This is a genomic window from Enterobacter cloacae complex sp. SYL001, assembly GCF_049237025.1.
GTDB lineage: Bacteria > Pseudomonadota > Gammaproteobacteria > Enterobacterales > Enterobacteriaceae > Enterobacter > Enterobacter intestinihominis.
The window spans coordinates 57,672-112,983 of sequence record NZ_JBMKJI010000011.1; the positions used below are offsets into that span (position 1 = coordinate 57,672).

The 55,312-nt window shown below is 57.4% G+C and carries 57 protein-coding genes, 2 pseudogenes and 1 other annotated feature (2 of these 60 only partly in view); of the genes and pseudogenes, 31 read left to right on the top strand and 28 right to left on the bottom strand.

From position 1 onward, the window contains the following. The 3 genes from dgoD to ACOTZP_RS12440 all read left to right on the top strand — a co-directional run. Positions 1-564, top strand: the 3' end of a protein-coding gene (gene dgoD / locus ACOTZP_RS12430; RefSeq protein WP_017694024.1) for a galactonate dehydratase. Its footprint begins 585 nt before the window's first position; the window shows 564 of its 1,149 coding nt (coding positions 586-1,149); its start codon lies off the left edge, out of view; it ends in the stop codon at positions 562-564. 117 nt (positions 565-681) lie between these two features. Continuing rightward, positions 682-2,019, top strand: coding sequence for an MFS transporter (locus tag ACOTZP_RS12435; protein WP_161177384.1), 1,338 nt, complete (start codon positions 682-684; stop codon positions 2,017-2,019). 51 nt (positions 2,020-2,070) lie between these two features. Continuing rightward, positions 2,071-3,300: a DUF3748 domain-containing protein gene (locus tag ACOTZP_RS12440; RefSeq protein WP_421633725.1), complete on the top strand. Its 1,230-nt coding sequence runs from the start codon at positions 2,071-2,073 to the stop codon at positions 3,298-3,300. Here the strand turns inward: ACOTZP_RS12440 and ACOTZP_RS12445 are convergent. Beyond that, complete coding sequence (locus ACOTZP_RS12445; protein WP_032622035.1) at positions 3,297-3,629, bottom strand: YceK/YidQ family lipoprotein; 333 nt, start codon at positions 3,627-3,629, stop codon at positions 3,297-3,299. The two genes, ACOTZP_RS12440 and ACOTZP_RS12445, sit on opposite strands and share 4 nt — an antisense overlap. A gap of 247 nt (positions 3,630-3,876) precedes the next feature. Further along, positions 3,877-3,951 (top strand) — a sequence feature (ROSE (Repression Of Heat Shock gene Expression) occurs in the 5'-region of heat shock genes and acts as an RNA thermometer to modulate expression.). On the opposite strand from ACOTZP_RS12445, the gene ibpA reads away from it, so the two are divergent. The 3 genes from ibpA (at position 3,945) to ACOTZP_RS12460 (ending at position 6,754) form a co-directional block, all read left to right on the top strand. Next, positions 3,945-4,355, top strand: a complete 411-nt coding sequence (gene ibpA, locus ACOTZP_RS12450; RefSeq protein ID WP_003861094.1) for a small heat shock chaperone IbpA — start codon at positions 3,945-3,947, stop codon at positions 4,353-4,355. It overlaps the preceding feature by 7 nt. Before the next feature lie 136 nt (positions 4,356-4,491). Then, positions 4,492-4,920 (top strand): small heat shock chaperone IbpB, encoded by a 429-nt coding sequence (ibpB, locus tag ACOTZP_RS12455; RefSeq protein ID WP_022646539.1) that lies wholly within the window; start codon positions 4,492-4,494, stop codon positions 4,918-4,920. 172 nt (positions 4,921-5,092) lie between these two features. Further along, entirely contained in the window at positions 5,093-6,754 is a 1,662-nt protein-coding gene (locus tag ACOTZP_RS12460) for a putative transporter (RefSeq protein WP_022646540.1), read from the top strand. Here ACOTZP_RS12460 and ACOTZP_RS12465 read toward each other — a convergent pair. Continuing rightward, positions 6,722-7,468, bottom strand: coding sequence for a GntR family transcriptional regulator (locus tag ACOTZP_RS12465; RefSeq protein WP_022646541.1), 747 nt, complete (start codon positions 7,466-7,468; stop codon positions 6,722-6,724). The genes ACOTZP_RS12460 and ACOTZP_RS12465 overlap by 33 nt on opposite strands. 221 nt (positions 7,469-7,689) lie before the next feature. Here ACOTZP_RS12465 and ACOTZP_RS12470 point away from each other — a divergent pair, with 221 nt between their 5' ends. From ACOTZP_RS12470 to ACOTZP_RS12485, 4 genes are all read left to right on the top strand, one after another. Beyond that, positions 7,690-9,312, top strand: a complete 1,623-nt coding sequence (locus tag ACOTZP_RS12470) for an alpha-glucoside-specific PTS transporter subunit IIBC (RefSeq protein WP_022646542.1) — start codon at positions 7,690-7,692, stop codon at positions 9,310-9,312. Then, a complete protein-coding gene (locus ACOTZP_RS12475) occupies positions 9,309-10,631 on the top strand; it encodes a 6-phospho-alpha-glucosidase (RefSeq protein ID WP_045308261.1) in 1,323 nt (440 codons plus the stop codon). Before ACOTZP_RS12470 ends, ACOTZP_RS12475 begins: the two co-directional genes overlap by 4 nt. 92 nt (positions 10,632-10,723) lie before the next feature. Continuing rightward, complete coding sequence (locus tag ACOTZP_RS12480; RefSeq protein WP_022646544.1) at positions 10,724-11,071, top strand: YidH family protein; 348 nt, start codon at positions 10,724-10,726, stop codon at positions 11,069-11,071. Further along, positions 11,061-11,408, top strand: a complete 348-nt coding sequence (locus ACOTZP_RS12485; protein ID WP_058646763.1) for a DUF202 domain-containing protein — start codon at positions 11,061-11,063, stop codon at positions 11,406-11,408. The genes ACOTZP_RS12480 and ACOTZP_RS12485 overlap by 11 nt, the downstream gene beginning before the upstream one ends. A gap of 32 nt (positions 11,409-11,440) precedes the next feature. On the opposite strand, the gene dsdA is transcribed toward ACOTZP_RS12485, so the two are convergent. Beyond that, a complete protein-coding gene (dsdA, locus tag ACOTZP_RS12490) occupies positions 11,441-12,727 on the bottom strand; it encodes a D-serine ammonia-lyase (RefSeq protein ID WP_271075355.1) in 1,287 nt (428 codons plus the stop codon). 97 nt (positions 12,728-12,824) lie between these two features. Between dsdA and ACOTZP_RS12495 the strand changes: the two are divergent. Further along, a pseudogene (locus ACOTZP_RS12495) lies at positions 12,825-13,910 on the top strand (cellulase family glycosylhydrolase); the annotation flags it as partial. Here the strand turns inward: ACOTZP_RS12495 and emrD are convergent. From emrD to tisB, 4 genes and pseudogenes are all read right to left on the bottom strand, one after another. After that, a complete protein-coding gene (emrD, locus tag ACOTZP_RS12500; RefSeq protein ID WP_023298963.1) occupies positions 13,816-15,000 on the bottom strand; it encodes a multidrug efflux MFS transporter EmrD in 1,185 nt (394 codons plus the stop codon). The pseudogene ACOTZP_RS12495 and the gene emrD sit on opposite strands and share 95 nt — an antisense overlap. 232 nt (positions 15,001-15,232) lie before the next feature. Further along, a pseudogene (locus tag ACOTZP_RS12505) lies at positions 15,233-15,436 on the bottom strand (EamA family transporter); the annotation flags it as partial. Between the two features lie 62 nt (positions 15,437-15,498). Next, positions 15,499-15,945 (bottom strand): GNAT family N-acetyltransferase, encoded by a 447-nt coding sequence (locus ACOTZP_RS12510; protein WP_023298965.1) that lies wholly within the window; start codon positions 15,943-15,945, stop codon positions 15,499-15,501. A gap of 64 nt (positions 15,946-16,009) precedes the next feature. Further along, positions 16,010-16,099 (bottom strand): type I toxin-antitoxin system toxin TisB, encoded by a 90-nt coding sequence (gene tisB / locus ACOTZP_RS12515; RefSeq protein ID WP_022646551.1) that lies wholly within the window; start codon positions 16,097-16,099, stop codon positions 16,010-16,012. 486 nt (positions 16,100-16,585) lie between these two features. Between tisB and ACOTZP_RS12520 the strand changes: the two genes are divergently transcribed. The 12 genes from ACOTZP_RS12520 to nepI all read left to right on the top strand — a co-directional run bounded on the left by ACOTZP_RS12520 (position 16,586) and on the right by nepI (position 27,756). Further along, positions 16,586-16,900, top strand: a complete 315-nt coding sequence (locus ACOTZP_RS12520; protein WP_022646552.1) for a type II toxin-antitoxin system HigB family toxin — start codon at positions 16,586-16,588, stop codon at positions 16,898-16,900. After that, entirely contained in the window at positions 16,897-17,316 is a 420-nt protein-coding gene (locus ACOTZP_RS12525) for a helix-turn-helix domain-containing protein (protein ID WP_022646553.1), read from the top strand. The genes ACOTZP_RS12520 and ACOTZP_RS12525 overlap by 4 nt, the downstream gene beginning before the upstream one ends. 146 nt (positions 17,317-17,462) lie before the next feature. Continuing rightward, positions 17,463-17,561: an ilvB operon leader peptide IvbL gene (gene ivbL, locus ACOTZP_RS12530; protein ID WP_057979964.1), complete on the top strand. Its 99-nt coding sequence runs from the start codon at positions 17,463-17,465 to the stop codon at positions 17,559-17,561. Between the two features lie 106 nt (positions 17,562-17,667). Continuing rightward, complete coding sequence (gene ilvB / locus ACOTZP_RS12535) at positions 17,668-19,356, top strand: acetolactate synthase large subunit (RefSeq protein WP_063163360.1); 1,689 nt, start codon at positions 17,668-17,670, stop codon at positions 19,354-19,356. 3 nt (positions 19,357-19,359) lie between these two features. Next, positions 19,360-19,647, top strand: a complete 288-nt coding sequence (gene ilvN / locus ACOTZP_RS12540; protein ID WP_015570113.1) for an acetolactate synthase small subunit — start codon at positions 19,360-19,362, stop codon at positions 19,645-19,647. A 125-nt stretch (positions 19,648-19,772) separates the two neighbouring features. Continuing rightward, positions 19,773-20,366 (top strand): transcriptional regulator UhpA, encoded by a 594-nt coding sequence (gene uhpA / locus ACOTZP_RS12545; protein ID WP_022646555.1) that lies wholly within the window; start codon positions 19,773-19,775, stop codon positions 20,364-20,366. Then, positions 20,363-21,868 (top strand): signal transduction histidine-protein kinase/phosphatase UhpB, encoded by a 1,506-nt coding sequence (gene uhpB, locus ACOTZP_RS12550; RefSeq protein WP_022646556.1) that lies wholly within the window; start codon positions 20,363-20,365, stop codon positions 21,866-21,868. The genes uhpA and uhpB overlap by 4 nt, the downstream gene beginning before the upstream one ends. Continuing rightward, positions 21,861-23,171: an MFS transporter gene (locus tag ACOTZP_RS12555; RefSeq protein ID WP_032626671.1), complete on the top strand. Its 1,311-nt coding sequence runs from the start codon at positions 21,861-21,863 to the stop codon at positions 23,169-23,171. The genes uhpB and ACOTZP_RS12555 overlap by 8 nt, the downstream gene beginning before the upstream one ends. A 132-nt stretch (positions 23,172-23,303) precedes the next feature. Next, positions 23,304-24,695, top strand: coding sequence for a hexose-6-phosphate:phosphate antiporter (gene uhpT, locus ACOTZP_RS12560; RefSeq protein WP_023298970.1), 1,392 nt, complete (start codon positions 23,304-23,306; stop codon positions 24,693-24,695). A gap of 161 nt (positions 24,696-24,856) precedes the next feature. Beyond that, entirely contained in the window at positions 24,857-25,861 is a 1,005-nt protein-coding gene (locus ACOTZP_RS12565) for an alpha/beta fold hydrolase (protein ID WP_271075353.1), read from the top strand. 151 nt (positions 25,862-26,012) lie between these two features. Next, on the top strand, positions 26,013-26,465 hold the full coding sequence (locus ACOTZP_RS12570) for a DUF1198 domain-containing protein (protein WP_014830062.1): 453 nt from the start codon (positions 26,013-26,015) through the stop codon (positions 26,463-26,465). A 100-nt stretch (positions 26,466-26,565) separates the two neighbouring features. After that, positions 26,566-27,756, top strand: coding sequence for a purine ribonucleoside efflux pump NepI (nepI, locus tag ACOTZP_RS12575; protein WP_023298972.1), 1,191 nt, complete (start codon positions 26,566-26,568; stop codon positions 27,754-27,756). A gap of 171 nt (positions 27,757-27,927) precedes the next feature. Here the strand turns inward: nepI and ACOTZP_RS12580 are convergent, their stop codons facing one another. The 6 genes from ACOTZP_RS12580 to ACOTZP_RS12605 form a co-directional block, all read right to left on the bottom strand. After that, entirely contained in the window at positions 27,928-28,833 is a 906-nt protein-coding gene (locus ACOTZP_RS12580; RefSeq protein ID WP_023305152.1) for an EamA family transporter, read from the bottom strand. A 147-nt stretch (positions 28,834-28,980) separates the two neighbouring features. After that, a complete protein-coding gene (locus ACOTZP_RS12585) occupies positions 28,981-30,360 on the bottom strand; it encodes a carbohydrate porin (protein WP_022646562.1) in 1,380 nt (459 codons plus the stop codon). Positions 30,361-30,498: 138 nt separating this feature from the next. Next, positions 30,499-30,801 (bottom strand): PTS lactose/cellobiose transporter subunit IIA, encoded by a 303-nt coding sequence (locus tag ACOTZP_RS12590; protein ID WP_014168006.1) that lies wholly within the window; start codon positions 30,799-30,801, stop codon positions 30,499-30,501. Positions 30,802-30,806: 5 nt separating this feature from the next. After that, entirely contained in the window at positions 30,807-32,183 is a 1,377-nt protein-coding gene (locus ACOTZP_RS12595; protein ID WP_271075352.1) for a glycoside hydrolase family 1 protein, read from the bottom strand. A gap of 53 nt (positions 32,184-32,236) precedes the next feature. Continuing rightward, complete coding sequence (locus ACOTZP_RS12600) at positions 32,237-33,526, bottom strand: PTS sugar transporter subunit IIC (protein ID WP_421633727.1); 1,290 nt, start codon at positions 33,524-33,526, stop codon at positions 32,237-32,239. Positions 33,527-33,537: 11 nt separating this feature from the next. Then, positions 33,538-33,852 (bottom strand): PTS sugar transporter subunit IIB, encoded by a 315-nt coding sequence (locus ACOTZP_RS12605; RefSeq protein ID WP_003861034.1) that lies wholly within the window; start codon positions 33,850-33,852, stop codon positions 33,538-33,540. A 293-nt stretch (positions 33,853-34,145) separates the two neighbouring features. Here ACOTZP_RS12605 and ACOTZP_RS12610 point away from each other — a divergent pair, with 293 nt between their 5' ends. Next, positions 34,146-35,096: a LacI family DNA-binding transcriptional regulator gene (locus ACOTZP_RS12610; RefSeq protein ID WP_155019277.1), complete on the top strand. Its 951-nt coding sequence runs from the start codon at positions 34,146-34,148 to the stop codon at positions 35,094-35,096. Positions 35,097-35,146: 50 nt separating this feature from the next. On the opposite strand, the gene ACOTZP_RS12615 is transcribed toward ACOTZP_RS12610, so the two are convergent. The 5 genes from ACOTZP_RS12615 to ACOTZP_RS12635 all read right to left on the bottom strand — a co-directional run bounded on the left by ACOTZP_RS12615 (position 35,147) and on the right by ACOTZP_RS12635 (position 41,876). Continuing rightward, positions 35,147-35,443: a YicS family protein gene (locus tag ACOTZP_RS12615; protein WP_271075351.1), complete on the bottom strand. Its 297-nt coding sequence runs from the start codon at positions 35,441-35,443 to the stop codon at positions 35,147-35,149. 120 nt (positions 35,444-35,563) lie between these two features. Continuing rightward, on the bottom strand, positions 35,564-36,928 hold the full coding sequence (locus ACOTZP_RS12620) for an efflux transporter outer membrane subunit (protein WP_022646568.1): 1,365 nt from the start codon (positions 36,926-36,928) through the stop codon (positions 35,564-35,566). Then, positions 36,928-40,038: an efflux RND transporter permease subunit gene (locus tag ACOTZP_RS12625; RefSeq protein ID WP_271075350.1), complete on the bottom strand. Its 3,111-nt coding sequence runs from the start codon at positions 40,036-40,038 to the stop codon at positions 36,928-36,930. Before ACOTZP_RS12625 ends, ACOTZP_RS12620 begins: the two co-directional genes overlap by 1 nt. Further along, positions 40,038-41,159 (bottom strand): efflux RND transporter periplasmic adaptor subunit, encoded by a 1,122-nt coding sequence (locus tag ACOTZP_RS12630; protein ID WP_017383665.1) that lies wholly within the window; start codon positions 41,157-41,159, stop codon positions 40,038-40,040. The genes ACOTZP_RS12625 and ACOTZP_RS12630 overlap by 1 nt, the downstream gene beginning before the upstream one ends. Before the next feature lie 147 nt (positions 41,160-41,306). After that, positions 41,307-41,876, bottom strand: a complete 570-nt coding sequence (locus ACOTZP_RS12635) for a TetR/AcrR family transcriptional regulator (RefSeq protein WP_022646570.1) — start codon at positions 41,874-41,876, stop codon at positions 41,307-41,309. 185 nt (positions 41,877-42,061) lie between these two features. Here ACOTZP_RS12635 and ACOTZP_RS12640 point away from each other — a divergent pair, with 185 nt between their 5' ends. Continuing rightward, on the top strand, positions 42,062-42,481 hold the full coding sequence (locus tag ACOTZP_RS12640) for a GNAT family N-acetyltransferase (protein WP_048966520.1): 420 nt from the start codon (positions 42,062-42,064) through the stop codon (positions 42,479-42,481). On the opposite strand, the gene ACOTZP_RS12645 is transcribed toward ACOTZP_RS12640, so the two are convergent. After that, positions 42,478-43,125 (bottom strand): TetR/AcrR family transcriptional regulator, encoded by a 648-nt coding sequence (locus ACOTZP_RS12645; RefSeq protein ID WP_032622106.1) that lies wholly within the window; start codon positions 43,123-43,125, stop codon positions 42,478-42,480. The two genes, ACOTZP_RS12640 and ACOTZP_RS12645, sit on opposite strands and share 4 nt — an antisense overlap. Positions 43,126-43,203: 78 nt before the next feature. Between ACOTZP_RS12645 and ACOTZP_RS12650 the strand changes: the two genes are divergently transcribed. Together ACOTZP_RS12650 and nlpA are read left to right on the top strand one after the other, a co-directional pair. After that, positions 43,204-44,703 (top strand): MDR family MFS transporter, encoded by a 1,500-nt coding sequence (locus ACOTZP_RS12650; RefSeq protein ID WP_421633728.1) that lies wholly within the window; start codon positions 43,204-43,206, stop codon positions 44,701-44,703. Positions 44,704-44,932: 229 nt separating this feature from the next. Continuing rightward, positions 44,933-45,733 carry a lipoprotein NlpA gene (gene nlpA, locus ACOTZP_RS12655; RefSeq protein ID WP_271075349.1) on the top strand — a complete coding sequence of 267 codons (801 nt, stop codon included), beginning with the start codon at positions 44,933-44,935 and terminating at the stop codon, positions 45,731-45,733. 18 nt (positions 45,734-45,751) lie between these two features. Here the strand turns inward: nlpA and ACOTZP_RS12660 are convergent, their stop codons facing one another. Continuing rightward, complete coding sequence (locus ACOTZP_RS12660; RefSeq protein WP_271075348.1) at positions 45,752-46,405, bottom strand: EAL domain-containing protein; 654 nt, start codon at positions 46,403-46,405, stop codon at positions 45,752-45,754. A gap of 14 nt (positions 46,406-46,419) precedes the next feature. Between ACOTZP_RS12660 and ACOTZP_RS12665 the strand changes: the two genes are divergently transcribed. The 3 genes from ACOTZP_RS12665 to ACOTZP_RS12675 all read left to right on the top strand — a co-directional run bounded on the left by ACOTZP_RS12665 (position 46,420) and on the right by ACOTZP_RS12675 (position 47,627). Next, positions 46,420-46,734 (top strand): hypothetical protein, encoded by a 315-nt coding sequence (locus ACOTZP_RS12665; RefSeq protein ID WP_271075347.1) that lies wholly within the window; start codon positions 46,420-46,422, stop codon positions 46,732-46,734. Between the two features lie 123 nt (positions 46,735-46,857). Further along, positions 46,858-47,310 (top strand): STM2901 family protein, encoded by a 453-nt coding sequence (locus ACOTZP_RS12670; protein WP_032646726.1) that lies wholly within the window; start codon positions 46,858-46,860, stop codon positions 47,308-47,310. After that, complete coding sequence (locus tag ACOTZP_RS12675; protein ID WP_023298994.1) at positions 47,310-47,627, top strand: DUF1493 family protein; 318 nt, start codon at positions 47,310-47,312, stop codon at positions 47,625-47,627. The genes ACOTZP_RS12670 and ACOTZP_RS12675 overlap by 1 nt, the downstream gene beginning before the upstream one ends. 24 nt (positions 47,628-47,651) lie before the next feature. Here ACOTZP_RS12675 and ACOTZP_RS12680 read toward each other — a convergent pair whose 3' ends face one another. From ACOTZP_RS12680 to ACOTZP_RS12700, 5 genes are all read right to left on the bottom strand, one after another. Continuing rightward, positions 47,652-48,134 carry an Hcp family type VI secretion system effector gene (locus ACOTZP_RS12680; RefSeq protein WP_023298995.1) on the bottom strand — a complete coding sequence of 161 codons (483 nt, stop codon included), beginning with the start codon at positions 48,132-48,134 and terminating at the stop codon, positions 47,652-47,654. 262 nt (positions 48,135-48,396) lie between these two features. Further along, complete coding sequence (locus ACOTZP_RS12685) at positions 48,397-49,485, bottom strand: AAA family ATPase (protein WP_032626628.1); 1,089 nt, start codon at positions 49,483-49,485, stop codon at positions 48,397-48,399. A 145-nt stretch (positions 49,486-49,630) separates the two neighbouring features. Beyond that, complete coding sequence (locus ACOTZP_RS12690; RefSeq protein ID WP_022646596.1) at positions 49,631-50,590, bottom strand: YbgA family protein; 960 nt, start codon at positions 50,588-50,590, stop codon at positions 49,631-49,633. Between the two features lie 102 nt (positions 50,591-50,692). Beyond that, on the bottom strand, positions 50,693-51,103 hold the full coding sequence (gene uraH, locus ACOTZP_RS12695; RefSeq protein ID WP_058646786.1) for a hydroxyisourate hydrolase: 411 nt from the start codon (positions 51,101-51,103) through the stop codon (positions 50,693-50,695). 99 nt (positions 51,104-51,202) lie between these two features. Next, on the bottom strand, positions 51,203-51,928 hold the full coding sequence (locus tag ACOTZP_RS12700; RefSeq protein ID WP_022646597.1) for a MerR family transcriptional regulator: 726 nt from the start codon (positions 51,926-51,928) through the stop codon (positions 51,203-51,205). Between the two features lie 117 nt (positions 51,929-52,045). On the opposite strand from ACOTZP_RS12700, the gene ACOTZP_RS12705 reads away from it, so the two are divergent. Continuing rightward, on the top strand, positions 52,046-52,570 hold the full coding sequence (locus ACOTZP_RS12705) for a lipocalin family protein (protein WP_022646598.1): 525 nt from the start codon (positions 52,046-52,048) through the stop codon (positions 52,568-52,570). Between the two features lies 1 nt (position 52,571). Here ACOTZP_RS12705 and ACOTZP_RS12710 read toward each other — a convergent pair whose 3' ends face one another. The 3 genes in view from ACOTZP_RS12710 to ACOTZP_RS12720 are tightly spaced (each overlapping or abutting the next) and all read right to left on the bottom strand, a layout consistent with a single transcriptional unit that may run on beyond the window. Then, complete coding sequence (locus ACOTZP_RS12710) at positions 52,572-53,579, bottom strand: fimbrial protein (RefSeq protein WP_023298999.1); 1,008 nt, start codon at positions 53,577-53,579, stop codon at positions 52,572-52,574. Then, the gene (locus tag ACOTZP_RS12715; protein WP_022646600.1) at positions 53,579-54,097 is read right to left on the bottom strand and encodes a fimbrial protein; all 519 of its coding nucleotides are present in this window, start codon (positions 54,095-54,097) and stop codon (positions 53,579-53,581) included. The genes ACOTZP_RS12710 and ACOTZP_RS12715 overlap by 1 nt, the downstream gene beginning before the upstream one ends. After that, positions 54,088-55,312 carry the 3' end of a fimbria/pilus outer membrane usher protein gene (locus tag ACOTZP_RS12720; RefSeq protein WP_271075346.1) on the bottom strand. The gene runs 1,301 nt beyond the window's last position, so 1,225 of the gene's 2,526 nt are visible here — the last part of the coding sequence; its start codon lies off the right edge, out of view — the gene reads right to left on this strand; it ends in the stop codon at positions 54,088-54,090. The genes ACOTZP_RS12715 and ACOTZP_RS12720 overlap by 10 nt, the downstream gene beginning before the upstream one ends.

Here is a 55,312-nt window from a genome sequence, read left to right on the forward strand (position 1 = left end):
CTGATTAAAGAGCTGGAGCCGTATCGCCCGCTGTTTATTGAAGAGCCTGTTCTGGCCGAGCAGGCGGAATACTATCCAAAACTGGCTGAACAGACGCACATTCCCATCGCGGCGGGGGAGCGTATGTTCTCGCGCTTCGAGTTTAAGCGCGTGCTGGAAGCGGGCGGCATTGCGATCCTGCAACCGGACCTCTCCCACGCGGGTGGCATCACCGAATGCTACAAAATTGCCGGCATGGCAGAAGCCTACGATGTGGCGCTGGCACCGCACTGTCCGCTTGGGCCGATTGCGCTGGCAGCCTGTCTGCATGTGGACTTCGTCTCCCGCAATGCGGTGTTCCAGGAACAAAGCATGGGCATTCACTATAACAAGGGCGCGGAGCTGCTCGACTTTGTGAAAAACAAGGAAGACTTCAGCATGGAAGGCGGTTTCTTTAAACCGTTAACGAAGCCGGGCCTTGGCGTGGAGATCGACGAAGCCAAAGTCATTGAGCTGAGTAAAAGTGCGCCGGACTGGCGTAACCCACTGTGGCGTCTTGAAGACGGTTCCGTAGCCGAGTGGTAAATCGCCGGATGGCGCTACGCTTATCCGGCCTACTCTCTCGTAGGCCCGGTAAGCGAAGCGCCACCGGGCAAAAAAAACGTACATAGAAAAATTATAACCCTCTGTAAATTACAGGGCATGGTGAGCGGCTTCGCTATGCCCAAAATCTGGAGACAGATTGCGATGGATATTCCAGTTACTGCTACAAAAACCGGGCGTCGCCGCTACCTGACGCTAATTATGATTTTTATTACCGTGGTCATTTGCTATGTCGACCGCGCCAACCTTGCTGTGGCCTCGGCCCATATTCAGGAAGAGTTTGGCATCACCAAAGCGGAAATGGGCTACGTCTTCTCGGCGTTTGCCTGGCTGTATACGCTCTGCCAGATCCCCGGCGGCTGGTTCCTTGACCGCGTGGGGTCACGTCTGACCTACTTTATCGCTATTTTGGGCTGGTCCGTGGCGACCCTGTTCCAGGGCTTCGCCACCGGGCTGATGTCGCTGATAGGCCTGCGCGCCATCACCGGGGTGTTTGAAGCGCCCGCGTTCCCGACCAACAACCGCATGGTGACCAGCTGGTTCCCTGAACACGAACGCGCTTCCGCTGTTGGTTTTTACACCTCCGGGCAGTTTGTTGGTCTGGCGTTTCTGACGCCGCTGTTAATCTGGATCCAGGAGCTGCTGAGCTGGCACTGGGTGTTCATCGTCACCGGCGGGATCGGCATTATCTGGTCGTTAATCTGGTTTAAGGTCTATCAGCCGCCGCGTCTGACCAAAAGCATCACCAAAGCCGAACTGGACTACATCCGCGACGGCGGCGGTCTGGTGGATGGCGATGCGCCAGTGAAAAAAGAGGCGCGCCAGCCGCTGACCAGAGCGGACTGGAAGCTGGTCTTCCACCGTAAGCTGGTGGGCGTATATCTGGGCCAGTTCGCGGTGACCTCCACGCTGTGGTTCTTCCTCACCTGGTTCCCGAACTATCTGACCCAGGAAAAAGGGATAACCGCGCTGAAGGCGGGCTTTATGACCACCGTACCCTTCCTTGCGGCGTTTTTCGGCGTCCTGCTCTCGGGCTGGCTGGCGGATAAGCTGGTGAAAAAAGGCTTCTCACTGGGCGTTGCGCGTAAAACGCCGATTATCTGCGGACTGCTGATCTCTACCTGCATCATGGGAGCGAACTACACCAACGATCCAGTGTGGATCATGACCCTGATGGCGGTAGCGTTCTTCGGGAACGGTTTTGCCTCCATCACCTGGTCGCTGGTGTCGTCCCTGGCACCGATGCGGCTGATTGGCCTGACCGGTGGCGTGTTTAACTTCGTTGGCGGCCTGGGCGGGATCACCGTGCCGCTGGTCATCGGTTACCTGGCGCAGGACTACGGCTTTGGTCCGGCTCTGGTGTATATCTCTGCCGTGGCGCTGATCGGCGCGCTCTCCTACATCCTGCTGGTAGGTGACGTGAAACGAGTAGGCTAATCCCTTCGGATGTTTTACCCTGATGCGATAACCGCGCATCAGGGTATTTTCATGAAACAAATCACCTTCGCTTCCCGCAACCACCAGCTCACCAACATCAACATCTGGACGCCAGACAGCCAGTGGCTTGTCTATGATGTCCGCCCGTCCGGCGCGTCGTTTACCGGTAATACCATTGAGCGGGTCAATGTCATTACGGGCGAGGTTGAGGTGATCTACCGTGCGACTGACGGCGCGCATGTCGGCGTGGTGACCGTTCATCCTGCCGGGGAGAAATATGTTTTTATCCACGGCCCGAAAAACCCGGATGCAGACTGGCAGTATGATTTTCACCATCGTCAGGGAGTGATTGCGCACAACGGCCAGGTGAGCAATCTTGATGCGATGGATATCACCGCGCCTTACACGGCGGGGGCGCTGCGTGGCGGCAGCCACGTTCACGTTTTTAGCCCGAACGGGCAGTTCGTCAGCTTTACCTACAACGACCATGTGCTGCACGCGCGCGATCCGAAGCTGGATTTGCGTAACGTCGGGGTGGCGGCGCCTTTTGGTCCGGTAAATCCACAGGGGAACCATCCGCGGGAATATGCTGGCACCTTCTGGAGCGTGCTGGTAAGCCGGACAACGCCGAACCCGCAACCGGGCAGCGATGAGATTAACCGCGCCTATGAAGAGGGCTGGGTGGACAACGACAGGCTGGCGTTTATCGGCGATACGGTGTCTGCGAAAGGCGAGAAAGTGTCCGAACTGTTTATTGTGGACCTTCCCAAGGACGAGCAGGGCTGGAAACGGGCGGGCGATGCGCCGTTGCAGGGGACGCCGGATACAATGCCCGCGCCGCCTGCGGGCGTCATGCAACGCCGCCTTACCTTCACCCATCAGAAGGCGTATCCGGGGCTGGTGAACGTGCCGCGCCACTGGGTGCGCAGCAATCCACAGGGGACGCAGATTGCGTTTTTAATGCGGGACGATAACGGCATTGTGCAGCTGTGGCTTATCTCCCCTGAAGGCGGTGAGCCGCGTCAGTTGACCCACGCTGAGAGCGATATTCAGTCGGCCTTTAACTGGCATCCTTCCGGCAACGGGCTGGGATTTGTGCTTGCAGGCCGCATTGCCTGCTGCGATGCGCAGACCGGAGAGGTGACGTTTTTGACGTCCGATCATGGCAACCCGCCGTTTGCTGACGCTGTGGTGTTTTCCCCGGACGGACGTTTTGTTGCGTGGATGGAAGAGAAGGACGGTTTCCGCCAGCTGTGGCTAACGGAAACCGCACAGAATTAGCGCGGGGTCATCTCTGCGGGCGGGATGACGGAGTTAGTCGCCAGCGTCTCCTGCTCGCTTTTCTCAACGCGCGAACGCACTGAGCTGTCGGTGCGGAACATATCCCACGGCAGCAGAAGCGTATCGGCAACCGCCGTAAACGGCATATCAAGAATCGCCAGAGATTTGGTACCCCAGTTTGTCTCATCATCAGAGATCATGGCGGCACTGGCGCGCGTCCCCGGATATGTTCCTTCTTTACCGCCGGTGTGCGACATCACGCTCGAACACCCGCAAAGTAAAACAACCCCGCTGAACGTCGCCAGCTTAATCAGAACATTTCTCATCATCACTCAGTCATCATTAGTAGCACGGCATTGACCTGCAACTCAGGGTTATAGCGAGGCGCGTCCAAAATGGATAGCTCAAAACTCCCGCACTGTGGTCGCCATCGCAATTTAACCCTTTGTGCTGTGCCCCTGAGTCTATGCGACAACCAGCAAAGTGCAAAAAAATCTCACATCAACAGGCTTGAAAAGGCCGTATCCAGACCCATTTTAAGAATGTAACCCGATAACGGACACGCCTGATGGGTGTTCGGGGAAGCAGAAGCCTGTCCATGGTGGAAGGCTACATTTTCTCGCTGATTCCAGGAGTTTTTATCTATGCGTAATTTCGATCTCTCTCCGCTATACCGTTCTGCCATTGGTTTTGATCGTCTGTTCAACCACTTAGAAAACAACCAGAGCCAGAGCAACGGCTATCCTCCTTACAACGTTGAATTGGTTGACGAAAACCACTATCGCATTGCGATTGCTGTCGCCGGTTTCGCAGAGAGCGAACTGGAGATCACCGCGCAGGACAATCTGCTGGTGGTGAAAGGCTCCCATGCGGGCGAGCAGAAAGAACGAACCTACCTCTACCAGGGCATCGCAGAGCGCAACTTTGAACGCAAGTTCCAGCTGGCTGAAAACATCCACGTCAAGGGCGCGAACCTGGTGAACGGCCTGCTGTTTATCGAGCTGGAACGTGTGATTCCGGAAGAGAAAAAACCGCGTCGTATCGAAATCAATTAATTAAGCGGGTCGCGGCTGCGGCCCACCTGAAATTGCTTGCCGTAAAGGGAGCATATGCGAATCCGTAAGGGTTTGCAGGTACAACTGCGCACAAAAATAAACTGTGCCGAACTCGCTTCTCAGAAGGAGATTTAGTATGCGTAACTATGATTTTTCCCCCCTGCTGCGTCAGTGGATCGGTTTTGACAAACTGGCTAACGCGCTGCAAAGCGCAACCGAACAGCAGACGTTTCCGCCGTACAACATCGAAAAAAGCGATGATAACCACTACCGCATCACGCTTGCGCTGGCCGGGTTCCGTCAGGAAGATCTCGACATCCAGCTTGAGGGTACGCGCCTGACCGTTAAAGGGTCACCGGAAAAACCAGACACCGAGACCAAATGGTTGCATCAGGGGCTTGTCACTCAGCCGTTTAGCCTGAGCTTTACCCTGGCAGACCATATGGAAGTTTCTGGCGCGACGTTCACTAACGGGCTGCTGAATATTGACCTCACCCGTAACGTGCCGGAAGCTATCGCGCCGCAGCGCATCGCCATTAGCGACAGGCCGGCGTTAAACAGTTAACAAACCCGCCGAAACTGTAGGTCGGGTTAGGCGCAGCCGCCACCCGACAACGCTCACAGACCGCACAAGGCCCTGCCCCGGCAGGGCTTTTTTGTGCGCCATCGCCCATACAACCGCCGCCAGCTCTGAGAGAATCCTTGATATAACTAAGGTTATGCACAGGATGTGGAACATGAGTGATATCGCGTTAACCGTCAGCGTGTTGGCCCTTGTCGCGGTAGTGGGGCTATGGCTGGGGAATATCAAAATCCGCGGCGTCGGGTTTGGGATTGGCGGGGTGCTTTTCGGCGGGATTTTTGTCGGCCATTTTGCCGACCAGCTTGGGTGGGTGCTCAGCGCCGATATGCTGCATTTCATCCAGGAGTTCGGCCTGATCCTCTTTGTGTATACCATCGGTATTCAGGTGGGGCCGGGCTTCTTCGCTTCCCTGCGCGTCTCCGGTTTACGCCTTAATCTCTTTGCCTTCGGCATCGTCGTAATGGGTGGGCTGGTCACCGCCATTCTGCACAAACTCTTCGCTATTCCGCTGCCCGTCGTGCTGGGCATCTTCTCCGGCGCCGTAACCAATACGCCCGCGCTCGGGGCGGGCCAGCAAATTCTGCGCGATCTGGGTATCCCTGCTGATGTCGTCGATCAGATGGGGATGAGCTACGCCATGGCCTATCCGTTTGGCATTTGCGGTATTTTGCTCTCCATGTGGCTGGTGCGCGTGCTGTTCCGCATTAACGTCGAGCAGGAGGCGAAAGAGCATGAAAGCACGCTGACCAACGGCCATGCGCTTATTAAAACCATCAACATTCGCGTCGAAAACCCCAACCTGAATAATATGGCGATCCAGGATGTTCCCATTCTGAACAGCGCGACCATTATCTGTTCACGCCTGAAACGTGACGACACGCTGATGGTGCCTTCACCTGACACACTCATTCAGCACGGCGATCTCCTGCATCTGGTAGGGCAACCGGCGGATTTAAACAATGCCCGGCTGGTGATTGGTCAGGAGGTGGATACCTCGCTCTCAACCCGTGGAACGGACATGCGCGTGGAGCGCGTGGTAGTGACCAATGAGAAGGTCCTGGGCAAGAAAATACGCGATTTGCAGGTTAAAGAGCGTTATGACGTGGTGATCTCCCGGCTTAACCGCGCCGGTGTCGAGCTGGTGGCCAGCCAGGATGCCAGCCTGCAATTCGGTGATATTCTCAACCTCGTCGGGCGTCCTTCATCTATTGATGCCGTAGCGAACATGGTGGGCAACGCCCAGCAAAAACTCCAGCAGGTGCAGATGCTGCCGGTCTTTATCGGCGTCGGGCTTGGCGTCATGCTTGGCTCCATCCCCCTGTACGTGCCCGGCTTCCCGGTAGCACTGAAGCTGGGGCTGGCAGGCGGGCCGCTCATTATGGCGCTGATCCTCGGGCGTATCGGCTCCATCGGTAAGCTCTACTGGTTTATGCCGCCGAGCGCTAACCTGGCGCTGCGGGAGTTGGGCATCGTGCTGTTTCTGGCGGTGGTGGGACTGAAATCCGGCGGCGATTTTGTCGATACCCTGGTTAACGGCGAAGGGATGAGCTGGGTAGGCTATGGCATATTCATTACCGCCATCCCGCTGATAACGGTCGGATTACTGGCGCGTATGTTCGCTAAAATGAACTATCTCACGCTGTGCGGCATGCTGGCCGGTTCCATGACCGATCCGCCCGCGCTGGCGTTCGCCAATAACCTGCACGCCACCAGCGGCGCGGCGGCGTTGTCCTACGCCACGGTCTATCCGCTGGTGATGTTTTTGCGCATTATCACCCCGCAACTACTGGCGGTGCTGTTCTGGGGGATGGGCTAATAAGTCTTCCGGGTGGATACGCCGCAGATGGTAGTCCACCTGGTAATCGCTGGTGTTCCGGAACATCACGGAATAATTGAGGAACTCGCCGCTGTCGCTGTAGGAAAGAGAGGTGATGCGCAGCAGCGGCGTCTGTTCCGGCAGATTCATATAACCGGCCAGCTGTTTATCTGCCAGCACTGGCGTCAGGCTCTCGTAGTTGCCGCTAATGGTGATCCCGCACTCCTTCTCGATGTAATCAAACTTAGACCCTTCGAGATGCGCCAGGGAAAGATTGCGGAACAGCTTCACCGGCATAAAGCTGTCCTCCAGCATCAGCGGTTTTCCGTCCACGTAACGCACCCGCCTTGAAAAATAGATCCGCTCATCAACCTGAATCCGCAGCTGGCTGGCGATGGCGGGCGGCGCGGGCATCACTTCAAACTGCAACACCTTGCTCTGCACTTCTTTCCCCTGCTGGCGCAGTACCTCCACCAGCCCGGTCAGGTTAGTCGTTTCATGATGAACGTCTTTGCGCGCCACGAACGTCCCGCTGCCGTGTCGACGTTCAACCAGCCCCCAGCTTACCAGCAGATCCAGCGCCTTGCGGATGGTCATCCGGGCTACGCCAAACTCCTTTGCCAGCGCTTTTTCGCCGGGTAACGGGCTGCCAATGTTGTAGTCCGACGAATTGAGCCGTAGCCGCAATCTGTCGGCAATAGATTTGTAGATCACCTGTAGACCTCTGCTCGCTCGTTATGGCGTGGGTTACGTCTTAACTTGTCCATATTTGCTATCAAAAGTAGACCTGATTGGTCAAATTAAAACCATGAATGCGATCACGAATCGCAGCGGCACGCCATGTTCCCGCATCAGTAACTTCTTATGCTCACCTCAGGCCAGTAAAAAATCATAAAGGCCTCTACCCCTACAGGTTGTTTCATGAGGATTTAAAAATGCTCAGTCAAATACAACGTTTTGGCGGCGCCATGTTCACCCCGGTTTTACTGTTTCCCTTTGCCGGGATCGTGGTCGGGATCGCCATCATGCTTCGCAACCCGCTGTTTGTCGGCGAAGCTTTAACGGCCCCCGATCATCTGTTCGCACAGATTGTTCACATCATCGAAGAGGGCGGCTGGGCGGTGTTCCGCAATATGCCGCTGATTTTTGCTGTCGGCTTACCGATTGGCCTGGCAAAGCAGGCGCAGGGCCGCGCTTGTCTGGCAGTGCTGATTAGCTTTCTGACCTGGAACTACTTTATCAACGCAATGGGGATGACCTGGGGTCACTTCTTTGGCGTCGACTTCTCTGCTGAACCCACTGCTGGCAGCGGGCTGGCGATGATTGCCGGAATCAAAACGCTTGATACCAGCATCATAGGGGCGATTATCATTTCCGGGCTCGTCACCGCCATCCACAACCGATTTTTCGACAAGCCGTTGCCAGTCTTCCTGGGGATTTTCCAGGGTACCTCGTTTGTCGTTATCCTCGCGTTCTTCGTGATGATCCCCTGCGCCTGGCTGACGCTGCTGGGCTGGCCGAAAGTGCAGATGGGCATTGAGTCCCTGCAGGCGTTCCTGCGCTCTGCCGGTGCGCTCGGCGTATGGGTCTATACCTTCCTGGAACGCATTCTGATCCCAACCGGATTGCACCACTTCGTCTACGGTCCGTTTATTTTCGGCCCGGCGGCGGTAGAGGGCGGCATTCAGGTCTACTGGGCGCAGCACCTGCAGGAATTCAGCCAGAGCACTGTGCCGCTGAAAACACTGTTCCCTGAAGGCGGCTTCGCCCTGCACGGCAATTCGAAAGTGTTTGGCTCGGTCGGGATTGCGCTGGCGATCTGGTACACCGCGTCGCCGGAGAACCGCGTCAAGGTTGCGGGGCTGCTGGTTCCGGCCACGCTTACCGCCGTGCTGGTGGGTATTACCGAACCGCTGGAGTTCACCTTCCTGTTTATCTCGCCGTTGCTGTTTGCCATCCACGCCGTGCTGGCCGCAACGATGGCGACGGTGATGTATACCTTCGGGGTGGTGGGGAACATGGGGGGCGGTCTGCTGGACCAGTTCCTGCCGCAAAACTGGATCCCGATGTTCCATAACCACGCCTCGACGGTATTCACCCAGATTGGCATCGGCCTCTGCTTCACCGCTCTCTATTTCGTGGTCTTCAGGACGCTTATCGAACGTCTGAATCTGAAAACGCCGGGCCGGGAAGAGAGCGAAATCAAGCTCTACAGCAAGGCCGACTATAAGGCGGCGCGTGGGCAAACCACCGCCCCGGCAGCAGCCAGCCAGCAGGTCGGACAGGCCGCTGGGTTCTTACAGGCGCTCGGCGGCGCAGCAAATATCGAAAGTATCAATAACTGCGCCACCCGCCTGCGTATCGCCCTGGTGGATATGACGAAAACCCAAAGCGACGACGTCTTCAAAGCCCTGGGCGCACACGGTGTGGTGCGACGCGGCAACGGCATTCAGGTGATTGTCGGTCTGCACGTTCCTCAGGTGCGCGACCAGCTGGAATCGCTGATGAAAACCCCTTTAACAAACGAACAAACCACTCTGACAGAGGCTATATCATGAAAAAATTCTCAGTTGTTATTGCAGGCGGCGGCAGTACATTCACGCCTGGTATCGTCCTGATGCTGTTAGCCAACCGTGACCGTTTCCCGCTGCGTGCGCTGAAGTTCTATGACAATGACGGAGCACGTCAGGAGGTTATCGCCGAGGCGTGCAAAATCATCCTCAGGGAGCAGGCGCCTGAGATTGAATTTAGTTACACCACCGATCCGAAAGCAGCCTTTACCGATGTGGATTTCGTGATGGCGCATATTCGCGTGGGCAAATACCCGATGCGTGAAAAAGATGAAAAAATCCCGCTGCGCCACGGCGTGCTGGGCCAGGAAACGTGCGGGCCGGGTGGCATCTCCTACGGCATGCGCTCCATCGGCGGCGTGCTTGAGCTGGTAGATTATATGGAGCAGTACTCCCCGAACGCGTGGATGCTGAACTACTCCAACCCGGCGGCGATTGTCGCGGAAGCCACGCGCCGCCTGCGTCCGAACGCGAAAATCCTCAACATCTGCGACATGCCGATCGGCATTGAAGGCCGTATGGCGCAAATCGTCGGCCTGAAAGACCGCAAAGAGATGCGCGTGCGCTACTACGGTCTGAACCACTTCGGCTGGTGGACGTCGATTGAAGATCTGAACGGAAACGATCTGATGCCGAAGCTGCGCGAATACGTGGCGAAAAACGGTTATGTTCCGCCTTCGGAAGATGTGCATACTGAAGCGAGCTGGAACGATACCTTCGCCAAGGCCAAAGACGTACAGGCGCTGGATCCGGACACCATGCCGAACACCTACCTGAAGTATTACCTGTTCCCGGACTATGTGGTCGCCCATTCCAACCCGGAGCGTACCCGCGCCAATGAAGTGATGGATCACCGTGAGAAGCATGTATTCAGTTCATGCCGGGCGATTATCGAAGCCGGTCATTCTTCTGCCGGTGAACTGGAAATCGACGAACATGCGTCGTACATCGTCGATCTGGCGACCGCGATTGCCTTTAACACCCAGGAACGCATGTTGCTGATTGTGCCTAACAATGGGGCTATCCATAATTTTGACGCCGACGCGATGGTAGAAATTCCGTGTCTGGTCGGCCACAACGGACCGGAGCCGCTGACCGTGGGTGATATTCCGCACTTCCAGAAAGGGCTCATGAGCCAGCAGGTGGCGGTGGAAAAACTGGTGGTGGACGCCTGGGAGCAGCGCTCGTATCAGAAACTCTGGCAGGCGATTACCCTGTCGAAAACCGTACCGAGCGCATCGGTGGCGAAGGCGATTCTGGACGATCTGATTGAAGCTAATAAGGATTACTGGCCAGAGCTGCACTAATCTTTCTGACCGGCATCGCCAGATGCCGGTCTCCTTGTCCTGGCTGAATTACGCTATGCTGAAGCCTGCATGCTGCACGACAAGGAACCTTCATGAACATTTCCCGCCTCGGTGAAGCGCCGGACTACCGCTTCTCACTGGCTAACGAACGCACGTTCTTAGCGTGGATCCGCACCGCCCTGGGCTTTCTGGCCGCAGGCGTCGGCCTTGATCAGCTCGCCCCCGATTTTGCCACTCCGTTGATTCGCGAAGTGCTGGCCCTGCTGCTGTGCCTGATTGCCGGCGTGCTGGCGATTTATGGCTATCTGCGCTGGCTGAGAAATGAAAAAGCGATGCGTCTGAAGCAGGATCTCCCCTATACGCGCGGTTTGATCATCATCAGTACGATTTTGCTGATGGTTGCGGGCGTAGTGATGTTACTGGTGCTGTATGCCGGATAGCCGCAAAGCGCGGCGGGAAGCGGACCCCGGGCTTCAGCCGGAGCGAACCTCGCTGGCCTGGCTGCGCACGCTGCTTGGGTATGGTGCGTTGATCGCGCTTGCCATTAAGCACAACTGGCACCGCACGGGGGCGCCATTCTGGATCTCCATTGTTGTGCTGGCGCTGGTAGCCATCATTTTATGGCGCTACACCCGCAGCCGTAACCTGATGGACGTGGCGCAGAGCGACTTTGTACAGCCGAAGGCGGTGCAGGATAAGTTCCTTATCGCCCTGGCCGTGCTGTCGCTGTCACTGCTGTTTGCGGTCACCCACATTCAACAAATTTTGCACCTGTAGGCCGGGTAAGGCGCAGCCGCCACCCGGCATATTTACTTCCCTTTCGCTAAATATTTCGCCATCTCGTCTTCCGGCACCATGCCGCCGCCGGTCGCCCAGACCAGGTGTGTAGTGTTAGCATTCGCCGTTATGCGTACCGGCCCGGCCATCCCCGCCAGCGCCGACGGCTCCAGACAAATGCCTTCTTCCTGCGCCAGCCAGCCGAGCAGGTCGTACATGCTTTGATCGGAGAGGGTATAGAACCCGTCAAGCAGACGCTCCATCGCGCGGCCCACGAAGCCAGACGCGCGACCTACCGCCAGACCGTCCGCCGCCGTCACGTTATCAATACCCAGATCCTGCACGGCGATTTCATCGTGCAGCCCGGTGTAAACGCCCAGCAGCATGCACGGGGAGTGCGTGGGCTCGGCGAAGAAACAGTGGACGTTATCGCCAAAGGCCAGCTTCAGGCCAAACGCTACGCCGCCAGGCCCGCCGCCGACGCCGCACGGCAGATAAACGTTCAGAGGATGTGCAGCGTCCACCACGTGCCCCTGCGCGGCAAACTGCGCTTTCAGGCGCTCACCTGCAACCGCATAGCCCAGGAACAGCGTGCGTGAGTTCTCATCGTCAATAAAGAAACAGTTTGGATCGCTTTCCGCCGCTTTGCGCCCTTGCTCCACGACCACGCCATAATCCTGCTCATATTCCACGACGATCACGCCGTGGCTGCGCAGTTTGGCTTTCTTCCACTCGCGAGCGTCTGCGGACATATGCACCGTGACCTTAAAGCCGATGCGCGCGCTCATAATGCCAATGGACATCCCCAGGTTGCCGGTTGAACCCACCGCGATGCTGTACTGGCTGAAGAAGGCTTTAAAGCGTGGCTCCAGCAGGATACTGTAATCATCTTCAACGCTCAGCAACCCGGCTTCCAGCGCCAGTTTTTCCGCATGGGCCAGCACCTCATAGATACCGCCGCGCGCTTTAATGGAGCCGGAAATCGGCAGATGGCTGTCTTTTTTCAGCAGCAGCGTGCCTGGAATGGCCTTGCCGGACTCTTTCTCCAGCCGCTTTTGCATCGCCGGGATCGCGACCAGTTCGGATTCGATAATCCCGCCCGTTGCCGCCGTTTCCGGGAAGGCTTTCGCCAGATACGGCGCGAAGCGTTTCAGGCGCGCATGCGCGTCGTCCACGTCGGCTTTGGTCAGCCCGACATATGGCAACCCTTCCGCCAGCGTCGTGGTGTTCGGATTAAGCCAGGTGATCTCTTTCAGGGCAATCAAATCCGCCAGCAGCGGAAACCGGTCAATGAGGCCGGTCAGGTCAGTCGTTTTCATAATCTGTCTCAGAATTTAGTTCGTTTTGACTCTACACCAATTGTGAAAAAGCATGCTAAATACAGAGTAAAGCATTTGATTATTTGCAAGGGGCGTCGTGTTAAAGCCGTTAATTGTCACCGTGTTAGCGCTCGCTTCCGGCTGGGCCTGTGCCGCTGAGCCACCCCTGACGGCTGCCCGTTACGCGCAGATGCTGGGCGTCGGAATGGATGTCGACTGGGCCCGCACCGAGCGCGGTATACGCGAATTCGACCCGTTGGTGGTCCGTGATTTCCAGGCGAAAGGCATACATCATGTCCGTATTCGGGTGGCGGGCGAACCGACGGAAGCGCGGCTGATTCACCTGCGTAAGCTGGTGGAGGCCTGCGAGCAATACGGCGTCATCCCCATCATCGCCTATCAGGCCGATGAATATAAAAACGACCCGAAAGCGGATACCGAAAAAGCGGTGATCAACTGGTGGATTGCCGTGGCGCACTATTTTGGTCAGCGCTCGCCGTTGCTGGGGTTTGACCTGATCTACGAACCGGCGGACAAGCTCAACCACAACGTTGCTTCGCTCAACCGGGTGTATGAGAAAGCGATCAAAGACATTCACGCCATTGATGCCAGCCGCATGATTTTTATCGCCCCTCGTCTGCGCGCCGCGCCGGAGGATTTATCCAGCCTGAAGCTGCCCGCACACAGCCAGAATTACCTGCTGGCGGAATGGCATATTTTCCCCTGGGGTCCGCTGAAAACGAACGGCAGATACCCGTGGACGTCCCGAACCGCGGCTGAGAAAGCGGCTATCCGTAACCGAATCAATGCCGCGCTGCACTGGCAGCAAAAAACCGGGCACGTTAGCTGGGTCGGGGGCTGGGGCGTGGGGGAGTCAAACCACCTCACGCCAACCGCTTCGCAAATGGCCTTCGCCAACTTTATGGCCTGCGAGCTGCAAAAGGCGAAAATCCCGTATGCGCTTAACGCGGACTACCAGTTTTACGACGGGGAAGAGGGCGCCTGGCGGCCTGCGCCAGAGCCGTTATTACAGGCGATGATTGCGCCCGTGTGTGAAAAGCCCGGCGAGAAGCCGGGCCATCATGCGGTTAAACCGGCTGTTCGTGATGCGGGACGCGCGACGCCAGCGGCAGCCAGCACAGCAAAATCAGCAGCCCCATCAGGGTCATCAGCAGGCCCAAACTCGCCTGCCCGGTCTGCGGCATCATAGCCGAAAGCCAGGCCAGCGCGCCGGAACCGATATTCTGTAAACCGCCGACCAGGGCACCAGCGGTGCCCGCGAGGAACGGGAACGGCTCCATTGCGCCGCTGGTGGCGAGCGGGAACAGCATGCCCGCGCCGAAGAAGAACAGCGCCGCCGGGATGAGCAACGTCCAGACCGACATCACGTCAAACAGCCCCGGGATCCACATCATCAGCCCGGCCAGCAGACAGCTGATCACCGACTGCCACATCAGCGTAGAGAAGCGCTTGTTCGGACGTCCGGCGAACCATGCGCCGAAGAACGCCGCCGGGATCGGCAGAATAAACAAAATGCTCACCACCATGCTGCTCAGGCCAAGACCTGCGCCCAGCAGCACGCCGGAACAGGCTTCAAACACCGCAATGCCCGCCAGGCCGCCGATTAGCATCAACAGATAACAGGTAAACGACCCATTACCGAACAGCGTTTTGTAGCTGGCGATGAGCTTCGTGCGCGGCGCGTCCTGCGGACGTGTTTCCGGCATCCAGCGCGCCATGCTGAAGGTGACAATAATGCACAGCACCAGCAGGAAGGCGTAACAGGCGCGCCAGGACCAGACGGTGTCCAGCAGACCCCCAATCAGCGGGGCGAGCAGCGGGCTAACCAGAATGCCCATATTTAACAGACTGTTGGCGTGGCGAAGTTGGGTGCCCTGGTACATATCACGCGGCAGGGTACGCGCCATGACCCCGCCGACGCCGGTGCCCACGCCCTGGAGGGCGCTGGCGGCAATCAGGATGGTCAGGCTGTGCGTAGTAATGGCAATCACCGTCGCCACCATGAAAATGCTCATGCCCACCAGAATGACCGGACGACGCCCGACGCGATCGGACAGGGGACCATAAACCAGCTGTGAAACGCCATAGGTCAGCAGGTAGGCTGCCATCACGCTCTGTACCGCACCTTCGCGGACGCTCAGATCTTTTGCCATATCGGCAATCGCCGGAATGTAGATGGTTTGCGCCATCTGCCCGACGGCCACCAGTAACACCAGCATCAACAATAAGTTCACGTTCCGTTGCTTTTTCATGTCGCTGAATACTTTTGCCAAAAGAGATAAATAAAGAATAAGTGACTACGCATTCCCATAAATGCGAGAGGAATCTACCACAGAGATATGACAATTTAAGCATTACTGTGATGAATGACAGAAGGCGTGAAGGCAGGATTTGTAAACAAGATCGGCAACTAATGTTGCCAGCGAATTACGCCAGGCGCAGCAGGACCGCACCGGCTGCAATACCCAGCGCCGCCGAGCAGTGTAACGCACAGGAGACGAACAAATATGGCCAGCATGCGGCAGTCGGCTGGGGCGAGAAGGGGAGTAAAATCAGCGCAATAAGCGCGGCTGAACCGCTGACCCCGATCGCCGAGTAGAGCTTGTCCGTTCCGGCTTTAACGATGGCGTTCCAGCTGGCATGCAGCAGTGCGGCGAACAGTAAAATGCAGAAAACGGTGATGGACATGGCGGATCGGTTGGTGAAATGTCATCCAACTGTAACATTCCCCCGTCGAGGCTGCCAGCCGCTTACACTGCGCAAAAAAGGCGGTGCGTCACCCGGGGCTCGTCTGACACAAGCCTGAAGCCCGCCCGATGATAAAATCCGTACGCGGTTTCCGGCGCATGGGTATTAAGAAAATCAAACCAGATGCTGGCATCCGCCATCACCACGGTCAAAAGTTGTTTTCCAATCCCCAGCCCACGGCACTTTTCGCTGACGTAGAGATGACGAATACGTCCGGCGCGCGGCTGCTGGCTGAATGGATCGCGATTTAGACCGCACACGCCCACCAGCCTGCCGTTAAGAAACGCCCCCAGCAGCTTTTCACCCGGCGCGTTAAAGCGATTCTCACCGCGCTGCCAGTTCTCTTCCAGCCTGCGCAGCATATTGAAATTTAACGCGATACTCTCGGCCTTCAGGGCGATATAGCCCGGTTCATCAGGCGTAACAGGCTCAATTAACAGACGCGACATAGCATTCCCTCGTTATTAAAGAGGGGCGGTTGCCCGCCCCTCTCAGGTGCGACTTGAACCTGAATCACTTAACGTATTTCAGGACAGCATCAAGCAGTTGCAATACAGCAACAATGAGTTTGAGGACAAGTATGACCATATCCACGACGCTCATACGCGTCTCCTTTTGGTTAAAAGGAGCACGATGCTGGCGTACCTTTCCGCCGCCTGTGGCCAGCACCTGGATTGACGTAACACAGTGTGCTCACTTCAGGGGTTAAGGCACTGACGGCACCACCCGTTTCAGCCAGGACTTCGTTGCGCCGGTAAACTGCGGCCCCCTCGCTCACTGCGAACACCCTCAGTATAGATAAATACTGTATGTATGAACAGTATTTTATGGACAAATTTTGGAAGGCGCTCCATACTCCAAAACGTCAAAATCCGTGCCGGAATTGCGCGTTCGTCTTCGATCGCGTATACTTTTCGCGTTGACGTAACACAGTGTGTTCTGCGGCAACCAACCGCAAAACCCTGATAAAAACCTCGCTTAGGCGGGGTTTTTTGTTTTCTGACGAAGTGAAAATAGTATCCTCCGTTGACTTATTGGCAATAGGTGTTATCGTTGCCATAATGGCAACGGACGCGGCAGACAAGCAGGATGCATTTAATCTCAATGAAGGCAATTTTGGATGCGGTAAGCCAGTTCCCGCAATACAGAGAAGAGCTTCTCTTTTTAGGACGAGTTATTGAAAAGAGCCACTGCCCGACGCCCGCTGCACTGAGAAAACTTTTCCCAACGCTGGATAACTTCAAGTATCTTGATAAGCATTATGTTATTGATATTGCAAATAACAATCTCAGAGTAGTGGCTCTCATATTCTTTGAAAGCCAAAAGTTTTATGTGCGCCATGTTTTTACTCATAAGGAATATGACCGTTTTACGGAGAAACATCGCACTAAGGGGAAGAAATGATGATCGTCGCTGATGCAATGAAAGCTACGCACGCCCTTGTTGCGGCCGTTCCTTTACTGGGTGAACAGCCGAGCGAGAAAGATTATAAGGATGCGCTTGAGCTGGTTGAGTATCTCCTTATGAACGAGCCCAATAGCCCCTTGCTGGATATTGTTTGCGCCAGAATTAGCCATTACGAAGCTAATCGGCCAGAGATAGTCGCATTACGCAAGGAGATGGAGTCCGTTCCCGTCGGAATTGCAGTTTTGAGAACCTTGATGGATCAATACAATCTGACGATATCGGATTTTAAGGATGAAATTGGTAGTAAATCGATGGTTTCACGAGTTCTGAATGGTCAGAGACAGCTTACTCTGAACCATATTAAAAAGCTGGCGGCCAGATTTGGGGTATCACCTGCGCTATTTATTGAGTGAGTAAAAACCCTTTATTGAGTGTCATCGCCCAACAAACGAAACGTGATCCCTGACGCATTTTTGCGCAGTTGAAAATATTTCCATTGTCACATCCGAAAACCTGTGTTTGTATAAATTCTATCAATGATTCCAAACACAGGTCCCCAATGACTTCATCCATCTTCACTTCGACCCTACTAAAAACTGCGCAACCTGCCGCAGTGGTCGTCGTGCGTGTGGTGGTGGTCGTCGGCAATGCGCCGTAGGGACTGGATCAACACACGAATCCAAAACCCCGCCGGCGCAAACCGGGCGGGGTTTTTCGTTTAAGAGCCTCCCCGGAAAGTCGGCCCAGAAGAAAAGGACTGGAGCATGGCAAGTTCGGGCACAACATCCACAAAAACGCGTTTTACAGGCGCGCAGCTGATTGTTCATTTACTGGAACGACAGGGCATCACCACCGTTGCGGGCATCCCGGGTGGGACCGTGCTGCCGCTGTATGATGCGTTAAGCCAAAGCACACAGATCCGCCACGTGCTGGCGCGCCACGAGCAGGGCGCAGGCTTTATCGCTCAGGGCATGGCGCGTACCCAGGGTAAACCAGCGGTCTGTATGGCCTGCAGCGGGCCGGGCGCCACTAACCTGGTGACCGCCATCGCCGATGCGCGCCTCGACTCCATTCCGCTGATCTGCATTACCGGCCAGGTGCCGTCCTCGATGATCGGTACCGATGCGTTCCAGGAAGTGGATACCTACGGTATCTCTATCCCCATCACCAAACATAACTATTTAGTTCGCGATATCAGCGAGCTGCCTCAGGTGATCAGCGATGCGTTTCGCATTGCCCAGTCTGGCCGCCCGGGTCCGGTGTGGATAGACATTCCTAAGGATGTCCAGACCGCAGAAATTGAGATCGACGTGCTGCCGGAGCCGGGCGAGCGTGCCCCGGCGCCGGAATTCAGCGCTGAGAGCGTGCGCGACGCCGCCGCCATGATTAACGCGGCGAAACGCCCGGTGCTCTATCTGGGCGGCGGGGCGATCAACGCCGCGGATGAAATTCGTCAGTTCGCTGAAAAAGCTAATTTGCCTACCACCATGACCCTGATGGCGCTCGGCATGCTGCCAAAAGCGCACCCGCTCTCTCTCGGCATGCTGGGCATGCACGGCGCGCGCAGCACCAACTACATCCTGCAAGAGGCGGATTTGCTGATTGTTATGGGGGCGCGTTTTGATGACCGTGCGATCGGCAAAACCGAGGAGTTCTGCCCGAACGCCAAAATCATTCACGTGGATATCGACCGCGCCGAGCTGGGTAAAATCAAGCAGCCGCACGTGGCGATTCAGGGCGATGTGGCCGAGGTGCTGGCACAGCTGATCCCACAGACGGAGGCAAACGACCGCGCCGACTGGCGCCAGCTGGTAGCCGATCTGCAACGCGAGTTCCCGGGCGCTATCCCAACCGAGGGCGACCCGCTGAGCCACTATGGCCTTATCAACGCCGTTGCGGCCTGCGTGGATGACAGCGCGATTATCACTACCGACGTCGGCCAGCATCAGATGTGGACCGCACAAGCGTATCCGCTTAACCGCCCGCGCCAGTGGCTGACCTCCGGCGGCCTTGGCACCATGGGCTTCGGCCTGCCAGCAGCGGTTGGCGCGGCGCTCGCCAACCCGGACCGTAAGGTGATCTGCTTCTCCGGTGACGGCAGCCTGATGATGAACATTCAGGAGATGGCGACGGCAGCCGAAAACCAGTTAGACGTCAAAATCATTCTGATGAACAACGAGGCGCTGGGCCTGGTACACCAGCAGCAGAGCCTGTTCTATAAGCAGGGCGTGTTTGCGGCGACCTATCCGGGGATGATCAACTTCATGCAGATTGCCGCTGGTTTTGGCCTGCACACCTGCGATCTGAACGCCGAAGAAGATGCCCACGCGGCGTTGCAGGATGCGATTTCTCGCCCTGGCCCGGCGCTGATCCACGTGCGTATCGACGCGCAACAAAAAGTGTATCCGATGGTGCCGCCGGGTGCGGCCAATACTGAGATGGTGGGGGAATAAGCCATGCAGAAACAATGTGATAATGTCATTCTGGAACTCACCGTCCGCAACCACCCTGGCGTCATGACCCACGTCTGCGGGCTGTTTGCCCGACGGGCGTTTAACGTGGAAGGCATTCTGTGCCTGCCGATTCAGGGCAGCGAGCACAGCCGCATTTGGCTACTGGTGAACGACGATCAGCGTCTGGAGCAGATGATGGCGCAGATCGACAAGCTGGAAGATGTCACCAAAGTGGCACGCAACCAGTCCGATCCCACCATGTTTAACAAAATTGCGGTGTTTTTCGAGTAAATCACTTAAGGTAAAAGGCTTTTGCCGGATGGCGCTGCGCTTATCCAGCCTGCAAGGACGTTACACGTAGGCCGGATAAGGCGTTTACGCCGCCATCCGGCGTGTTCACGCATCAGGATCAAACCATGACCACCATCGCCCTTATCGACGACCACCTTATCGTCCGCTCCGGCTTTGCCCAGCTTTTAAACCTCGAACCGGATTTTCAGGTCGTGGCCGAGTTTGGCTCCGGTCGCGAGGCGCTGGCGGGCCTGCCGGGACGCGGGGTGCAGGTCTGTATCTGCGACATCTCAATGCCGGATCTCTCCGGGCTGGAGCTGTTAAGCCAGCTGCCGAAAGGGATGGCGACCATTATGCTCTCGGTCCACGACAGCCCGGCGCTGGTCGAGCAGGCGCTCAACGCGGGCGCGCGCGGCTTCCTCTCTAAACGCTGTAGCCCCGACGAGCTGATTGCCGCCGTGCGCACCGTCTCCACCGGCGGCTGCTACCTGACGCCGGATATCGCCATCAAGCTGGCGGCGGGACGGCAGGATCCGCTCACCAGACGCGAGCGTCAGGTGGCAGAGAAACTTGCCCAGGGCATGTCGGTGAAAGAGATTGCCGCGGAGCTGGATCTGTCCCCGAAAACCGTGCACGTTCATCGCGCCAACCTGATGGAAAAACTCAACGTCAGTAACGATGTCGAGCTGGCGCGCCGTATGTTTGACAGCTGGCAATGAGTCCCGTTTTTTCACGGCTGATCGCCGTCGTCGCCAGCTTTTTTATCTTCTCCGCCGCATGGTTCTGCCTGTGGAGCATCAGCCTGCATCTGGTGGAACGCCCGGAGCTGGCGGTGCTGCTGTTCCCCTTTGGCCTGCGTCTGGGACTGATGCTTCAGTGCCCGCGCGGATACTGGCCCGTTTTGCTGGGCGCAGAGTGGCTGATGCTGATCTGGCTGGCGCAGGAAGTGGCGCTGGCGCATCTGCCTTTATTGATGACCGGAAGCCTGCTCACGCTTATCCCGGTCGCCCTGATTTCCCGCTACCGTCACCAGCGCGACTGGCGCACGCTGCTGCGTCAGGGGGCGGCGCTGATTGCCGCCGCGCTGTTGCAGTCCCTGCCGTGGGTGGGCGAAAAGGAGGTGCTCAACGCCCTGCTGCTGACCCTCACCGGCGGCCTGACGCTGGCACCGACCTGCCTGGTTTTCTGGCATTACCTTACCAGCACCGTCTGGCAGCCGCTCGGCCCGGCGCTGGTCTCCCAGCCGGTGAACTGGCGCGCCCGGCACCTGATCTGGTATCTGCTGCTGTTTGTGGTGAGCCTGTGGTTGCAGCTTGGTCTGCCCGCTGAATTATCACGCTTCACGCCGTTTTGTCTGGCGCTGCCGATCATCGCCCTCGCCTGGCACTACGGCTGGCAGGGGGCGCTGATCGCGACCCTAATGAATGCCATCGCGCTGATCGCCAGCCAGACCTGGCACGATCATCCGGTAGATCTGCTGCTCTCGCTGCTGGCCCAGAGCCTGACCGGGCTGCTGCTGGGGGCGGGCATCCAGCGCCTGCGCGAGCTGAACCAGTCTCTGCAAGCCGAGCTGGCGCGCAATCGCCGTCTGGCGGAGCGTCTGCTGGAGACGGAAGAGAGCGTGCGCCAGGAGGTTGCCCGCGAGCTGCACGATGACATCGGCCAGACCATCACTGCCATCCGCACCCAGGCGGGCATTGTCCAGCGCCTGGCGGCAGAAAACGCGGGTGTGAAGCAGGGCGGGGCGCATATCGAACAGCTTTCGCTGGGTGTCTATGACTCCGTTCGCCGCCTGTTAGGGCGGCTGCGCCCGCGCCAGCTTGACGATCTGTCCCTGGAGCAGGCGGTGCGTTCCCTGATGCGCGAGATGGAGCTGGAAAGCCGCGGGATAGTCAGCCATCTCGACTGGCGCATCAATGAAGCTACCCTGAGCGAAGGTCAGCGCGTGACGCTGTTCCGCGTCTGTCAGGAGGGGCTGAACAACATCGTCAAACACGCCAGTGCCAGCGCGGTCACGATCCAGGGCTGGCAGCAGGACGAGCGCCTGATGCTGGTGATTGAAGACGACGGCTGCGGCCTGCCGCCGGGATCCGGCCAACAGGGCTTTGGCCTGGCGGGCATGCGCGAGCGCGTGAAGGCGCTCGGCGGCACGCTGACAATCTCCTGCACCCACGGGACGCGCGTCAGCGTCAGTTTGCCGTTAAGGACGCACCATGTTTAAAACCCCGGCCAGCGCCGCCCCGCTAGGCAACAAAGCGGAAATCGACGCCCGCTACCGCTACTGGCGACGTCATATCCTGGTCACTATCTGGCTCGGCTACGCGCTGTTCTACTTCACCCGCAAAAGCTTCAACGCCGCCGCGCCGGAGATCCTCGCCAGCGGCGTGATGGCGCGCACCGACATCGGCCTGCTGGCGACGCTGTTTTACATCACCTACGGTCTGTCGAAGTTCTTCTCCGGCATCGTCAGCGACCGCTCCAATGCGCGCTATTTCATGGGCGTTGGGCTGATCGCCACCGGCGTGGTGAACATCCTGTTTGGCTTCTCCACCTCGCTCTGGGCCTTCGCCCTGCTGTGGGCGCTGAACGCCTTCTTCCAGGGCTGGGGCGCGCCGGTCTGCGCCCGCCTGCTCACCGCCTGGTACTCACGCAACGAGCGCGGCGGCTGGTGGGCGATATGGAATACCGCGCATAACGTCGGCGGGGCGCTGATCCCGATGGTGGTGGGGGCTGCCGCGCTGCACTACGGCTGGCGTGCGGGGATGATGATTGCCGGTGGCCTCGCGATTGTCGCCGGGCTGTTCCTCTGCTGGCGCCTGCGCGACAGGCCGCAAACCGTCGGCCTTCCACCGGTGGGCGACTGGCGGCACGACGAGATGGAGATCGCCCAGCAGCAGGAGGGGGCCGGGCTGTCCCGCCAGCAGATCCTCACCAAATACGTACTGAAAAACCCCTACATCTGGCTGCTGTCGCTCTGCTACGTGCTGGTCTACGTGGTGCGCGCGGCCATCAACGACTGGGGCAACCTGTACATGTCCGAGACGCTCGGTGTGGATCTGGTGACCGCCAACTCGGCGGTGACCATGTTTGAACTGGGCGGGTTTATCGGCGCGCTGGTGGCGGGCTGGGGCTCGGACAAGCTCTTCAACGGCAACCGCGGGCCGATGAACCTGATTTTCGCCGCCGGAATTTTGCTCTCCGTCGGCTCGCTGTGGCTGATGCCGTTCGCCAGCTACGTGATGCAGGCGGCGTGCTTCTTCACCATCGGTTTTTTCGTCTTTGGCCCGCAGATGCTGATCGGCATGGCGGCGGCAGAGTGCTCCCACAAAGAGGCGGCAGGCGCGGCGACGGGCTTTGTCGGGCTGTTTGCCTACCTCGGCGCATCGCTCTCCGGCTGGCCGCTGGCGCGGGTGATCGACATCTGGCACTGGAGCGGGTTCTTCGCGGTGATCGCTATCGCGGCGGGCATCTCCGCCCTGCTGTTGCTGCCGTTTTTGCACGCGCAGGCACCACGCGAAGCGTGACGCGCCTCACCTTTTGCTGCCGAGTCGCGCAAAACTAAGAAATTTTCCCGGTTTCACCTGGACGCTGTCTCAGGCATCTCTCCTGGCTGGTTTTTACAATGCTGCAAAAATCAGCTCAGGAGTAACTCAGTCATGCTGGCCTTCTTAAATCAGGTGCGCAAGCCGACCCTGGATCTGCCGCTCGACGTGCGGCGCAAAATGTGGTTCAAACCGTTCATGCAGTCCTATCTGGTGGTCTTCATCGGCTACCTGACTATGTACCTGATCCGCAAAAACTTTAACATCGCGCAGAACGACATGATCTCCACCTACGGGCTGAGCATGACGCAGTTGGGTATGATTGGCCTGGGCTTCTCCATCACCTATGGCGTGGGGAAAACCGTTGTTTCCTACTATGCGGACGGCAAAAACACCAAGCAGTTCCTGCCGTTTATGCTGATCCTCTCTGCCATCTGTATGCTCGGCTTCAGCGCCAGCATGGGCGCGGGCTCCGTCAGCCTGTTCCTGATGATCGCCTTTTACGCCCTGAGCGGTTTCTTCCAGAGCACCGGCGGGTCGTGCAGCTACTCCACCATCACCAAATGGACGCCGCGCCGCAAGCGGGGGTCGTACCTCGGCATGTGGAACATCTCCCACAACCTCGGCGGAGCGGGTGCGGCAGGCGTGGCGCTGTTCGGCGCGAACTACCTGTTCGACGGTCACGTCATCGGCATGTTTATCTTCCCGTCGATTATTGCCCTGATTGTTGGCTTTATCGGCCTGCGCTACGGCAGCGATTCCCCGGAATCGTACGGCCTCGGCAAAGCCGAAGAGCTGTTCGGGGAAGAGATCAGCGAAGAGGACAAAGAGACCGAAGAAAACGAGATGTCCAAATGGCAGATCTTTGTTGAGTACGTGCTGAAAAACAAAGTGATTTGGCTGCTCTGTTTCTCGAACATCTTCCTGTACGTGGTGCGCATTGGTATCGACCAGTGGTCCACCGTGTATGCCTTCCAGGAGCTGAAGCTTTCTAAAGAAGTGGCGATTCAGGGCTTCACCCTGTTTGAAGTGGGCGCGCTGGTCGGCACGCTGCTGTGGGGATGGCTCTCCGACCTCGCCAATGGCCGCCGCGCGCTGGTGGCCTGCGTCGCGCTGGCGCTGATTATCGCCACCCTTGGCGTCTACCAGCACGCCAGCAACCAGTACATTTACCTGGCGTCCCTGTTCGCGCTCGGCTTCCTGGTGTTTGGTCCGCAATTACTGATCGGTGTGGCGGCAGTGGGCTTCGTCCCGAAAAAAGCGATCGGCGCCGCCGATGGGATTAAGGGTACCTTCGCCTACCTGATCGGCGACAGCTTCGCCAAGCTGGGTCTGGGGATGATCGCCGACGGCACGCCGATTTTCGGCCTTACCGGCTGGGCGGGCACCTTCGCCGCGCTGGATGCCGCCGCGATTGGCTGTATCGTCCTGATGGCGATGGTTGCGGTGCTGGAAGAGCGTAAGATCCGCCGTGAGAATCGTGCGCAGAAATTAAAAGTAGCCTGAGTGTGCAGGTAACTTCTTTGCCCGGTGTGTGATGCCGGGCTTTTTTATTTTGCACGGCCTACCTTTACTCCGCTTTACACATTCGCTCCTCTCTATGCTCTACAGTGTTTTTGCTGCCGCCTTTCGTGCAGCCTTAGCCCTTTTGCTAACGGAGAGCTTGCATGTTAACCCGACGATTATCCTGCCTGGCGCTGCTGATGGCGCTGGCGTCCCCCGCAATGGCCGCGGATGCCCCCACCTACGGCGAGAAGCTGGAAGGTTTTGACTACGGCTGGCCGGTAAAACACTTTACCTTTACCTCGCAGAACCAGCCTCTGGATATGGCTTACCTGGACGTGAAACCGGAAAAACCCAACGGCCGCACCGTGGTGCTGATGCACGGCAAAAACTTCTGTGCTGGCACCTGGGACGGCACTATCCGCGCGCTGTCGGCCGGTGGGTATCGCGTGATCGCCCCTGACCAGATTGGTTTTTGTAAATCCACCAAGCCGGAGCATTACCAGTACACCTTCCAGCAGCTGGCGGATAACACCCACGCGCTGCTGAAAACGCTGGGCGTCGAGCGCGTGACGGTTATAGGACATTCGACCGGCGGCATGCTGGCAACCCGCTATGCGTTGATGTGGCCGCAGCAGGTGGAGCAGCTGGTGATGGTGAACCCGATTGGTCTGGAAGACTGGAAAGCGCGCGGCGTGCCGCATATTACGGTCGACCAGTGGTACCAGCGCGAGCTGAAAGTCAGCGCCGACGGTATTCGTCAGTACGAGAAAAACACCTACTACGCCGGGGACTGGAAGCCGGAGTACGAGCGCTGGGTCACCATGCTCGCCGGGCTGAACAACGGGCCGGGTAAAGCGCGCGTGGCGTGGAACTCGGCGCTGCTCTACGACATGATTTATACCCAGCCGGTTGTCTATGAATTTAGCGAGCTGAAGATGCCGGTATTATTGATGATCGGCACGAAGGACAACACTGCCATCGGGAAAGATCTCGCCCCACCGGAGATCCGCAAGACGCTCGGCAATTACGCGGTGCTGGGCAAAGAGACGGCGGAGCGCATTCCGCACGCGACGCTGGTCGAGTTTAACGACATGGGCCACGCGCCGCAGATGCAGGATCCTGAACGTTTCCACGACGCGCTGCTGAAAGGGCTTCAGGCGCGCTGACGGGTCTCCAGCAACAGCCCGCGCAGCCACGCCTGCGCGGGATTGCTTTCATCGCAATTATCCAGCTTTTTTCGGTTCACTATTCTGGCCGTTCCCGCTGTTGACGCGCTGCGTTTCCCGCTATGATGGGCGGCTAGTCTAAGGAGAACGCATGGTCTGGATAATGCTGGCAACGCTTGCCGTGGTATTTGTGGTTGGATTTCGTGTCCTGACCTCAGACTCCCGCCGCGCCATCAAACGTTTAAGCGAGCGGCTGGGCATCACCCCGATGCCAGTCGAGTCGATGATCGATCAGTTCGGTAAAACGCCGGGCAATGAGTTTATCCGCTACCTTGAGCGCCCCGACGAGGCACATCTGCAAAATGCGGCGCAGGTGCTGCTCATCTGGCAGGTCTGCATTGTCGACGGCAGTGAAGAGAATCTGCATACCTGGCACCGTATGCTGCGTAAAGCCCGCCTTGCCGCCCCCATTACCGATGCGCAAATTCGACTGGCACTTGGCTTTATGCGCGAAATGGAGCCCGATCCGCAGGAGCTGAACGCCTTCCAGCTGCGCTATAACCAGCTATTTCTGCCGGAAGAAGGTGTGTTTTATCTGCACTGATCCCCTCTAAAACCACAAAAGTTGTCAAATCGTTAAATCCGTCACACTTTTGATGATAAACTGCGCGACTTTTCCGCACGTTTTTATCTCAGGTGATGCCATGACAGAACATATCCAGCCCACGACTCCGCCGCAGGCCAAAGAGGTGTCTCGCCCCAACTGGTCGGCGGTTTTCTCCGTGGCATTTTGCGTCGCCTGCCTGATCACCGTTGAGTTTCTGCCGGTCAGCCTGCTGACGCCGATGGCGCAGGATCTGGGCATTTCCGAAGGCGTGGCGGGGCAGTCCGTTACCGTCACCGCCTTTGTGGCGATGTTCGCCAGCCTGTTTATCACCCAGGCGATTGGCACCATTGACCGTCGTAAAGTGGTCATCCTGTTCAGCGTGCTGCTGACGCTCTCCTGCCTGCTGGTCTCTTTCGCTGAAAGCTTCACCCTGCTGCTGCTGGGTCGCGCCTGCCTGGGGCTGGGGTTAGGCGGCTTCTGGGCGATGTCGGCCTCGCTGACCATGCGCCTGGTGCCCGCGCGCACCGTGCCAAAAGCGCTGTCCGTTATCTTCGGCGCGGTCTCTATTGCGCTGGTGATTGCCGCGCCGCTGGGCAGCTTCCTTGGTGGGATTATCGGCTGGCGTAACGTCTTTAACGCGGCGGCAGTGATGGGCGTGCTGTGCATTATCTGGGTGTGGAAAGCGCTACCGTCTCTGCCGGGTGAAGCGGCGCACCACAAACAGAACATGTTCGCGCTGCTCAAGCGTCCGGGCGTGCTGGCGGGGATGACCGCCATCTTCATGGCCTTTGCCGGGCAGTTTGCCTTCTTTACCTATATTCGCCCGGTGTATATGACCATGGCGGGCTTTGACGTGGATGGCCTGACGCTGGTGCTGCTGAGCTTCGGTATCGCCAGCTTCGTCGGCACCTCACTGTCGTCTCAGTTCCTGAAGCGCTCCCTGAAGGTGGCGCTGGCGGGTGCGCCGCTGGTGCTGGCGATCAGTGCCGCGGTGCTGGTGCTGTGGGGCAGCGACAAGTGGGTCGCATCGGCGATTGCGATTGTCTGGGGCTTTGCCTTTGCACTGGTGCCGGTGGGCTGGTCGACGTGGATCACCCGCTCGCTTGCCGATCAGGCGGAAAAAGCCGGGTCGATTCAGGTGGCGGTGATCCAGCTGGCGAACACCTGCGGCGCGGCGGTGGGCGGCGTAGCGCTCGACCATCTTGGGCTGACGTCACCGCTGGTGATCTCCGGTACGCTGATGCTGCTGACCGCGCTGCTGGTGGCGGGGAAGGTGAAGGCGAAGTAAGTCAATTTTCCTCCTCACCCTAACCCTCTCCCCATAGGGGAGAGGGGACTGCTCGGTGCTGTCTTTTCACTCTCGCCCCTTTGGGGAGAGGGCCGGGGAGAGGGGACTGCTCGGTGCTGTCTTTTCACCCTCGCCCCTTTGGGGAGAGGGCCGGGGTGAGGGGACATTCGCTTAAGCCGATGCCTTAACCCTTCTGCGTGAATCCATCGAAATCAGCACCACCGACGACACAATCAGCAGCGTTCCCAGCCAGTCCGGCAGGGTGAATGCCACCCCCAGCAAAACCACCGACAGCAGCGCGCTGCTCAGGGGTTCGGCGCAGCTCAAAATGCTTGCCTTCGGCCCGCCGATCATCTGCGCGCCCTTCAGATACAGGCTGAACGTCAGCGCGGTGCCAATCACCACCAGGTAGAAAAACGCCAGCAGCAGGCCGCCGTCAATGGCGAAGGTGGTGCCGCGTCCGGCGTAGAACGGCGTCAGCATTAGTCCCGCAATCAACATACTCCAGCCGACAATCGGCAGCGTGCCGTAGCGGGCGATAAGCGTTGATGGATAGGTGGTGTAAAACGCCGCAGCAAACGCCGAGGCGATACCGAAGAACAGTGCGGCAGGCGAGATGGAGAGCGACGTCGGGTCGCCGTGGGTCACCAGCAGGAAGGTACCCACAAGCGATGTCAAAATCGCGGATAAGACAAATATGCCGGGACGCGTTTTCCGCGCCAGGGCGAACCACGCCACGATGATGGTTGGCGACAGGAACTGAAGCACGGTGGCCGTAGCGGCGTTGGATTTTTCAATCGTCAGCAGGAAGGTGAGCTGCACGGTGAGCGCGCCAACCAGCGAGAAAAACAGCAGGCTGAGGGCGTCCTTGCGGTTTTTGATGACCGAGAAAATCTTGTCGCCGTGAACGAAGGAGAGCGTCAGCAGGATCACGCCGGTAAACAGCAGACGAACCATGGTCAGGTAAGGCGAAGAAATGTGGCTTTTCTCCATGATGTACTGCGCGCAAACCCCGGAACTGCCCCATAAAACGGCGGCGATCAGGACGTTGAGCATCCCTTTGCGTGTGGAACCCATGTTCTCCCCTGTTATGTTGTCGTTAATTGGCCAACAGCATAGCATGGTTGTGTGCGGCCTGATGCCCTCACCCCGGCCCTCTCCCACGGGGAGAGGGGGAAAACCGTAGGCCGGGTAAGCGTAGCGCCACCCGGCATGTTGTTGACCTTAGAACCACGCCTCCCACATCGCGCCGACGTTGAAGTCGTCCAGCGTCTCATCTTTGGTGTTGTTCACGCGCGCGGTGCGTTCGTTGTCCACTTTGCCGCCGGTCACGTAGAAGCGCAGCATCGGACGGAACTCCGGCCCCATGGCGATAGACATGTTCTGCGACAGGGTCAGCTTCCAGCCCTTGTTGTCGCCGCCGTTGTCGTAATCTACGTGCTGCCAGCCCGCTTCCAGCCAGGTGGAGTGAACGTCGTTCCACCAGTGCATCGGGCGCACGATGGCGTTGTAGTTCTTACGGTTGTCGGTGTCATCACGGCTGTTGTCATAGTCGTGGAAGGCGAGGATGTACTCCACCTGCGTGGCCTGGGTGAATTTATACAGCCCTTCGAAGCTGGCGTAGACCGTGGTCAGATCTTCGGTTTTGTTGAACACGCTGTTGTCCGAATTATCGGAGTAGCGGGCGATCACCTTGTTCACACCGCTGTCGTTGGTGTGGCTCAGCACCACGCCGCCCTGCCAGGCGTTCAGACGCTCGTCGCTCTCAACGGCTTTGGAGTCAAAACCGTAGTTGGCGTACAGCTCCAGGTCGATCGGGCCGAGCTTCATGCCGTGGATTTTTGAGGTGGCAGCGTAGTTGCCCTTGTCACCCGTGCCGGAGCCGCCGGTACAGGTGATGCGCGACGGGTTGGCTTCATCTTCCATCACTTCCGGGCTACATGATTCCACCGCCGCCACGGCAGCCACGTCGAACTGCACACCGCCGATGTCGAAGTTCTTCACCCCGGCGCCCTGGCCATCGTGGTTCATCCAGAAGTAATCGTTGATGCCCTGCTGCGGACGCTGGTGGAAGTCACGACCGGCCCAGAAGTAGGCGTTCGGGTTGGAGGCCATAATGTTGGTCACCCCGGCGTAAGCTTTTTTGAGGTTAACTTCGTCGCCCCAGTGGTCGATCATCACGTTGATGTCCCAGATGGCGCCGTTATCACCCTTGAAGGCCTTGGAGAGCTGGAATTCCCCGCCGTTGCCTTCGTTACCCAGACGACCAATCGCGGACGCGCCGTTGTAGGAGCCGTCCACCGCCACATACTTCTGGTCAGCGGCCTGGAAGTGCGCGCCGTAGCGGGCGTAGCCGGTAAATTTGATGCCAAACGGAATCGCCATGTCCGGGGATTGCGCTGCGCTCTGCGGCTCGGTGATGACGTCCGCTTTTTTCGCGACCGCCGCATCCATTTTCGCCTGACGCTCGGCCAGGGCTTTATCCACCGCTTTCGCCACAATGGCGTCAATTTGCTCCTGCGTAAATTCTTGCGCGAGCACGGAAATTGGACAAAGCGCGGCGATAACCGCCATGGTTAATGGAAGTTTTTTAATCGTATTCATGGTTATCTCAATATAGTTTAATTTTATTCAGACAATAACCATCCCGCTCCGATCTGACAGAATATGTCGCTATCATCAGAACAAGTGGATTTCTAGTTTTAGGTACAGAGGTATTACATTAAATTATTTCGCCATAGACTATCTCTGATATAAATGAATAATCTCTTCAGATAATTCACGCGCTAATAGCGAATTCATTAAATGATCCTGCGCGTGCACCATAATTAAGGTCATCGGCTGGCGGGCTTCGCCCGCGTCCTGCTCGATCAGTTTGGTCTGCATCTTGTGTGCCTGGCGCGCGTAGCCATCGGCTTCACGCAGCAGGCTTTTGGCTTCGTCAAGGTTGCCCTGGCGCGCCGCATGCAGCGCTTCGAAGCACAGGCTGCGGGACTGACCGGCGTTGACGATAATTTCCATTACGGCTTCTTCTAATGCGATCATCATTTTTACTCTTTATCAAAGCAATTATTTAAGGCGGTAGCGGCAAACCACTCTCCGCTTTTTTTAATGGTGCGCTGCTGCGTCTCCAAATCGAGCTGAATAAAACCGTAGCGGTTTTTGTAGGCATTGCACCACGACCAGTTATCAATAAACGTCCACATATGGTAGCCCAGACAATTGCAGCCTTCGCTAATACCTTTATGCAGCCACGCTAAATGCTCAGAAATAAATTCGATGCGGTACCGATCGTTTATCTGGCCGTTTTCAATAAAGCGCTGCTCGTTTTCGACACCCATCCCGTTTTCAGAAATAAAACAGCGGGGGTTACCGTAATTGTCGCGCAGGTTAACCAGAATATCGTAAATACCCGGCTCGTAGATTTCCCAGCCGCGGTACGGGTTCATCTTACGGCCCGGCATCTCGTAGCTATCAAAGAACCACTCCGGCATAAACGGCGCCTGCGGGTTCACCGCGCTGTCGCGACACTTCACGCGGCGCGGTTGATAGTAGTTAACGCCGAGCAGGTCGATTTTCCCTTCCGCAATCAGGAAACCGTCTTCCGGCTTGCAGGCGGGTAGCTGATCGTAAGATTTCAGCAATGCCACCAGGTCGGCCGGATACTCCCCGCGCAGCACCGGGTCGAGGAAGCTGCGGTTAAATATCAGATCCGCGATATGCGCCGCCTTCACGTCCGCCGGGTTCTGCGAACGCGGGTATGACGGCGTCAGGTTCAGCACGATGCCGATCTCCCCCGCGTAATGCCCGGCGCGGTAAGCCTGAACGGCCTTCGCATGGGCCAGCACCGTGTGATATGCCACGGTCGCCGCCCGACGAAAATCCACCACGTTCGGGTAATGGAAATCGTACAGATAACCGCCTTCCACCGGCACGATCGGCTCGTTGAAGGTAAACCAGTGCAGCACGCGGTCGCCAAACAGCTCGAAGCAGATCTGCGCATAGCGGGCGTAGGCGTCCACTACGTCACGGTTTTCCAAGCCGCCGATCTCCTGCATCGCCATCGGCATGTCGAAATGGAACAGGGTGATAAACGGCGTGATGCCCTGTTCATTCAGCTCATCAATGACCTGATTATAAAAATCGACCGCGTCCGGGTTCACTTCACCGATACCGTCGGGGATCAGGCGCGCCCAGCTAATCGAGGTGCGAAAGCTGTTGTGGTTCAGCTGCTTCAACAGCTGAATGTCCGTTTTCCAGTGCTGATAAAACGTGGAGGTATGCTGCGGTCCCACGCCGTTGTGAAAACGGTTCGGCTCGCGGGAAAACCAGTAGTCCCACGTGGTTTCACCCTCTCGTGTCCCTTCCGTCTGGAGAGCGGAGCTTGCGCTGCCCCACCAGAAGTTATCGGGAAATGCGTATTTCATGACCCTTCCTCTTTGACTTAATTGCTAACTGTTTCAGCGGTGCCGACGGTTGCCTAGGCTTTCTGCTCTTCATTTTTGATGAGCGTACGCTCATAGGCGCGCAGGAACGGCAGGTACATCAGCGCCGACATCACCATGCAGACCAGGCACATCACCACCGGGCTCAGCGCCCAGTTCGCCGCCCACGAGGCGCCAATCGGCGCGGGCGTGGTCCACGGGGTTAACGAAACCACCTGGGCCAGCCAGCCGAGTTTGGTTGCGCCGTACGCCAGGCAGGCATTGACCAGCGGAACAAACACGAACGGGATAAACAGCATCGGGTTCATGATGATCGGCGCGCCGAACAGAATCGGTTCGTTGATGTTAAAGAAGCTTGGCACAACGCCCATTTTGCCGATGGTGCGCAGGTGAGTGGCGCGGCTGCGCAGCAGCAGGAACGCCAGCGGCAGGGTCGAGCCTACGCCGCCAATCAGCAGGTAGTGATCCCAGAAACCTTGCAGATAAACGTGCGGCAGCGCCGCGCCCGCCGCCAGCGCCGCCTGGTTTGCAGAGAGGTTCGCCATCCAGAACGGGTTCATGATGCCGGTGACAATCAGCGACCCGTGGATACCGGCAAACCAGAAGATCTGGCACAGCAGAACGGAGAGCAGAATCGCGGGCAGCGAGTCAGACGCGGACACCAGCGGCTCCAGCAGGTGCATAATCGCCTGCGGGATGATCATCCCGGTCTGCGCTTCAATGAACAGGTTCAGCGGATGTAGGGTACCAATCACCACCATCACCGGGATCAGGATCTCAAACGAACGCGCCACGCCGGTCGGCACCTCTTTCGGCAGGCGGATGGTGACGTTGTTCTGCTTTAGCCACGCGTATACACGGGTGGAGTAGATCGCGGTGATAAGCGCAGTGAAGATGCCCTGACCCGACAGATACTGCGTCGAAATTTTGCCGTCGGCATACGGCGCGGCGACCAGCAGGAAGGCCATAAAGGCCAGCAGACCGGACATCACCGGATCGAGGTTAAACTGACGTCCCAGGCTCGCCCCAATCCCCACCGAGATGAAGAAGGTCATCACGCCCATGCTGAGGTTAAAGGGCAGCATCAGCTGTTCGCGGTAGGTCTCGGAGAAATCCAGCCAGCCGCGGGCGAAGCTGTTGGTGGTATCCGCCGAAAACGGCGGGAAGATAAACACCAGCATAAACGAGCCGATGATCATAAACGGCAGCGCGGCGGTAAAGCCGTCGCGGATTGCAATCACATACTTTTGCTGACCGAGCTTCGCGGCCAGCGGCGTAATTGACTGTTCAATCACCGCGACCATGGATTGATATAACGAACTCATGTGAACACCTTTTAGTGTGCCGCTTCGATGAGCGACAGAGCATAGTCCAGTACTTTATCGCCACGCTGCATGCCGTAATCCATCATGTCGATGGGCTGCACCGGTATGCCTTGCGTCGCTGCCTTGTCTGAGAGTGTCTTTAACATGTATTTCACTTGCGGTCCGAGAAGCACCACCTGATAGTGCGGAAACTGCGTATCAAATTCGGATACGCCATACGCATCTATCTTCACGGGCAAGCCCCGTTCTTTTGCAACATCGATCATTTTGCTGACCAGCAGGCTGGTGGACATCCCGGCAGAGCAGCACAGCATAATCTTGAACATCGACGACCATCCTCAAAATGTAAAAAGTTATTGCGATGATGATTGGACATGATACGGAAACCGGTTTCCATTCATAAAAGACAGAAGTGTGACAACCATCAATATCCACTACTTATGACGCTAATTAACCGGATGTGGGTCACATAATTTGGCTGTTTTGACATCAAATTGAGTGGAAACGGAAAATCGGTTTCCATGGAAAACGGAAACGGATATACTCCGTTCTGGCTATAATGTGAGCCGTAGCGGTGATGGAAATTACAGACGCCAGTTGCGTCTGACAGGGGAGAGAGATGTCTACAATCAACGATGTATCGCGTCTGGCCGGGGTGTCCAAAGCCACGGTATCACGGGTGTTGAGCGGGTCGCGTGGCGTTAAAGAAGCCAGCCGACAGGCTGTTCTGAGAGCGGTGGATGAGCTGAACTATCGTCCGAACGTGATCGCCCAGTCGCTGCTCAGCCAGTCGACGGGCTGCATTGGGGTGATTTGCGCGCAGGAGAACATTAACCAGACCACCGGTTACCTGTACGCGCTGGAAAAACACCTCAGCCAGCATCAAAAACATCTGCTGCTGCGTTTCGCACACACGAAAACAGAAGTGATGAACGCCCTTGAAGAACTCTCCTGCGGCTTATGTGATGACATTCTGGTGATTGGCGCGCGTTTCCCGCTAGACGTGGACATGGACAACGTCATTCTGGTCGACTGTATGGAAGCCGATAACGCCAACAGCATTCAGTTCGATCACGCGTTCGCGGCTGAAACGGCCTGCAACTATCTCACCAGCCAGGGGCGTCGCCAGATAGCACTGATCCACCCGCACGGCAGCGGCTTTGCCGATCAGGTGCTGCTGGGTTACAAACATGCGCTGGAGAAAAACTTCCTGCCCTTTAATCGCAACCTCGTGTTTATGGACGCGACTTCATCGTCCGTTGCGCTTCAGGAATTACTCAACAACGCGTCCACGCTGAACTTCAACGCGCTGCTGGTGGCAGACGAGCAGGAAGCCCAGCGGGTGATCCCGCAGTTACAGGCGTTTAATAAATCGGTACCGGAAGACATCATGGTCTTCAGCCTCGGCGGTTCGCTGCAACTCCCGGGTATTCCGGTGATCCCGGCGATTGAATATTCCATGGACGCCATGGCGGCGCGGATTGTGAGCTGGCTGACGGCGAAAACGCAGATGCTGGGGTCGTACGTGCTGCGCGGGGATTTGATTATTCCGGATGTGCGGAAGCGTTAAACATGTGATGTAGGCCGGGTAAGGCGCAGCCGCCACCCGGCGCTCAACCCTCAGTAATCTTCCATACAATCCACCTCACTTACTGCATCCCAGTAGGCGTCCAGGTTGTCACGCTTCACGGCGGTGATGGCATTTTTGATCAGCAGCTGATTGGCCTCAGACGACAAAATCATCGCCTGCCAGGCCTTATCGCTCTGCTTTTTCTGCGGGGTACAGGTTTTCTTCACATCTTTCAGGACCTGCTGTTTTATCTGGGCCTCTTTCTCCGGAGCGCTCTTCTCCAGCGCGTGAACAAACGCAGCGAAAATCAGGCAAACGAGCAGGCAAACCAGGTGTGCAGATTTCATTGAGACCTCCGGTAAAGTCACAGGCTTTCCCTGAAATGTATCGTTACATTCAGGCAGGCGATTCCAGCCGAAAGTATGAATTTACTTTTCACCTGGTATGAGAATCGCCCTCTCAGGCCGTTACTGAACCCCTCCACCCAGCGATTGCCACAGCGTGATGCGGTTTTCCAGGTCGGTTTGCTGCAAGGCAATCAGTGATTCCTGTGCTGACCACAGCGATCGCTGCGCGGTGAGCACCGTCAGATAATCGCCCGCGCCAGCCTTGTAACTGCGCGTCGCCACATCCAGCGTTTTTTGCTCCGCCGCCACGTATTCACGCTGGGCATCAAGCTGTTCGCTCAACGTTTCGCGCCGCGCCAGCGCGTCGGCCACGTCCTTAAACGCGCTCTGGATGGTCTTCTCATAGGTGGCGATTAGCCCCTTCTTCTCCGCTTCCGCATAGCGCAGCTGCGCCATATTGTTGCCCCCGCTAAACAGCGGCAGGGTGATGGACGGCGCGAACGACCAGACCTTCATGCCGTGGCTGAACAGGGATGACAGCGAATCGCTGCCGACGCCCGCGCTGGCGGTCAGTGAAATGGTCGGGAAGAAGTTGGCGCGTGCCGCGCCGATGTTGGCGTTAGCGCTCAGCAGGTTATGCTCCGCCTCCTGAATGTCCGGGCGACGCAGCAGCGCGCTGGAGCTGACGCCCGCCGGGATCAGCGTGATGGCGTTATCGCTCAGGCTCTCCAGCGTGCCGGGCAGCAGGTTCTCGGGCACCGTATCGCCCGCCAGCAGGTTAAGGGCGTTTTTGTCCTGCATCACCAGCGTCTGGTAGCTCGCCACGCTGGCGCGCGCCTGCTGGTAAACCGCCATCGCTTCACTGACGTCCGTGGCCGCTGCCACACCTACTTCCTGCTGACGTTTAACGATTTTGAGCGAGTTCGCGGCGCTCTCCAGGGTGGATTTCGCCAGCGCCAGATTGCTGTTATCCGCCGCCAGCGTCACCCAGGCCGTGGTCAGCTCGCTGACCATCGTCAGGCGCGTGTTCTGCGCGGTGAACTCGCTGGCAAGCCAGGTTTCACGCGCGGCGCGCGACAGGCTCTGGTTGCGGCCAAACAGATCCAGTTCGAAGCTGGAGACCGTGCCGTTGGCTTCGTCGCTCGTCGCGACGCCGCTCGCCAGCGTGCGGCTGCGGGTGTGGCTCAGTTCCGCGTCCACCGTCGGGAACAGGGACGAGCGCGTTTCGCCATACTGGGCACGGGCGGCGTCGATATCCGCAATCGCTTTTTGCACGTCGCGGTTGCTGTTGAGCGCCATCGTCACCACGCTTTTCAGCCGCGCATCATTCATCACCTGCTGCCACTGGCTCACCACGGCGCTGGCTTCGCCGTGCGCGCCGGGCAGTGTGGCCGGAACGGGTGCGTCCGGGCGCTGATACGTGGGATCTAATGACACACAGCCTGCGCTCAGCAGTGCTAACGCTAAAACAGTTACACGAAACATTATGACCTCCGGTTTGCGTGCTTACCGGAGAACAGACGTTTCACCAGTACAAAGAATAAAGGAACAAAGAAGATGGCCAGCAGCGTCGCGGCCAGCGTCCCACCGATAATGCCGGTACCGATCGCCACGCGGCTGTTGGCACCTGCCCCGGTTGCCACGGCCAGCGGCGTAACCCCTGCGATAAACGCCAGTGAGGTCATGATGATCGGACGCAGACGCGTCTGGGCGGCCCGCAGGGCGGCGCGCGTCAGTGAGTAGCCTTCGGCCACTTTGGCTTCGGCAAACTCGACAATCAGAATGGCGTTCTTCGACGACAGACCGATGGTGGTCAGCAGCGCCACCTGGAAATAGACATCGTTGCTCAGGCCGCGCAGGGAGGCGGCAATGGCCGCGCCCAGCACCCCAAGCGGGATCACGAGGATCACCGAAATGGGCACCGACCAGCTCTCATACAGTGCCGCCAGGCACAGGAACACCACGAGGATGGAGAGGGCATAAAGGCTCATCGCCTGACCGCTCGCCAGTTTTTCCTGCAACGACAAACCGCTCCACGCCCAGGTGCTGCCGGACGGCAGGTTATTCGCCAACTGCTCCATTTTGCTCATCGCCGTACCGGAGCTGGCGCCGCTGGCGTTCTCGCCCTGAATTTCATACGCCGCCGAGCCGTTGTAGCGCACCAGGCTTTCCGGGCCATACTCCCAGCGGGTAGTGGCGAAGGCGGAGAATGGGGTCATAGTGCTGTCGCTGCCGCGCACATACCATTTGTTGAGATCCGACGGCACCGCACGATAGTCGCTGTCGCCCTGGATGTAGACCTTTTTCACGCGGCCACGGTCAATGAAGTCGTTCACGTAGGTGCCGCCCCAGGCGCTGGACAGGGTGTCGGTGACGTCGCTCAGGGAGAGCCCCAGCGACACGGCTTTGTTGTTATCGATATCCACCTGAAGCTGCGGCATCTGCGGCAGATCGTTGGCGCGCACGGCGTGCAGCGAGCTGTCCTGATTCGCTTCGCCAATCAGCTGGTTACGCAGTTTCAGCAGCGCGTCGCGGTCGGTGCCTCCGCTCGCCATCAGCTCAAAGGTAAAGCCGTTGCTCTGGCCCAGACCGTCCACTGCCGGCGGTGTCATCGCAAAGATGGTGGCATCGCGGATGGCGCTCAGCTCCTGCGTGGCGCGCAGGGCAATGGCCTGCGCGGTGTTTTCCTCGCCTTTACGCTCTGACCAGTTTTTCAGGGAGACGAACGCCATCCCGGCGTTCTGGCCGCTGCCGCTGAAGCTGAAGCCTTCAACGGTAAAGATCACGTCGGTATTAGCTTTCTCTTTGGTGAGGAACCACTCGCGTACCTGGCGGCTTACCTCTGCGGTACGCACCGCGGTTGCGCCGGCAGGGAGGGTGTACTGCACCATGATTTCTCCCTGGTCTTCGGTTGGCAGGAAGCTGCCCGGCAGTTTCAGCATGGCGAACCCCATCGCGCCGCAGAGCAGGGCGAAGATCACCAGCATGCCGCCGGAACGGCGCAGGGCGCGCAGAACCTTATTCTGATAGCCGTGCTCGGTCTTACTGTAGAAGCGGTTAAACGCGCCGAAGAAGCCCTTTTTGTGCGGAGCGGTGTGATTCAGGATCGAGCCGCACAGCGCGGGCGTCAGGGTCAGCGCCACCACTACGGAGAGGAACATCGCCGAAATAATGGTGACCGAGAACTGACGGTAAATGACCCCGGTAGAGCCGCCGAAGAAGGCCATCGGCAGGAATACCGCAGAGAGCACCAGTGCAATGGCGATCAGCGCGCCGGAAATTTCGCCCATCGATTTTTCGGTCGCTTCCCGGGCGGGCAGCCCTTCGTCTCGCATAATACGCTCGACGTTTTCCACCACCACGATGGCGTCATCCACCAACAGTCCTATCGCCAGCACCATGGCAAACAGCGTCAGGGTGTTGATGGAGTAACCGAACAGCGCCAGTACGCCGAAGGTGCCCAGCAGCACCACCGGCACCGCCAGCGCCGGGATCAGCGTTGCGCGGATGTTTTGCAGAAACAGGTACATCACCACCACCACGAGGATAATGGCTTCGAACAGGGTCTGAATCACGTCCTCAACGGAGATCTTGATGAACTCGGTGCTGTCTTTCGGGTAGGCCACGTCGTAGCCTTCCGGCATCGACTTTTTGAACTCGGCGATCTTGTCTTTTACCGCCGTGGCGGTGTTAAGCGCGTTGGCGCCCGGCGAGAGCATCACCGCCATACCCGCCGCCGGGTGGCCGTTCAGCTTCGCGGTGGCGGTGTAATCTTCGCTGCCCATCTCCACGCGCGCGACGTCGCTGATGCGCACCACCGCACCGTTGGACTGGCTCTTGACGATGATTTTTTTGAACTCATCGACCGTTTGCAGACGCGACTGAGCGCGAACGGTGGCGGTCAGCTGTTGGGCGTTCGACGAGGGCAGCGCGCCGATTTTACCGGCGGAGACCTGCACGTTCTGCGCTTCAATCGCGCTCTGCACGTCGGAGGGCATCAGCGAGTACGACGCCAGCTTAGCCGGGTCGAGCCAGATGCGCATCGCGTATTCTGCACCGAACACCTGCAGGCTGCCGACGCCATCCACGCGCGCCAGCGGATCCTGCATATTACTCACCAGCCAGTCGGCGATATCCGAGCTGCTGGCGGTGTCGGTTTTATCATATACGCCCATGATCAGCAGGAAGTTGCTCTGGGATTTTTCGACGGTGATCCCGGACTGCTGCACCTCGGTCGGCAGGCGTGATTCCGCCTGCTGGACTTTGTTCTGCACCTGTACCTGAGCGGTGTCCGGATCGGTTCCCTGTTCAAACGTGACGTTAATGCTCACCGACCCGTCCGAGCTGCTGGTGGAGGTGAAGTAGAGCAGGTTATCCAGCCCGGTGAGCTGCTGCTCGATCACCTGCGTCACGCTGTTCTCCAGCGTTTGTGCGGAGGCGCCAGTGTAGGTGGCGGAGATTTTGATCGACGGCGGAGCCACGTCCGGGTACTGCGCAACGGGCAGCGTGCGGATCGCCAGCATTCCGGCGAGCATGATGAGAATGGCGATAACCCAGGCAAAGACCGGGCGACGCACGAAGAAACGGGAAAACATCAGGCGTTTCCTCCGTTGGTTTTCATCTCTTCAGCTTTCACTTCCTGCCCGGCGGTGACTTTATCGGTGCCTTCCACAATCAGCTTATCGCCAGCCTTCAAACCGCTCAGCACCAGCCATTTGTCGCCGTAGGTGTCACCCGTCTCCAGCTGACGCTGTTCGACCTTGTTGCTGGCGTTCACCACCAGCGCGGTGGCGGTGCCTTTGGCGTCGCGAGTGATGCCCTGCTGCGGGGCGAGGATCGCGTCATTCATGATGCCTTCATCCACTCTGGCGCGGACGAACATGCCCGGCAGAAGCTGATGCTGCGGGTTCGGGAAGACGGCGCGCAGGGTAACTGAGCCGGTAGACTCATCCACCGCCACTTCGGTCAGCGCCAGGCGGCCTTTTTCGCTGTAGCTGCTGCCGTCTTCGAGAATCAACGACACGTTCAGCGTATCGCTGTTGCTGGCGAGGGTTTGCTTGCGTAAACGCAGCAGATCGGCGCTGGAACGGGTTAAATCGACGTACATACTGTCCAGCCCGCGAATGGTGGCCAGCGCGGTATCCTGCTGGGCGGTCACCAGCGCGCCGGGGGTCACAGAGGAGATGCCGATACGTCCGGCAATCGGCGCGGTGACGGTGGTCCAGTTGAGGTTAATGCGGGCGCTTTCCAGCGCGGCTTTCTTTGACTCGACGCTGGCCTTGTCCTGCGCGCAGGTGGACTTCGCGTCTTCCGCATCCTGACGTGATACGCCGTCATCCTTAACCAGCTGCGCATAGCGCCGGGCTTTCTGGCAGTCGGCCTGCACCAGCGCCTGCGCCTGTTTCAGTGCGGCGGCAGCTTCATCATAAGCGGCGCGGTAGCTGGAAGGATCGATCTGATACAGCGCCTGCCCGGCCTTGACCGTATCGCCTTCGGTGAAGAGCCGTTTCTGAATAATGCCGCCCACCTGAGGGCGCACTTCGGCGCTCATCGCGGCGGCGGTGCGGCCGGTCAGCTCGCTGACCACGGACACCGGCTGGCTCATGAGTGTGACAATCCCCACTTCCGGAAGAGGACGCTGGGGAGCAGATGTTTGCGCATTATCGCACCCTGTCAGGAGGAGTAATGCTGCGATGGAGGTTGTTATGGTTTTCATAATCTTTTTCCAGGGTGAACGAAGCCTGCCCTGTTAATCGCTTAACAGGGAGGAGGGCTAATTAAAAGCACAGCGATCCCGCATCTCTGGCAGAGCCAGAAATGAAAAAAGGGAAATTACTTATTTCCGCTAATTATTCACATGCGATTACTTCGCAGAGAAAAGCATATTTAAAATATTCTGGTAAATGGGCTCTAATTGTTCTGACGGTACTTTTAAAGGCGTGAGTCGACGGTAAATCGTGCCTTCGATCATCACGGCGGTAATCTCCACGCAGCAGCGAATATGCTCATCGCTCAGGTGGGGGAACTGCTTTTTCAGGTGCTCACAGGCGTTAGCGAACATGCGGGCTTCGGCTTCGATCAGCATGTTTGCCACCAGCGGATTGCGCGTGGCCTCTGCGGACATTTCGAGCATTAGCGCGTCATCATCTTCGTTAAGCGTCTGGCGCCAGGCAAGCGCCTGCGGCATCCCTTCAACCAGGGTTTTGCCCTGCATCTCCTCAATACGTGAGTCGATAATGCGCCGGATCATCTCTTCAATGATCGCGTCTTTGTTACTGAAATAGCGATAGATTTGTCCGACGCTGAGCCTGGCTTCGCTGGCGATCTGCGACATGCTGGCAGCGTGAAATCCACTGGCGCGAAAGCAGCGGCGCGCGGCGGTGATGATTTCGTCCTGCCGTAGTTTTTGTCGTTCTTCCAGCTTTGTGCTCATCGTCGGCTACCGTAAAAAGTGAGAATGATCGTTCTCATTATACGTTTTCGGAGCCTATTGGAAAGGTTTTTTTTATTTACATATTGAATGAATATTTCCTTGTTTAAACAATGGAGGAAATAAGGAGTTTTTATGAAGGTTAAGCTGTGAGATATTCAGATTGCGCTGAAAATAAGGAGAGATTTATGCACCTGAGCATTACAGATAAAGTCACGGCTGAAGAAAAAGAAGAATTATTAACGGGGCTAAGAGCCTATAACGCGCAGTATTTAGATCTGGCGACGTTTAGTGGCGATATTGGCGTATATGTGCGGGACGACAACGGCGTCATGCTGGGCGGGTTAATCGGCGTATGTAAAGGCGACTGGCTGAATATCGACTTTCTGTGGGTCAGCGACAGGGTGCGGGGAACGGGCGTCGGCAGCCAGCTGATCAAAACGGCTGAAGAGGAGGCCCGTCGCAAAGGGTGCCGTCACGCGCTGGTGGATACGGTCAGCTTCCAGGCGCGTCCGTTCTATGAAAAACAGGGTTATCAGGTGCAGATGTCCTTACAGGATTACCCTTATCAGGGAATGCAGAGACACTATCTGACCAGGGATCTTTAACCGCCGATCCCGTTGCCGATCACGGCTAACACGTGGCGCACAACGATCTCCGGCGAGAGGGCATTAAGCCTCTCGTCATTGCGCATGCGAGAGAACGGCACCAGCACCAGGCTCAGCAGCGTCGTGAACAGCAGTTCGGGGGCCAGCGCCGGATTCAGCTTTCCTTCCTGCTGCCAGCCTTTGATGGTTGCCAGCGTGGTGTGATATTTCTCATCGCCAAAGCGCTCCTGCAAATGCGTACGCAGTACCGGCATCTCGCCGATCACCTCCTGCATCCACAGCGGGGCAAACCAGCGATACTTTTCCGCCAGTTCGGCCAGCACCCTGACCATTTCCGTCAGGGCATCCACCGGCGAATCCCGGTTGTCGGCGAAAATTGCCCCGATCCGCTCACGTAACGGCAGGAAGCGCTCCTCAATCATCGCATCCAGTAACTGTTCTCTGGAGTTGAAGTAGTAGTGCAGCATGGCGGGCGTCACGCCGGCTTCGCGGGCAATAGCGTTCAACGACGTATTGGCGATCCCCTGGCGGGAGAAGAGGTTCAGGGCGATGTCCAGCAGCTGTTCGCGGCTGGCGGTAACGCGCTTGCCGCCGCGCGGACGTCCGGGACGGCGGGGTTCAGAATTGTCTTTTAGTGCTGGCACGGTCACGCTGTCTCTTGATCTTATCCATAACTTACCTGAATATTAATTATTCGATTAATTAATTTCAAGCGATCTCTTATGGAGTCTGACGTAATGACTCAACCTGCGAAAAACGCACCGTCGATTAAGCTGCTGTTCAGCGCACTCCTGCTGGTGATGCTGCTCTCGGCGCTGGATCAGACCATTGTCTCCACCGCGCTGCCGACCATCGTCGGCGAGCTGGGCGGGCTGGATAAGCTCTCCTGGGTGGTGACAGCCTATATCCTCAGTTCGACCATCGTGGTGCCGCTGTATGGCAAATTCGGCGATCTGTTTGGCCGTAAAATCGTCCTGCAAATCGCAATAGTGCTTTTCCTGGTGGGCTCTGCGCTGTGTGGCCTGGCGCAGAACATGACCCAGCTGGTGCTGATGCGCGCCCTACAAGGGCTGGGGGGCGGCGGCCTGATGGTGATCAGCATGGCCGCCGTGGCGGACGTGATCCCGCCTGCCGATCGGGGTCGCTATCAGGGGCTGTTTGGCGGCGTGTTTGGCCTGGCGACGGTGATAGGCCCGCTGATCGGCGGGTTTATCGTTCAGCATGCATCCTGGCGCTGGATTTTCTACATCAACCTGCCGCTGGGGCTGTTTGCGCTGCTGGTGATTGGCGCGGTATTCCACGGCAGCGCGCGGCGCAGCAAGCATGAGATTGATTACCTGGGGGCGATTTACCTCAGCATGGCGCTGCTGTGCATCATTCTGTTTACCACCGAGGGCGGTACGATCCGCCAATGGAACGACCCGCAGCTGTGGTGCATTCTGGCCTTCGGCCTGACGGGGATCGCCGGGTTTATTTACGAAGAGCGGCTGGCGTGGGAGCCGATTATCCCGCTGTCGCTCTTCCGCGACCGCAGCTTCCTGCTCTGTAGCCTGATTGGCTTTATCATCGGCATGTCCCTGTTTGGCTCGGTAACGTTCCTGCCGCTCTATTTACAGGTGGTGAAAGACGCCACGCCAACGCAGGCCGGCTTGCAGCTGATCCCCCTGATGGGCGGGCTGTTGCTCACCTCCATCATCAGCGGGCGCATCATCAGCCGCACCGGGAAATACCGTCTGTTCCCGATCCTCGGCACGCTGCTCGGCGTGGTGGGGATGGCGTTACTGACGCGCATTTCAATCACCTCCCCAACCTGGCAGCTGTACCTGTTTACCGGCGTGCTGGGCATGGGGCTGGGACTGGTGATGCAGGTGCTGGTGCTGGCGGTGCAGAACAGCGTGTCAGCCGATCAATATGGCGTAGCGACCTCTGGGGTGACGCTGTTCCGTTCCATTGGCGGGGCGATTGGCGTTGCGCTGTTTGGCGCGGTGTTCACCCATATTCTGCAATCAGGGCTGATCGACAGGCTGCCGGAAGGGGCGGAACTGCCGCGCGAACTTAATCCCGTTGCCATTCACCATCTGCCTGATGCCCTGCGTCTGGACTATCTGGATGCGTTCGGCTCGGCTATCCATGCAGTGTTTATGCTGGTGGCGGGGATTATGGTGCTGGCGTTTGTGCTGTCGTGGTTTTTGCGCGAAGCGCCGCTGCGTCGGCAGGCGTGAGGTTAGCGGTTCTGCTTGCGCCTGGACTACCGTAGCCTGATGCCCATCGCCCGGTGGCGCTACGCTTACCGGGCCTACACTTCGCCCGTTACGTAGGCCGGGTAAGCGCAGCGCCACCCGGCAACAGGCCGCATATAACTTAACCGTCTTACTGATTCCTTTTCGTTTTTTAGCCTGCCGTCTCGTTGTCGATATAGTCTTCAAAACGTCTATCAAAAGGAACTGTCTCGTGAAACTTCGATTGGGTGCGCTTCTCCTGACTGGCCTGCTGCTCGCGGGCTGTGATCAGGGCGGCAATGATGCCAAACACATTAAAGTCGGCGTGATTAATGGCGCTGAGCAGGACGTGGCGGAAGTCGCCAAAAAGGTGGCAAAAGAGAAATACGGTCTGGATGTTGAGCTGGTGGGCTTTAGCGGCTCGCTGCTACCCAACGATGCCACCAGCCAGGGCGAACTGGACGCCAACGTCTTCCAGCATCGCCCGTTCCTCGCAGAAGATAACAAGGCGCACAATTACAAGCTGGTCGCCGTGGCCAATACCTTCGTCTTCCCGATGGCGGGTTACTCCCGAAAGATTAAATCGGTGTCTGAGCTGAAGGACGGCGCAACCATTGCGATTCCAAACGATCCCACCAACCTTGGTCGCGCGCTGTTGCTGCTGCAAAAAGAGAAGATGATTACCCTTAAACCGGATGTTGGCCTGCTGCCAACGGCGCTGGATATTACCGCGAACCCGAAAAACTTACAGATTATGGAGCTGGAAGGGGCGCAGCTGCCGCGCGTGCTGGACGATCCGAAAGTGGATGTGGCCATTATCAGTACCACCTATCTCCAGCAAACGGGGCTTTCTCCGGTACACGACAGCGTCTTTATCGAAGACAAAAACTCACCCTACGTGAATATTGTGGTCACGCGTGAGGACAACAAAGACGCCGAAAACGTGAAGGAATTTATCCAGTCCTATCAGTCGCCGGAAGTGGCGAAAGCGGCAGAGACCATTTTTAACGGCGGTGCGGTGCCGGGCTGGTAAGCCACGGTAAGCTGGCCCTCACAGCTTTACGCGGGCATCGGTGCGGCTTTCGGGCCACAGAAAACCCTGGCCAGACTGTGCGCCAGACGCGCGGGCGCGCGCCAGATCCCGCGAATTCTCGATGCCTTCGATAAGAATTGATTGCGCGATACCTGCCCTGACCTCCTGCACAAACGGGGCAAGCGGCGCGCGCTCGCGCAGCGCTGAACGGTCAATTTTTACCCCATCCAGCGGCAGCGCAAGCCGCGCGAACGCCTCAGCCAACTCCCGGGTTAAATCGTCCAGCCAGATTTGCCATCCCGCCTCTTTTAACCGAACAAGCGTGGCATGAAGACGATGTTGCTCAGCCTTACTCAGCCGTGTGATGGTGAGAGGATCCTGAATTTCAATCGTTAACCGCTGCTGATGGCGTAACGCCAGCAACAACCGGATAGCGCGTTCGTCGAGAAGGTGCTCTGCCGGAAGGTTTAGCCAGTAAGCGTCCCGGGCGGGTATCTGTAACAGGGTGTTGGCCTGCCAGAAGAAGATTTGCAGCGCGCTGCGCGAAGGCAGAGAAGCAAACAATATCTCCAGATTGACGTTATGGATCTCCACGAGAACTTCATGCGCGAACATCTGGCCCGAATGAAGATCGACAAGCGGCTGGAATCGCAGCCCTGAGATACGTTGCAACAGGGGTGGGGCGCGTGGCGAAAGGCGATAAGGTCAAGCTGCGCTTCGACTCCTGGCCCGTGGACAAATACGGTTCCGTGGAGGCGACGCTGTCCGATTTCTATGAGGTAAACATTGATGCCCATTCGGCGCTGATCCCGCTCCAGGAAGGGCAGAACTACTACCTGGCTAAAGTGCGCGTCCCCTCCTGGTTTACCGACCCGGACAAGAAAAAGCGCATGCTGATGGGCGGGATGACGGTGAACGCCGATATCGTTATCGATCGTAAACCGCTTATCAATCTGCTGATTGCGCCGCTGGAAAGGGTACGCAAGCGGTTTATCGATTGACCCGATTTCATTTTGAAGCATTTATGCAGGCACTTTTCTGAATTTAATCAAAGTGGTATTGCCTTGTTATCCTTAACAAATATAAGGGTTTAACCTTTATCTCTTTGATTAATGGATTATGCTATGGACACAGTAGAGGAATCTGGCGGGACGTATTTCTATCACGGGAATGCGAACGTAACCCCACAGGAGCTATTTTTGCTGATATTCGCTGAGGGTCTGGCGAACCATCTGGGCGTAACTGTGGAGACTGCTGCAACAATCCTGGCGGGGCAGCCTATATTACCCAAGCGTAAGGTGTTGGGTGCGTCCGGTTCGCGTACAAGTATCGCGTCCAAGGTAGCGCGTCGCATTTTAAAGGGGGTCCACTTTCCTGAAGGCATGAGAGTGGAGACTATCATCGGTATGGGTAAAACCAGACAGACAAATAAGGTTGGGGCCGTCGTGGGAAGAGCAGTTCCCTTTGTTGGCTATGCCCAGGCGGTAATTATCTTTGCCCTAGTTGCCAGAGAAACCAGAAACAAGTACAACCTCATTGCCCGACCGAAAGATCGGATTGCCTGGACCTATTTCTAATGTTGTTGCCGGATGAGCAGGAATTTTTAGATTACATTACTGAGAACTACAGTGAGCGCAAGCGTCCTGCCCTGAAGGAATGGACCTTCCAGGAGCATTTTAACCTCGTACCTGAAGATCTGGAGGAGATGCTGCTCGACCTTTTCAACCGGTATGAAATTGAGCACAGCAACTTTGTCATGGATAACTACTTTGAGCCCGAGCTTTTTTGGTTCCAGTTTGGGCTAAGAAAGAAGTTTCGAGATCGTCAGTACAAGCCGCTAACGCTCGAAATGATAATTGAGTCTGCCAAAGCGGGGCGCTGGTTGTATGATTAAGGGGCTAAGCGCCCCTTGTGCGTTCTATGCTGACTGGCGTTCGTTCCATGCATCGCTGAAGATAATGTTCCCGTCGTTATGCTTCCAGGTAATCTTCTCGTAACGCAGTTCGACCGTTTCCATATGGTTTTCGTTAGGGTTATCCCCTGGCGCCATTGCCGGTGAAATCGAAACTATTCGCACGCCTTCAAGCAGCATGTTGAAGTATTCCTCTTCCTGACCAGAGTAGTTGATCCGATACCATTTTATTTCTGCTGACACCAGGCTTTGACCTGTCGCAACTGCTTTATAAAGATATGGGCTAGAGCAGTCGAATTCTTTAATGATCAGCATAGGGGAATGCATACGTGTACCGGTTATTTTGCCGGTTGCGTTATCTGTTGGGATCATGAGATTGTGGTGGAACCCTTTAACCTCAATGCTGCACTCTCTGTGCTGAACATCAACTCCGCCTTTGATTAATGCTCCACCGTCGTCCTTAAGCCATAAGTATGCTGGTATAGACATTTCCCTATTTCCTTATTTTGTTGAATAACGTCATTATTGCGCTTGAAAACCCCATACCTATTTTTTCCATCAAGTATGTCAATACGCTCCAGCGTATGTCCGCTATCCGCATGGAAAGGTGAAACCAGATCATGTTTACTCCCAATCGATGTCCTTTTAAGACATTGACCAGGCAGATTTTAACCAAAATAAGGAGTTAACTTATGACGCTTCCAGAAAAGATAAAAAGCGGTTCTCTCAGCACTACCGGTGAGGATGACAATTACCCCAGCCGCTCCATCCGCGTCTCCCCCTCCATCATCGACAGCTGATACAGCGAAAACGATCGGTGCTTCTCAATCAACTGTGCCAGCTCCGGCGAGTGGCTGGTGAGCCAGATCTGCGAGTAGCGGCTGGCCTCGGCAATGAGGCTTGCCAGAGCGGGCAGCATCTGCGGATGCAGGCTGTTTTCCGGTTCGTTGAGGGCGATGAATGCGGGAGGGCGCGGGCTTAACAGCGCCACCGCCAGGCACAGAAAACGCAGCGTGCCGTCGGAGAACTCTGCCGGTTCCAGCGGCCTGCTCAGCCCCTCGCGCTGCATCATCATGCGGAAGCGTCCGCCGGTGTTATCGCTGTAAAACACGCAGCCGGGGAAGGCCTGGTCGAGGATGCGCATCAGCAGCAGCTCGTCGCCAATTTCAACAATGGTCTGAAACGCGGCGGCCAGGTTCGCACCGTCGCTGGCCAGCACCGGGGAACGAAAGCCTACCTGCGGCGCACGGATCGCCGAGCCGGATGAGACGGAAAACTCATGATAAAACCGCCAGTTACGCAGGGACTCGCGCATCTGCGATACTTCGGGGTAGAGGTGCGGTTCACCGAGCTGCCCGAACACCGACTCGTTCTCATACAGCGTACCGCTGTGGGTCACTTTTTCGTGATGCACGTTGTTCAGGAATACGGCCTGGTTCTTACGCTTCATCAGCTGTGACGACGGACGACGGTGCTGGCCGCTCAGCCAGATAGATTCCTCTTTGATCACCGGATCGAGCTGAAACTGTGAGGGGTAGGGCAGCTTTTCCACGAACCCGACCTGAAGCTCATATTCATAGGTTTCCGTTTCCACCGCCAGGTTCATGCGCCGCAGCTGGTCGCTGCGGGTTTTGCCCGCCCAGAACACCTTCAAAATGCCGCCCTCGTTTGCCAGCGCCTGGGAGAATTGCCCCTGCGCCGCGCTGTGCATCAGGTAAATCGCTTTATAAATATTGGATTTTCCGGTGCCGTTGGGGCCGAACACGATGTTGAGCTGTTCCAGCTCAAGCGACATATCGCGAATTGAGCGGTAGTTCTGAATATGCAGATTTTTGATCATCGGGGTACTCCGCTGTGCATGCTTAACCTGTACAGAATTACAGTATTTTACGCTGAGCGCAAAAAAAAGACGACAGTGAGGGTGTCGTCTAAACGGGGTACAGCTTTGGGCCTCTGTGGGTCAATGGGCCTTCGCTTCTTTCTTATCATGTAACGGCCAGACGCAGACCCAAATCATCAGGATAGGGATCAAAGTAGTTTTGCGTCATCAGGTACCGGTCAGGGTATTCAGCCAGATAATGCTTAAGCAGCGTCAGCGGCGCGAGGATCGGCAGCAGTCCGTCCCGGTAATGCAGGATCACATCACGCAGTTCTCCACGCTGGCGGCTGTTCAGCTGGTTACGGAAATAGCCCTGAATGTGCATCAGCACGTTAGTGTGATTCTTCCGCGAAGCGGGTTTTTTCAGGATATTCATCAGTTTGTCGCGATAGGCCACGAAAAACGCGTCCAGATCGTCCCACTCATGCAGTGATGCCACAAACGGACCAATTTCACGGTAGCCTGCCTGATGGTGCGCCAGAAGCTGAAGCTTATAGCGGCTGTGAAAGTCCAGCAGGGCACGGCGCGTCAGGCCATTTTTACGCATTACGTTCAGTTCGTGGAGAGCAAAAACGCGCTCAACAAAGTTTTCCCGCAGTACCGGATCGTGCAGGCGACCGTCTTCTTCGACGGGCAGCCAGGGGAAAGTTTCAAGGAGGGCGGCGGTGAACAGCCCGACACCCTCCTTGCGGCCCCGGTTGCCGTTTTCGTCGTACAGCCGCACGCGCTCCATGCCGCAGCTAGGGGATTTTGCACAGACGATAAACCCTGACAGATCGCCGATTTTCGGCAGATAATCTGCCGTAAATGCGGCCATCTTCTGCGTGACGTCATCGTGCGGCGCTTTGCTGAATCGCATTTCTGTCTCGCCGCCAGTGGTCATCACCAGGCGCAGCGCCGGACGAGGCGTGGGCAGGCCGATAGCCATTTCAGGGCATACCGGGCGGAAAGCGACCCACTGCGCCAGCTCATCCATCACAAAGCCCATACGCTTATGCCCGCCGTCAAAGCGAACGGCGGAACCGGTCAAACATCCGCTAATACCCAGCACAGGTTTTGTTGTCATGATGTGCACCTCCCGATCTCATATCTAAAAGTTACACAACAATGTGATTTTGTCCAAGTATTGGCGGGATTATTTTTTAATCGTCTTTAAAATCAAGGGCAATCAGCTGCCCTTGTAGGTTGAGTAACCGTACTGGCTGAGCAGAAGCGGGATGTGCAGTTTTTCATTGGTGCGGGTGACGGTGAACAGCACCGGCACTTCCGGGAAGAAGGAGTCCAGCTTTTTGCCGTGGAAGTAATCTGCGGTTTTGAAGGTCACTTTATACACGCCTGGCGCCATATCCTGATCCTGCGGATAGAGCGATTTAATACGCCCGTCGTGGTCGGTTTTACCGCTGGCAATCGGGGTCCACTTGTCCTGCTCCTGCTTTTCCAGCGTGACGGCCACATCCGCTGGCGGCATACCGGTTTGCTGATCCAGAACGTGGACGCTCAGGGTGCCTGCCGGGGCGCTGAACGCGGCAGGGGCGAAAGCCATTGTAGCCAGTATCATCAGAGGGAGTGTCTTTTTCATCGTGTTTTCCTGTTGAGTTGTCGGTGACAGGAAAACGTTAGCACTCGCTGCGCGAAAAAATATTCAACTTTTCGTGAAGTTTGCCACAGCAGAAAATAATCAGAGGATAATTACCTCAAGGGAAACCTGCTGCTGCCACTGCGCAACCTGCTTTTTTCGCGCGGCGGTAAGTTTACCGCTGGTAACCAGCAGCCATTTGCGATCCGGAAAAATTTCCGGGGCCAGCGCGGCAGGGGGAACCGGCAGTATGTCGATGCGGTGGCCCTGGCCGGTGCGCGTCAGGGCTTCAAGCCAGATCTCACATGGGTCGTTCAGATGCCAGCCGCTGATGAGGATGTTATCGCCCGGCGCTTTTTTATCGCCCTCAAGGCAAAACGAGGTGTAGGCGATGAGGATGCCGTCGAGGATCTCACGCAGCGTCATGGCGGCGGCGACGTTGGCCGATATCTGGCTGCGCAACGGACGCAGCACGTTAGTGACCAGCTCTGGCCTTGGGTATTCGCGTCCGGCGTCGTAAATCATCTGACGCAGGGATTCAATTTTCCCCTCCTGCAACTTTTGCAGCATGGCCTGTTGCAGGGTTTGCCAGTTATTGGCGCGGCGCGGCACAGGACGTTCCAGCAGTGATTTTACCTGGCCGATGGGTACGCCTTTTTTAACCCAGTCGAGGATTTTCAGCGCCTGCTGAACGTCCTCATCGCTGTACAGGCGGTGACCGCCGTCCGTACGCTCGGGTTTGAGTAATCCATAGCGTCGCTGCCACGCCCGCAGCGTGGTGGCGGTGATGCCGCTGAGTCTGGCGAATTCGCCGATGGAGTAAGCCATGTCTGCATCCGAAGAGAAGGAGTAGTCTCAATATACTACGAATATTCCCCGACGGGATGAAGCGCCGCACGGGTGCGCTACACTTAACGTCCAACCGCGTAAATGAAAGGAGTTCTCATGAGGCTATGGCCTGTCGTTACCGGTGTCGCCATTGCGCTGACGCTGGTTGCCTGTAAATCTCCCACGCCGCCGAAAGGCGTGCAGCCCATTACCGGCTTTGATGCCAGCCGCTATCTCGGCAAATGGTATGAAGTCGCCCGACTGGAAAATCGCTTCGAGCGCGGTCTGGAACAGGTGACCGCGACGTACGGCAAGCGCAGCGATGGCGGTATCAGCGTACTGAATCGTGGCTATGATCCGGTGAAGAACAAGTGGAATGAGAGCGAAGGAAAGGCGTACTTTACCGGCGAACCGACTACGGCTGCGCTGAAGGTATCGTTCTTCGGCCCGTTCTACGGCGGCTATAACGTGATCAAGCTGGACGATAAGTACCAGTACGCGCTGGTCAGCGGCCCGAACCGCGACTACCTGTGGATTTTATCGCGCACCCCGACCATTCCGGAGGCGGTAAAACAGGACTACCTGAATACCGCACGCGATCTGGGCTTCCGGGTCGATCAGCTGGTGTGGGTTAAACACTGACCTACTGATACGAAAACGTAATGCTCGCCAGGGCGTTAGCCGAGCCGGGGACCAGCTCTCCGGTTCGGATGTACTGCGCCTGGAACGGCAGCGACAGCGTTTGTGCTGCGCTGGTGGTCTGGATGAAAAACTGTCCCGTCGTGCCTGCGGCCGAGCTGTCTGGCCCCATCATCAGCGGCCCGGTACCGTTATAGAAAAACTGCACGCCAATGCCGGAGGCCGTGGAGTCCCCGGTCAGCGTCACGACCGACGAGGTATTTGACGGCGTGGTCTGATCGGTCATTACTGCGTTAACCGCCACGTTCTCATCGCAGGTCAGGCTGACGTTAAACGCCTCCGATGGCGAGGTACTGCCTACGCTGGGTAGCGTGTGAACATCAATGGTGCCCAGGTCGACGTTGGCGCTTTTCGTGCCTACCGTGCAGCCGCTTGCCGTCACCGTGATGGTGGTCGGGTTGATGATCACCTGCGCGGTTTTCACTTCGTTGTTATAGGCCGTCAGGATCGCCGCGTTAATGGTGGGGGTCTGGTATACGCCGGATTTCAGCGGAACGCCGGTCTTGATAAACGTCACTTTTGCCGACCAGCCCAGTGTGGAGGCGTAACCGTTAGTCCCGTCGGCCGGATAACTCTGCGTAATGCCCGTCTGCATCGGGACATAGGTGGTGCCATTATAATCTTTAAGCCCAAGAATGAAGCCGATGCCGGGCACGCCCGTTTCAAATACCATGTAATTTGCGCCATCAAGAATAACCGTGATGCCGGTGGCCGTTACGCTGCTGCTCGGCTCCAGCGTCCCTTTGGAGCAGGTAAATACCAGGCCGCACCAGAACACTTCCGAGACGCTCGCAGTGGCGCTCCATTCAGAGCCGATCGTCTTTCCAGGCACGATGGAATCTGCCGGGCCGGACCAGGACATGGGCGTGGGTGAAAGTGTGATATCCGATGTCCAGGAGAGGGCAAGTGCCTGAGACGTCATGAAAAACAGGCCTAAAAACAGTAAACGCATTATTGATACTCCGTCGTCCAGGTCGCCACTGCCGAAACGTCTCCGGCATTGACCGGCGCACCCGTGGCGGCCAGTCGCGCATAGAAGGTCATTTTTACGCTGTCATCCCCCGCCGCGCCGTAAGCAGTGGTTTGGGTGTCCAGCGGGATAAGTACGCTGTCTTTATCCAGAATCTGCACCGCCACGCCGGTCGCGCCGCCGTCAGCGACTTTCAGAAGCTGCGGGTTCTCGTCATCCGGCGTACCGCTGAAGCGGATTTTCACGCCAGCAAAGGTAGGGCCGCACGCTTCAAGGGTGAGCGTGAAGGGCGTTTTGATATTGCTGACTGCCCCCGCCTCGCTAAATTGCTTCACGCCGAGGGTGCCCAGCGGCACGTTTTGCTCCTTCGAATCTTCCGAGACAATACAGGTATTGCCGATCACGTTGCCGGTCACGGAAACCAGCACGTCATAGCCGTGTACGGGGACGGTGATGAACATTAGCAGGATCAGGGGGAGAAACCGGACGGTTACTGACATATGACCTCCTGAGAATACAGCCCGGTGCGGGCCTGATAATTTTTCGGGTTCAACGCATAGCGGATCGTGCAGCGCTGGGCGCTGTCGCGCCCCCATACGGCATGCAATGTTCCCTCCGCTGACAGGCCGGTCAGATACACGCTGCCGCCATCGCCGACGATACCGCTGGCGTTGTCATCCTCTGACGAGACCAGCGTGCCGAAGGGGAGCACGTCTTTAGCGTGACGCACGATAAACATCGCTTTTGCCCCCTGACGCGTGGTGAGGGTGGCGCGAACCAGTGCCCCGTCGGTGGGGATTTTATTGGCGATGGCGTTCTCAAGCTCCACGTCATTGCCCACGGTGGTGACATCCAGCGCAACCTGATTAACGCGATACGGCGTGGCGTACGGGATCACCGCATAGCCCCGGCTGTCGGTTTTGATGCCCCTGTGGTTGAGCACGGCGACATGGCTGGCGCCCGGGGCTTTCACCAGGATATTGGTGTTCCCGAGCGGCTGGCTCAGCGTCAGGCCATCCTCATGCAGCACCGCGCCGCCGCTCATCCCGTAGCTGAGGTTGCGGGAGTCACCGGCGTAGCTGTAGCCCAGGTTATAGTCTCCCCACGCGCCCTCGTATTGCAGCGCGGCATCGCCGCCGTAGTGCTGCTGCGCGCTGTAGCGCTGGTTGACGCTATAGAAAAGATTCTCCTGTCCTGGCAGATAACCACTGACACCGGTACTCGCGGTGGTGCCAGCGGGATCCGCATGGGTAGCGGTAAAACGGAGGCGGGTCGACAGCGCCGGGTTACTCAGCGGCACCGACAGGGACAACGCAAGGATATTGTCTTTCTTGTTGTCGTACAGGCTAGAGCTACGCTGGGCGCTGATGCCAAGCGACAGATTACGAAACGTTGCGTTCCACGCGAACTGCAAACTTTGCGTGGTTTTTGACGTATTCCAGTAGGTTTGTTGATCCCAGGACAGCGACAGCGCGCCGTATTCGCCCATCGGCTGCGACAACAGCAGCTGATTTTTTGCTTTACGCGACATATGCAGGTTGTAAACCGTGTCGTAGTGAGTGGTGACGGTGCCATCGTCTTCCACGGTCTGTTCTGGCGCTCCGCCCGCCATGCCTTTGTAAGTGGTATCGCTGAGGGTATAAAACCCTGCCGTTGAGTAACGCAGCGAGAAGAAATTGACCCGCGTACCGATATCGTTCAGCAGCTTGCTGTAC

Bases quoted from the DNA above. Each gene is read 5' to 3' on its own strand.
- ibpB (WP_022646539.1), top strand. From the start codon at position 4,492: ATGCGTAACTATGATTTTTCCCCCCTGCTGCGTCAGTGGATCGGTTTT.
- ACOTZP_RS12640 (WP_048966520.1), top strand. From the start codon at position 42,062: ATGCACCTGAGCATTACAGATAAAGTCACGGCTGAAGAAAAAGAAGAA.
- ACOTZP_RS12590 (WP_014168006.1), bottom strand. From the start codon at position 30,801: ATGATCGCATTAGAAGAAGCCGTAATGGAAATTATCGTCAACGCCGGT.
- ACOTZP_RS12680 (WP_023298995.1), bottom strand. From the start codon at position 48,134: ATGTCTATACCAGCATACTTATGGCTTAAGGACGACGGTGGAGCATTA.
- ibpA (WP_003861094.1), top strand. From the start codon at position 3,945: ATGCGTAATTTCGATCTCTCTCCGCTATACCGTTCTGCCATTGGTTTT.
- ilvB (WP_063163360.1), top strand. From the start codon at position 17,668: ATGGCAAGTTCGGGCACAACATCCACAAAAACGCGTTTTACAGGCGCG.
- ACOTZP_RS12615 (WP_271075351.1), bottom strand. From the start codon at position 35,443: ATGAAATCTGCACACCTGGTTTGCCTGCTCGTTTGCCTGATTTTCGCT.
- ACOTZP_RS12580 (WP_023305152.1), bottom strand. From the start codon at position 28,833: ATGGGTTCCACACGCAAAGGGATGCTCAACGTCCTGATCGCCGCCGTT.
- ACOTZP_RS12700 (WP_022646597.1), bottom strand. From the start codon at position 51,928: ATGGCTTACTCCATCGGCGAATTCGCCAGACTCAGCGGCATCACCGCC.
- ACOTZP_RS12630 (WP_017383665.1), bottom strand. From the start codon at position 41,159: ATGAAAACCATAACAACCTCCATCGCAGCATTACTCCTCCTGACAGGG.
- ACOTZP_RS12470 (WP_022646542.1), top strand. From the start codon at position 7,690: ATGCTCAGTCAAATACAACGTTTTGGCGGCGCCATGTTCACCCCGGTT.
- ACOTZP_RS12460 (WP_022646540.1), top strand. From the start codon at position 5,093: ATGAGTGATATCGCGTTAACCGTCAGCGTGTTGGCCCTTGTCGCGGTA.
- ivbL (WP_057979964.1), top strand. From the start codon at position 17,463: ATGACTTCATCCATCTTCACTTCGACCCTACTAAAAACTGCGCAACCT.
- ACOTZP_RS12635 (WP_022646570.1), bottom strand. From the start codon at position 41,876: ATGAGCACAAAGCTGGAAGAACGACAAAAACTACGGCAGGACGAAATC.
- ACOTZP_RS12600 (WP_421633727.1), bottom strand. From the start codon at position 33,526: ATGAGTTCGTTATATCAATCCATGGTCGCGGTGATTGAACAGTCAATT.
- ACOTZP_RS12595 (WP_271075352.1), bottom strand. From the start codon at position 32,183: ATGAAATACGCATTTCCCGATAACTTCTGGTGGGGCAGCGCAAGCTCC.
- ACOTZP_RS12620 (WP_022646568.1), bottom strand. From the start codon at position 36,928: ATGTTTCGTGTAACTGTTTTAGCGTTAGCACTGCTGAGCGCAGGCTGT.
- ACOTZP_RS12510 (WP_023298965.1), bottom strand. From the start codon at position 15,945: ATGTCGCGTCTGTTAATTGAGCCTGTTACGCCTGATGAACCGGGCTAT.
- ACOTZP_RS12480 (WP_022646544.1), top strand. From the start codon at position 10,724: ATGAACATTTCCCGCCTCGGTGAAGCGCCGGACTACCGCTTCTCACTG.
- ACOTZP_RS12650 (WP_421633728.1), top strand. From the start codon at position 43,204: ATGGAGTCTGACGTAATGACTCAACCTGCGAAAAACGCACCGTCGATT.
- ACOTZP_RS12445 (WP_032622035.1), bottom strand. From the start codon at position 3,629: ATGATGAGAAATGTTCTGATTAAGCTGGCGACGTTCAGCGGGGTTGTT.
- uhpB (WP_022646556.1), top strand. From the start codon at position 20,363: ATGAGTCCCGTTTTTTCACGGCTGATCGCCGTCGTCGCCAGCTTTTTT.
- nepI (WP_023298972.1), top strand. From the start codon at position 26,566: ATGACAGAACATATCCAGCCCACGACTCCGCCGCAGGCCAAAGAGGTG.
- tisB (WP_022646551.1), bottom strand. From the start codon at position 16,099: ATGAGCGTCGTGGATATGGTCATACTTGTCCTCAAACTCATTGTTGCT.
- uhpT (WP_023298970.1), top strand. From the start codon at position 23,304: ATGCTGGCCTTCTTAAATCAGGTGCGCAAGCCGACCCTGGATCTGCCG.
- ACOTZP_RS12570 (WP_014830062.1), top strand. From the start codon at position 26,013: ATGGTCTGGATAATGCTGGCAACGCTTGCCGTGGTATTTGTGGTTGGA.
- ACOTZP_RS12690 (WP_022646596.1), bottom strand. From the start codon at position 50,590: ATGACAACAAAACCTGTGCTGGGTATTAGCGGATGTTTGACCGGTTCC.
- ACOTZP_RS12710 (WP_023298999.1), bottom strand. From the start codon at position 53,579: ATGCGTTTACTGTTTTTAGGCCTGTTTTTCATGACGTCTCAGGCACTT.
- ACOTZP_RS12485 (WP_058646763.1), top strand. From the start codon at position 11,061: ATGCCGGATAGCCGCAAAGCGCGGCGGGAAGCGGACCCCGGGCTTCAG.
- ACOTZP_RS12475 (WP_045308261.1), top strand. From the start codon at position 9,309: ATGAAAAAATTCTCAGTTGTTATTGCAGGCGGCGGCAGTACATTCACG.
- ACOTZP_RS12610 (WP_155019277.1), top strand. From the start codon at position 34,146: ATGTCTACAATCAACGATGTATCGCGTCTGGCCGGGGTGTCCAAAGCC.
- ACOTZP_RS12555 (WP_032626671.1), top strand. From the start codon at position 21,861: ATGTTTAAAACCCCGGCCAGCGCCGCCCCGCTAGGCAACAAAGCGGAA.
- emrD (WP_023298963.1), bottom strand. From the start codon at position 15,000: ATGAAAAAGCAACGGAACGTGAACTTATTGTTGATGCTGGTGTTACTG.
- dsdA (WP_271075355.1), bottom strand. From the start codon at position 12,727: ATGAAAACGACTGACCTGACCGGCCTCATTGACCGGTTTCCGCTGCTG.
- ACOTZP_RS12670 (WP_032646726.1), top strand. From the start codon at position 46,858: ATGGACACAGTAGAGGAATCTGGCGGGACGTATTTCTATCACGGGAAT.
- ACOTZP_RS12435 (WP_161177384.1), top strand. From the start codon at position 682: ATGGTGAGCGGCTTCGCTATGCCCAAAATCTGGAGACAGATTGCGATG.
- uraH (WP_058646786.1), bottom strand. From the start codon at position 51,103: ATGAAAAAGACACTCCCTCTGATGATACTGGCTACAATGGCTTTCGCC.
- ACOTZP_RS12565 (WP_271075353.1), top strand. From the start codon at position 24,857: ATGTTAACCCGACGATTATCCTGCCTGGCGCTGCTGATGGCGCTGGCG.
- ACOTZP_RS12605 (WP_003861034.1), bottom strand. From the start codon at position 33,852: ATGTTCAAGATTATGCTGTGCTGCTCTGCCGGGATGTCCACCAGCCTG.
- uhpA (WP_022646555.1), top strand. From the start codon at position 19,773: ATGACCACCATCGCCCTTATCGACGACCACCTTATCGTCCGCTCCGGC.
- ACOTZP_RS12585 (WP_022646562.1), bottom strand. From the start codon at position 30,360: ATGAATACGATTAAAAAACTTCCATTAACCATGGCGGTTATCGCCGCG.
- ACOTZP_RS12520 (WP_022646552.1), top strand. From the start codon at position 16,586: ATGCATTTAATCTCAATGAAGGCAATTTTGGATGCGGTAAGCCAGTTC.
- ACOTZP_RS12685 (WP_032626628.1), bottom strand. From the start codon at position 49,485: ATGATCAAAAATCTGCATATTCAGAACTACCGCTCAATTCGCGATATG.
- ilvN (WP_015570113.1), top strand. From the start codon at position 19,360: ATGCAGAAACAATGTGATAATGTCATTCTGGAACTCACCGTCCGCAAC.
- ACOTZP_RS12440 (WP_421633725.1), top strand. From the start codon at position 2,071: ATGAAACAAATCACCTTCGCTTCCCGCAACCACCAGCTCACCAACATC.
- ACOTZP_RS12715 (WP_022646600.1), bottom strand. From the start codon at position 54,097: ATGTCAGTAACCGTCCGGTTTCTCCCCCTGATCCTGCTAATGTTCATC.
- ACOTZP_RS12675 (WP_023298994.1), top strand. From the start codon at position 47,310: ATGTTGTTGCCGGATGAGCAGGAATTTTTAGATTACATTACTGAGAAC.
- ACOTZP_RS12705 (WP_022646598.1), top strand. From the start codon at position 52,046: ATGAGGCTATGGCCTGTCGTTACCGGTGTCGCCATTGCGCTGACGCTG.
- ACOTZP_RS12625 (WP_271075350.1), bottom strand. From the start codon at position 40,038: ATGTTTTCCCGTTTCTTCGTGCGTCGCCCGGTCTTTGCCTGGGTTATC.
- ACOTZP_RS12525 (WP_022646553.1), top strand. From the start codon at position 16,897: ATGATGATCGTCGCTGATGCAATGAAAGCTACGCACGCCCTTGTTGCG.